This is a genomic window from Polaromonas sp. (assembly GCF_016185115.1).
GTDB lineage: Bacteria > Pseudomonadota > Gammaproteobacteria > Burkholderiales > Burkholderiaceae_C > Polaromonas.
The window spans coordinates 446,857-504,527 of the sequence record NZ_JACPOF010000017.1 but is presented as its reverse complement, the minus strand read 5'-3'; the positions used below and the strand labels follow the sequence as shown (position 1 = coordinate 504,527).

The 57,671-nt window shown below is 60.3% G+C and carries 53 protein-coding genes (2 of these 53 only partly in view); 32 read left to right on the top strand and 21 right to left on the bottom strand.

The features are described from left to right. Positions 1-598, bottom strand: the 5' portion of a protein-coding gene (locus HYX42_RS12535; protein WP_293403424.1) for a hypothetical protein. The gene continues 458 nt to the left of window position 1, outside the view; only the first 598 of its 1,056 coding nucleotides appear in the window; it begins with the start codon at positions 596-598; the stop codon falls past the left edge of the window. A 34-nt stretch (positions 599-632) separates the two neighbouring features. Here HYX42_RS12535 and HYX42_RS12530 point away from each other — a divergent pair, with 34 nt between their 5' ends. From HYX42_RS12530 to HYX42_RS12500, 7 genes are all read left to right on the top strand, one after another. Further along, a complete protein-coding gene (locus HYX42_RS12530; protein ID WP_293403422.1) occupies positions 633-1,892 on the top strand; it encodes a lipoprotein-releasing ABC transporter permease subunit in 1,260 nt (419 codons plus the stop codon). Continuing rightward, complete coding sequence (lolD, locus tag HYX42_RS12525) at positions 1,885-2,577, top strand: lipoprotein-releasing ABC transporter ATP-binding protein LolD (protein WP_293403420.1); 693 nt, start codon at positions 1,885-1,887, stop codon at positions 2,575-2,577. The genes HYX42_RS12530 and lolD overlap by 8 nt, the downstream gene beginning before the upstream one ends. Before the next feature lie 15 nt (positions 2,578-2,592). Then, entirely contained in the window at positions 2,593-3,162 is a 570-nt protein-coding gene (locus tag HYX42_RS12520) for a hypothetical protein (protein ID WP_293403418.1), read from the top strand. Positions 3,163-3,358: 196 nt separating this feature from the next. Then, positions 3,359-3,643, top strand: coding sequence for a DnaJ domain-containing protein (locus tag HYX42_RS12515; protein ID WP_293403416.1), 285 nt, complete (start codon positions 3,359-3,361; stop codon positions 3,641-3,643). A gap of 29 nt (positions 3,644-3,672) precedes the next feature. Beyond that, positions 3,673-4,245, top strand: a complete 573-nt coding sequence (locus HYX42_RS12510) for a hypothetical protein (protein ID WP_293403414.1) — start codon at positions 3,673-3,675, stop codon at positions 4,243-4,245. 19 nt (positions 4,246-4,264) lie between these two features. After that, a complete protein-coding gene (locus HYX42_RS12505; protein ID WP_293403412.1) occupies positions 4,265-5,011 on the top strand; it encodes a hypothetical protein in 747 nt (248 codons plus the stop codon). A gap of 32 nt (positions 5,012-5,043) precedes the next feature. Then, a complete protein-coding gene (locus tag HYX42_RS12500) occupies positions 5,044-6,273 on the top strand; it encodes a hypothetical protein (RefSeq protein ID WP_293403410.1) in 1,230 nt (409 codons plus the stop codon). A gap of 10 nt (positions 6,274-6,283) precedes the next feature. Here the strand turns inward: HYX42_RS12500 and HYX42_RS12495 are convergent, their stop codons facing one another. From HYX42_RS12495 to HYX42_RS12480, 4 genes are all read right to left on the bottom strand, one after another. Continuing rightward, positions 6,284-7,333 (bottom strand): VWA domain-containing protein, encoded by a 1,050-nt coding sequence (locus HYX42_RS12495; RefSeq protein ID WP_293403409.1) that lies wholly within the window; start codon positions 7,331-7,333, stop codon positions 6,284-6,286. 29 nt (positions 7,334-7,362) lie between these two features. Further along, positions 7,363-8,307: a DUF58 domain-containing protein gene (locus HYX42_RS12490; protein ID WP_293403408.1), complete on the bottom strand. Its 945-nt coding sequence runs from the start codon at positions 8,305-8,307 to the stop codon at positions 7,363-7,365. A 162-nt stretch (positions 8,308-8,469) separates the two neighbouring features. Next, positions 8,470-9,489: a MoxR family ATPase gene (locus tag HYX42_RS12485; RefSeq protein ID WP_293403406.1), complete on the bottom strand. Its 1,020-nt coding sequence runs from the start codon at positions 9,487-9,489 to the stop codon at positions 8,470-8,472. 77 nt (positions 9,490-9,566) lie between these two features. Then, positions 9,567-10,568 carry a trypsin-like peptidase domain-containing protein gene (locus HYX42_RS12480; RefSeq protein WP_293403404.1) on the bottom strand — a complete coding sequence of 334 codons (1,002 nt, stop codon included), beginning with the start codon at positions 10,566-10,568 and terminating at the stop codon, positions 9,567-9,569. Positions 10,569-10,744: 176 nt separating this feature from the next. Between HYX42_RS12480 and HYX42_RS12475 the strand changes: the two genes are divergently transcribed. From HYX42_RS12475 to HYX42_RS12440, 8 genes are all read left to right on the top strand, one after another. Continuing rightward, positions 10,745-11,593: a TatD family hydrolase gene (locus HYX42_RS12475; protein ID WP_293403402.1), complete on the top strand. Its 849-nt coding sequence runs from the start codon at positions 10,745-10,747 to the stop codon at positions 11,591-11,593. Between the two features lie 29 nt (positions 11,594-11,622). Beyond that, positions 11,623-12,099, top strand: a complete 477-nt coding sequence (locus tag HYX42_RS12470) for a DNA-deoxyinosine glycosylase (protein WP_293403400.1) — start codon at positions 11,623-11,625, stop codon at positions 12,097-12,099. Beyond that, positions 12,099-12,863, top strand: coding sequence for a spermidine synthase (locus HYX42_RS12465; RefSeq protein ID WP_293403398.1), 765 nt, complete (start codon positions 12,099-12,101; stop codon positions 12,861-12,863). The genes HYX42_RS12470 and HYX42_RS12465 overlap by 1 nt, the downstream gene beginning before the upstream one ends. Before the next feature lie 64 nt (positions 12,864-12,927). After that, positions 12,928-14,739 carry a GspE/PulE family protein gene (locus HYX42_RS12460; protein ID WP_293403396.1) on the top strand — a complete coding sequence of 604 codons (1,812 nt, stop codon included), beginning with the start codon at positions 12,928-12,930 and terminating at the stop codon, positions 14,737-14,739. 284 nt (positions 14,740-15,023) lie between these two features. After that, a complete protein-coding gene (locus HYX42_RS12455; protein WP_293403394.1) occupies positions 15,024-15,512 on the top strand; it encodes a tripartite tricarboxylate transporter TctB family protein in 489 nt (162 codons plus the stop codon). 9 nt (positions 15,513-15,521) lie between these two features. Further along, entirely contained in the window at positions 15,522-17,033 is a 1,512-nt protein-coding gene (locus HYX42_RS12450; RefSeq protein ID WP_293403392.1) for a tripartite tricarboxylate transporter permease, read from the top strand. Between the two features lie 141 nt (positions 17,034-17,174). Then, on the top strand, positions 17,175-18,791 hold the full coding sequence (locus HYX42_RS12445; protein ID WP_293403390.1) for a gamma-glutamyltransferase family protein: 1,617 nt from the start codon (positions 17,175-17,177) through the stop codon (positions 18,789-18,791). Positions 18,792-18,823: 32 nt separating this feature from the next. Then, positions 18,824-19,753 (top strand): DMT family transporter, encoded by a 930-nt coding sequence (locus HYX42_RS12440; RefSeq protein WP_293403511.1) that lies wholly within the window; start codon positions 18,824-18,826, stop codon positions 19,751-19,753. Positions 19,754-19,756: 3 nt separating this feature from the next. Here the strand turns inward: HYX42_RS12440 and HYX42_RS12435 are convergent, their stop codons facing one another. Together HYX42_RS12435 and HYX42_RS12430 are read right to left on the bottom strand one after the other, a co-directional pair. Continuing rightward, positions 19,757-20,794, bottom strand: a complete 1,038-nt coding sequence (locus HYX42_RS12435) for a M48 family metalloprotease (protein WP_293403387.1) — start codon at positions 20,792-20,794, stop codon at positions 19,757-19,759. Positions 20,795-20,803: 9 nt separating this feature from the next. Next, a complete protein-coding gene (locus tag HYX42_RS12430) occupies positions 20,804-21,421 on the bottom strand; it encodes an SH3 domain-containing protein (protein ID WP_293403385.1) in 618 nt (205 codons plus the stop codon). 42 nt (positions 21,422-21,463) lie between these two features. On the opposite strand from HYX42_RS12430, the gene HYX42_RS12425 reads away from it, so the two are divergent. From HYX42_RS12425 to HYX42_RS12365, 13 genes are all read left to right on the top strand, one after another. Beyond that, entirely contained in the window at positions 21,464-22,258 is a 795-nt protein-coding gene (locus HYX42_RS12425; protein WP_293403383.1) for an SDR family oxidoreductase, read from the top strand. Positions 22,259-22,303: 45 nt separating this feature from the next. After that, positions 22,304-23,176 (top strand): PA4780 family RIO1-like protein kinase, encoded by an 873-nt coding sequence (locus HYX42_RS12420; RefSeq protein ID WP_293403381.1) that lies wholly within the window; start codon positions 22,304-22,306, stop codon positions 23,174-23,176. A gap of 323 nt (positions 23,177-23,499) precedes the next feature. Continuing rightward, a complete protein-coding gene (locus HYX42_RS12415) occupies positions 23,500-24,378 on the top strand; it encodes an IclR family transcriptional regulator (RefSeq protein ID WP_293403379.1) in 879 nt (292 codons plus the stop codon). Continuing rightward, entirely contained in the window at positions 24,375-26,441 is a 2,067-nt protein-coding gene (locus tag HYX42_RS12410) for a hydantoinase/oxoprolinase family protein (protein ID WP_293403376.1), read from the top strand. The genes HYX42_RS12415 and HYX42_RS12410 overlap by 4 nt, the downstream gene beginning before the upstream one ends. A 2-nt stretch (positions 26,442-26,443) precedes the next feature. Beyond that, on the top strand, positions 26,444-27,991 hold the full coding sequence (locus tag HYX42_RS12405; RefSeq protein WP_293403374.1) for a hydantoinase B/oxoprolinase family protein: 1,548 nt from the start codon (positions 26,444-26,446) through the stop codon (positions 27,989-27,991). 27 nt (positions 27,992-28,018) lie between these two features. Beyond that, on the top strand, positions 28,019-29,167 hold the full coding sequence (locus tag HYX42_RS12400) for an ABC transporter substrate-binding protein (protein ID WP_293403372.1): 1,149 nt from the start codon (positions 28,019-28,021) through the stop codon (positions 29,165-29,167). Further along, the gene (locus HYX42_RS12395; RefSeq protein WP_293403369.1) at positions 29,164-29,889 is read left to right on the top strand and encodes an ABC transporter ATP-binding protein; all 726 of its coding nucleotides are present in this window, start codon (positions 29,164-29,166) and stop codon (positions 29,887-29,889) included. Before HYX42_RS12400 ends, HYX42_RS12395 begins: the two co-directional genes overlap by 4 nt. Then, positions 29,876-30,823 (top strand): branched-chain amino acid ABC transporter permease, encoded by a 948-nt coding sequence (locus HYX42_RS12390; protein ID WP_293403367.1) that lies wholly within the window; start codon positions 29,876-29,878, stop codon positions 30,821-30,823. Before HYX42_RS12395 ends, HYX42_RS12390 begins: the two co-directional genes overlap by 14 nt. 2 nt (positions 30,824-30,825) lie before the next feature. Further along, complete coding sequence (locus tag HYX42_RS12385) at positions 30,826-31,587, top strand: ABC transporter ATP-binding protein (RefSeq protein WP_293403510.1); 762 nt, start codon at positions 30,826-30,828, stop codon at positions 31,585-31,587. Beyond that, complete coding sequence (locus tag HYX42_RS12380; RefSeq protein WP_293403365.1) at positions 31,580-32,467, top strand: branched-chain amino acid ABC transporter permease; 888 nt, start codon at positions 31,580-31,582, stop codon at positions 32,465-32,467. Before HYX42_RS12385 ends, HYX42_RS12380 begins: the two co-directional genes overlap by 8 nt. 23 nt (positions 32,468-32,490) lie before the next feature. Then, on the top strand, positions 32,491-32,832 hold the full coding sequence (locus HYX42_RS12375) for a cupin domain-containing protein (protein ID WP_293403363.1): 342 nt from the start codon (positions 32,491-32,493) through the stop codon (positions 32,830-32,832). Between the two features lie 152 nt (positions 32,833-32,984). Continuing rightward, the gene (locus tag HYX42_RS12370) at positions 32,985-33,977 is read left to right on the top strand and encodes a quinone oxidoreductase (protein ID WP_293403361.1); all 993 of its coding nucleotides are present in this window, start codon (positions 32,985-32,987) and stop codon (positions 33,975-33,977) included. A gap of 6 nt (positions 33,978-33,983) precedes the next feature. Further along, positions 33,984-34,805 (top strand): NUDIX domain-containing protein, encoded by an 822-nt coding sequence (locus tag HYX42_RS12365; protein ID WP_293403359.1) that lies wholly within the window; start codon positions 33,984-33,986, stop codon positions 34,803-34,805. 298 nt (positions 34,806-35,103) lie between these two features. Here the strand turns inward: HYX42_RS12365 and HYX42_RS12360 are convergent, their stop codons facing one another. From HYX42_RS12360 to HYX42_RS12345, 4 genes are all read right to left on the bottom strand, one after another. Continuing rightward, entirely contained in the window at positions 35,104-36,762 is a 1,659-nt protein-coding gene (locus HYX42_RS12360; protein WP_293403357.1) for a Na/Pi cotransporter family protein, read from the bottom strand. Between the two features lie 201 nt (positions 36,763-36,963). After that, positions 36,964-37,464, bottom strand: coding sequence for a signal peptidase II (gene lspA / locus HYX42_RS12355; RefSeq protein WP_293403355.1), 501 nt, complete (start codon positions 37,462-37,464; stop codon positions 36,964-36,966). 11 nt (positions 37,465-37,475) lie between these two features. Further along, positions 37,476-40,295 carry an isoleucine--tRNA ligase gene (gene ileS, locus HYX42_RS12350; protein WP_293403353.1) on the bottom strand — a complete coding sequence of 940 codons (2,820 nt, stop codon included), beginning with the start codon at positions 40,293-40,295 and terminating at the stop codon, positions 37,476-37,478. Between the two features lie 387 nt (positions 40,296-40,682). Next, on the bottom strand, positions 40,683-41,708 hold the full coding sequence (locus tag HYX42_RS12345) for a bifunctional riboflavin kinase/FAD synthetase (protein ID WP_293403351.1): 1,026 nt from the start codon (positions 41,706-41,708) through the stop codon (positions 40,683-40,685). A 148-nt stretch (positions 41,709-41,856) separates the two neighbouring features. Between HYX42_RS12345 and HYX42_RS12340 the strand changes: the two genes are divergently transcribed. Continuing rightward, positions 41,857-42,414 carry an HNH endonuclease gene (locus HYX42_RS12340; RefSeq protein WP_293403349.1) on the top strand — a complete coding sequence of 186 codons (558 nt, stop codon included), beginning with the start codon at positions 41,857-41,859 and terminating at the stop codon, positions 42,412-42,414. 72 nt (positions 42,415-42,486) lie between these two features. Here the strand turns inward: HYX42_RS12340 and HYX42_RS12335 are convergent, their stop codons facing one another. The 6 genes from HYX42_RS12335 to HYX42_RS12310 form a co-directional block, all read right to left on the bottom strand. Continuing rightward, the gene (locus HYX42_RS12335) at positions 42,487-44,433 is read right to left on the bottom strand and encodes a hypothetical protein (RefSeq protein ID WP_293403346.1); all 1,947 of its coding nucleotides are present in this window, start codon (positions 44,431-44,433) and stop codon (positions 42,487-42,489) included. 255 nt (positions 44,434-44,688) lie between these two features. Then, entirely contained in the window at positions 44,689-46,326 is a 1,638-nt protein-coding gene (locus HYX42_RS12330) for a hypothetical protein (RefSeq protein ID WP_293403344.1), read from the bottom strand. Between the two features lie 221 nt (positions 46,327-46,547). Further along, entirely contained in the window at positions 46,548-48,083 is a 1,536-nt protein-coding gene (locus tag HYX42_RS12325; protein WP_293403342.1) for a hypothetical protein, read from the bottom strand. Positions 48,084-48,383: 300 nt separating this feature from the next. Beyond that, the gene (locus tag HYX42_RS12320; RefSeq protein WP_293403340.1) at positions 48,384-49,499 is read right to left on the bottom strand and encodes an acyl-CoA dehydrogenase family protein; all 1,116 of its coding nucleotides are present in this window, start codon (positions 49,497-49,499) and stop codon (positions 48,384-48,386) included. A gap of 29 nt (positions 49,500-49,528) precedes the next feature. Then, on the bottom strand, positions 49,529-50,710 hold the full coding sequence (locus HYX42_RS12315; RefSeq protein ID WP_293403338.1) for an acyl-CoA dehydrogenase family protein: 1,182 nt from the start codon (positions 50,708-50,710) through the stop codon (positions 49,529-49,531). A gap of 93 nt (positions 50,711-50,803) precedes the next feature. Further along, on the bottom strand, positions 50,804-51,499 hold the full coding sequence (locus HYX42_RS12310; protein WP_293403337.1) for a YceH family protein: 696 nt from the start codon (positions 51,497-51,499) through the stop codon (positions 50,804-50,806). A 43-nt stretch (positions 51,500-51,542) separates the two neighbouring features. On the opposite strand from HYX42_RS12310, the gene purN reads away from it, so the two are divergent. After that, complete coding sequence (purN, locus tag HYX42_RS12305) at positions 51,543-52,136, top strand: phosphoribosylglycinamide formyltransferase (protein WP_293403335.1); 594 nt, start codon at positions 51,543-51,545, stop codon at positions 52,134-52,136. Between the two features lie 272 nt (positions 52,137-52,408). On the opposite strand, the gene HYX42_RS12300 is transcribed toward purN, so the two are convergent. Next, positions 52,409-52,543, bottom strand: coding sequence for a hypothetical protein (locus HYX42_RS12300; RefSeq protein ID WP_293403333.1), 135 nt, complete (start codon positions 52,541-52,543; stop codon positions 52,409-52,411). A gap of 66 nt (positions 52,544-52,609) precedes the next feature. Here HYX42_RS12300 and HYX42_RS12295 point away from each other — a divergent pair, with 66 nt between their 5' ends. Further along, positions 52,610-53,119, top strand: a complete 510-nt coding sequence (locus tag HYX42_RS12295; RefSeq protein ID WP_293403509.1) for a fasciclin domain-containing protein — start codon at positions 52,610-52,612, stop codon at positions 53,117-53,119. Positions 53,120-53,205: 86 nt separating this feature from the next. Here the strand turns inward: HYX42_RS12295 and mdeB are convergent, their stop codons facing one another. Continuing rightward, complete coding sequence (gene mdeB, locus HYX42_RS12290; RefSeq protein ID WP_293403331.1) at positions 53,206-55,851, bottom strand: alpha-ketoglutarate dehydrogenase; 2,646 nt, start codon at positions 55,849-55,851, stop codon at positions 53,206-53,208. 106 nt (positions 55,852-55,957) lie between these two features. On the opposite strand from mdeB, the gene HYX42_RS12285 reads away from it, so the two are divergent. After that, on the top strand, positions 55,958-56,428 hold the full coding sequence (locus HYX42_RS12285; RefSeq protein ID WP_293403329.1) for an Lrp/AsnC family transcriptional regulator: 471 nt from the start codon (positions 55,958-55,960) through the stop codon (positions 56,426-56,428). Between the two features lie 21 nt (positions 56,429-56,449). On the opposite strand, the gene HYX42_RS12280 is transcribed toward HYX42_RS12285, so the two are convergent. After that, entirely contained in the window at positions 56,450-56,749 is a 300-nt protein-coding gene (locus HYX42_RS12280; RefSeq protein WP_293403327.1) for a hypothetical protein, read from the bottom strand. Between the two features lie 107 nt (positions 56,750-56,856). After that, on the bottom strand, positions 56,857-57,671 hold the 3' portion of the coding sequence (locus HYX42_RS12275) for a peptide chain release factor 3 (RefSeq protein ID WP_293403325.1). It continues 802 nt past the right edge of the window; only the last 815 of its 1,617 coding nucleotides appear in the window; its start codon lies off the right edge, out of view — the gene reads right to left on this strand; the stop codon is at positions 56,857-56,859.

The following is a 57,671-nucleotide window of genomic DNA, read 5'->3' as shown; positions in this document are numbered from 1 at the left end:
GCCTTGCTTGGGACGGCCCGGCGCGGCGGCCGTCGGGACGCTTTGTGCCCGGCAGCCACGGGTCCACATTGCGCCCCAGTACCCGATCCAGCGAAGCGGTCGCCAGGTGGCGGAATATTTCGCCTTCAGCCAGCCAGCGGTCAGGCGCGGCGTAATGCAGGGTGATGCCCTCCGTCTCAAAGTAGGGCTGCATTGCGGCCAGCAGGGTTTGTGATTGTTCAGGCGTCATGCCGAGCGCAGCCGGGTCTGTCATGGTGGCGTGTTCGCGGCCCATGGTCCAGTGGCAGGGGGTGATGAAAGCCCAGGCCTTGCCGGTGCCCATGCCTTTTTCCGCAGCCTCAAGTGCCGCCCAGGCGATGAGCCCATCAACCGCGTCGTTCAGGCCAAGCGCTTTGGCCAGCAGCCGTTCATGCGGGGTTGAGAGTGACAGCGCCTCGCCTGCACTTGTTTCGACCAGTTTCATGCCCTGCAGCAATTTGCCCAGGTTTTTCAGGCTGCCGGCGGGCAAGGCCTTCATGGCGGCGAGCCAGTTGTCGCCGCTGCAGGCAGCGAACGGCATCACAAGGTGGGAGGATTGAACGGCGGAACTGGCTGACATGGGGCTATTGTCCGGGATGCCACAATTGCTTTCTATGTCCACGCAAATCCCCTACGAACTGATCCTCGGCTGGCGCTACACGCGCGCAGGCCGGGCGACACGGCGAAACGGTTTTATTTCATTTATCTCCGGCGTGTCCATGCTCGGCATCGCGCTCGGCGTGGCGGCGCTCATCATCGTGCTCAGCGTGATGAACGGCTTCCAGAAGGAAGTGCGCGACCGCATGCTGGGTGTCATCTCGCACATCGAAGTGTTTGCTCCCGGCGGTGCGGCGCTGCCTGACGCCCAAAAAACACTGGCCGAGATCAAGGCCAACAAGTCGGTGGTGGGTGCCGCCACCTTTATTTCTGCCCAGGCCCTGCTGGCCCGTGGCGAAGACATGAAGGGCACGCTTGTGCGTGGCATTGACCCGGCGCTTGAAGGCCAGGTCACTGACCTTGCGGCCACATCTGTCAGCACGCTGGCCAGGCTGGTGCCAGGCCAGTTCGGCGTGGTTCTGGGCGGTGAGCTGGCCCGCGCCATGGGTGTGCGTGAAGGCGATACCGTCACGCTGATCGCGCCCAGCGGCCAGGTCACGCCAGCCGGTGTGGTGCCGCGCCTCAAGCAGATGACGGTGGTTGGCACCTTCAATTCCGGTCACTTTGAATATGACTCGGCGCTGGTCATGCTGCACCAGGACGACGCTGCAAAAATCTTCAGGCTTGAAGGCCCGACCGGCATACGCATCAAGCTGAAGGATTTGCATCAGGCGCGCGAAGTGGCAGTTGAGCTGTCACGCTCGCTCAGTGGCGACCTGCTGATACGTGACTGGACGCAGCAGAACAAGACCTGGTTCTCTGCCGTGCAGCTTGAAAAACGCATGATGTTCATCATCCTCACGCTTATCGTGGCCGTGGCCGCCTTCAACCTGGTCAGCACGCTGGTGATGACGGTGACCGACAAGCGCGCCGACATCGCCATCCTGCGCACGCTGGGTGCCAGCCCTAAGAGCATCATGAAAATCTTCATGGTGCAGGGCGCGCTGGTCGGTGTGATAGGCACGCTGTCTGGCCTGCTGCTGGGCCTGGGCATTGCGCTCAATATCGATGTCATCGTGCCGGCGCTGGAGCGCCTTCTCAATGCCAGCTTTTTGCCGAAAGACATCTACCTCATCAGCCGAATGCCGAGTGAGCCGCAGTACAGCGACATCATGCCGATTGTTGTGATCTCGCTGATCCTGTCATTTCTTGCCACCATTTACCCCAGCTGGCGTGCCAGCCGCGTGAATCCTGCGGAGGCATTGCGTTATGAGTGAAGTTGTTCTCAAGGCTACTGGCCTGACCAAACGGTTCCATGAAGGCCTGATCGATTTGACCGTTTTGCACGGCGTCGATTTGCAGGTGAATGCCGGCGAAACGCTGGCCATTGTCGGTTCGTCGGGTTCGGGCAAAAGCACCTTGCTGCACCTGATGGGCGGGCTTGATGCGCCTACCAGCGGGCAGGTCGAACTCAAGGGCCAGCTGATGTCATCGCTGTCACCCCAGCAGCAGGGCGAACTGCGCAACAAACACCTCGGGTTTGTGTACCAGTTCCATCACCTGCTGCCGGAGTTCAGTGCGCTCGACAACGTGGCCATGCCGCTGTGGATTCGCCGCGAGACACCCGCCAAAGCCAATGAAGTCGCGACGGCCATGCTGGCTGCAGTCGGCCTGAAAGAGCGCATTCACCATCGGCCCGCAGAACTTTCCGGCGGCGAGCGCCAGCGCGTGGCGATTGCACGTGCATTGGTCACCAACCCGGCCTGTGTACTGGCCGACGAGCCGACCGGCAATCTCGATCGTTCAACAGCCGATGGCGTGTTCGACCTCATGTTGCAGCTGGCCCGGGACAAGGGCACGGCTTTTGTGATGGTCACGCATGACGAGACGCTGGCGGCGCGCTGCGGGCGTCAGTTGAAGCTGGTGTCAGGCAAGTTGACGCTGCCGTCGACCGGCGTGTAAACGGGGACGCAGGCCGTGTATTCCTTGCCCATCTCACTGTCCAGGGTGTCTGTCAGGGAAGTGGCCAAAACAGCCGTTCTCATGCTGGCGCTTGTCACTGCAACGGTCTGGTCGCAGACGCCGGTTGACGTACGTCCGGCCCAGCACGCCATGAAACGGTTCATGCAGTTGTGCATGGGCACCGTGGCCGAGCGCATCACGATTGAAGAGGCCGCGCAGCAATTGGGCCTGCAGCGGCTTGAGCCTCAGGCGGCAGCCAGGTTTGCAGGCAGTGCAGATGCGCCGGTCTGGGTAGAGCAGAACGAATTCGGGTACTTTGCTGTCAGCGCAAAGCCGGGCAACCTGTGCAGCGTCTACGCCAGAAAGGTGGACGCGGCGGCATTGACTTCGGCGTTCAAAACCTGGCTGCCTCCCAGGGAATCGGGGTACCAGACGGATGCCCTTCCGATTTTCAGCAACCGGAACCAGACCACCATCACCTACAACATCAGGCGCAATGGCGAGCCCTTTGCTGTATGGTCATTGAGTACGTCCACGGTCGAGAACTCAATCTACCAGGGCGTCATCTCCATGAAGAAGTTCTGACCCCCAGGAAGGGGCAAGGCAGAGAGCCAGATCCTTATCTCCGGGGACGATTGCCGGGGATATACGCGGGAGCAAGGAAATTTTGGCTCTTTCCCTGATAATGGAGGGTTGCCCGTGCTGACCATGGCCACTTCCTGATGCCATTCAGGGCGCGGTTCATAACCTGCCATTCGGGCTGTAATTTACCCACCGAGCTTTGACAGACCACTACACCTCTCTTGGCCTCAGCAGCGCCGCTACCCTGGCAGATGTCAAAAAAGCCTTTCGCCAGCAGGCCTCTTTCTGGCACCCCGACAGGAACGCGGCGCCTGAGGCAGCGGCGCGCTTCCGTGCGGTGCAGGAAGCCTATGACGTGCTGTCGGATGCGGACAAGCGTCAGGCCTATGACGACAACCGCCGCCGCAACCTGCTGGACAGTCCCATTGATACAGCCCGTGAAATATGGGCTGCGTATTTCAAGCCTTTTAACTCCCTGCCTTGACAACGCAGCAACATGAAACACACCGCTGCATGAGCATTTCACCCTTCTTCACCGACCTGCGTTCGGCCTATATATCGGAACTCGATGACCTGCGCTTTGACTCTGAAGGCCGCGATGTGCTGCGCCAGCGCCTGGCTGACAAACGCCAGGAGCTCGGTTTTCTGGTGCAGATGATGGAACTCAGCCCCGAGATGGTGGCTGTCGTGTTGCACCAGGGTTTCAACTTCAGGCTGCCGGCCGTGATGGACCATTTACTCACGCACGAAGCCGATGAGTTCCCCGAGTGGAGCAGCCTGTCTGATGCCGTTGGCCTCACGCCGTGGGCGCAGGACATGGCCGATGTGGTGTTGCAGGAGCCGGGCGGTGAGTGGTTCATGACGGTCGCTGCAGGGCTCGAGTACATGGCCGGAAGGCCCGGCCCGGTTTCTCAAAGCGCCGGCGACCATGAGGACGACGGTGAAGACGATGACCGGGAACGTGAACACGATGTGGACGAGGGCCGTGCCCAGTCCAGCGACGATGCCGGCGATGGTAATGCGCGCACCGATGAAGAGGCCGGCGGCGACTGGCTCGCCGACCAGGGCTTCGACCGTAAAGAGTAAATACAAAGAATTTCAAGCCATGAACCACCTTGCCCTCATCACCAAGACCCAGACCCTGATTGCCGCAGGCGACATCGTGGGCGCCGAATCTGCGCTGGTTGAACTTGCTGACGCTGAAGGTGACTCCGCGCTGATGGTGGTGCTGGAGCAGTTGCCGGCCAAGGACATTCTGGCGGTGATACGTGAGTACGACAACTCCAAAGAGTCGGTCATCAACCTGCTGGTCAGCCCGCAGCAGTTTGCGCGTGCCGTGGTGATTGAAAAGCAGTACAAGGACCTGACCCGCACCCACCTGCGTGGCATGGTCAATTCCATCATCTTTCGGGAAGATGCCGAGCCGGTTGAGTTTCTCAATGCTATTGGCGATCTTGACGGTGGCAGTGAGGCGCTGGCTGACTATTTTTCAGACCAGTGGAGCCGCATCGAGGCCTTTGCCCGCACCGGTACCTTTGACGCGATGGAAGATCACGGCGAGATGCTGTCGCAGACGGCGCTGCTGGCCTCGGCTTATGCCAAACCTGTACTCTCGCAGGATGAAGTGGCAGACGCGGACTGGATGCAGCTGGCCTGGATACTGCGTTACGAATGCACAGACCTTTTTATCGAGATGCTGATGGTGCTTCGCGCCAAGGCGAGCGCGCATGACGCTGGCCTTGATGACGAAGAAGAAGCCGAAGAAGACGATGGCAAGGTCGAAACCGGTGACACCGATAGAGGCAAGGCGACGCCGAGTGCGCGTGAGTCGGATGAAGAGTCAGCCATCTGAAGGCCTCGTTTCAAGAAGAAGCGCCTGTCTCCATGTCAACAAACGCTGCCGCTGAACTCTCGTCGATCTCACTCTACGACGCCCGGCCTTTTTTCGAAAAGGCGCTGCAGTACGGCATTCGGAACGGCATCATCGACCAGGCAAAGCTTGATGCGATCTGCACCGATGCGCCCAAGGGCATGGTGCAGATCGCGCGTTACTTCGGCAGCGAGTTTTTGCGCCCCGAACTTGAGACCGCCAGGGCGCGCATCGTCAACCTGGTGAGCCTCTATCTGGAAAGTACATCTGGCGGTGACTTGCGCCAGGCGGCGGAGTCGCTGCGCGACCATTCCTTTCTGTCTCGTTCCAAAGGCGGATCGGACATGCTCAAGGCCATGATCGCCATGCCGCAGAACAGCCATTTCGGCATGAACGAGCGCGGCGGCTTTACCGATACGCATATCCCGCTGCTGGCGAAATGGTCGCTGCGCAGCCTGGTCGACTACCAGGCCGAGCTTTCAAAGCGCAGGCAGGTTGCAGATGTCATTGACGCTGCCATCTGGCTGGCAGATGAACTGGGCATGGACGCCGATGACCTTGAAGAGGCCGGCAAGGATGCCGAGGCGGTGATCCGCACGGCACTGCTGGTCATGGCCTGTGGCCGCAGCAAAATGCCGGACTGGGTTGCATTTGAAAAAATGATTGCAGCGCTGCGAAAAAAATATGCAGCCAATGTGTCCGGGTTCAAACTGGACTTGCCCAAAAACCTGCCGGTTGAATTTGGCGGCGTGGTCAATGCGGTACGGCAATCCGTGCTGGCCGATGGCATCAAGGTGCTGGATGCAAGCCTGCCCGTCCGCCGCCTGTTTGACCAGACGCCTGCCTTCATGGGCCGGTATTTCTGGCTGGAAGATGGTTTGAGCGAGGTCGATCACCATGACCGTGAAACCTCGCTTGCCTGGAGCAAAGCCACAGGTGGTAATAGCGATGAGGGCTCCCTGCTTACCCTGTTTTTATGTGTGGCTGCCGGTGCTGCGCCCAAAACGCTGCTGACAGAAAAGACCGCGACCACGCTGATTCGCAAGATCCAGAAGTCAGGCATTGAGGTTGAGCTTGCCAGGCAATACATCCTGGACCATGCGCCTCTGCAATACCAGGGCGACTACCTGCAGTTGTGGCTTGGCTTTGTGGATGAAGCGCAGCAGACGCTTGAAAGCGATTCAGTGCACGCCTTGAATGACGCACTGGCCCTGCTGCGGCGCGAGTGCAATGTGAAGAGCTGAAGCGGCTGCGTCAGAGAATCCGGTTGAACCAGGCCAGTGACAGGCCTGCAGACAGCAGTGCCAGCGCTGCCGCTACCAAAGCCATCAATCCGGAGATCTCGGTTTCTTTCTTCTCAACGGCAAGTCGCGAACTCAGCGTCTCATAAACCTTTTTGAGGTCGGCTGCCGTGCCGGCATAAAAGTATTCGGCCTGCGTCGTGCGGGCAATGCCCTTGAGGGTTTCTTCATCGAGCTTGACGCGCATGGACCAGCCTTCAAAGCCTATGGTCTCGCCATCGACGGTGCCGACGCCCACGGTGTAGACACGTATGCCGCGGTCTGCAGCGACCTTGGCGGCCTCCAGTGAATCGACGCCTGTGGTGCGCTGGCCGTCGGTCAGCAAAATGATGGCAGCCGAGGTGTATGAGCCCGGCGCGACCGGTACAAAAGCCGGTTTGGCGTCCTTGTCCTTGCCGGCCTGGTCCAGTGACACGCCGCGCTGGCGGTCGCGGCCGTTTTGCATGGCGTCAAGGCTGATGCCTGCATTCGGGAAAATCTCTGCCAGCGACACCACGATGCCGTTACCTATGGCCGTGCCGCGCTGCAGCTGGAACTTGTCAATGGCCGCGCTCAGGTCTTCACGGCTCAGTGTGGATGGCTGCACCACCGAAGCAGTTCCTGCAAATGCGACTATGCCCACCCGCACATTGCGCGGCAGGTCTTTCAGAAAGGCTTTTGCGGCGTTCTGCGCGGCGACCAGGCGATTGGGTTGCACGTCAGTGGCGCGCATGCTGCCGGACACGTCCATCGCCAGGATGATGGTTTCGCGTTGTGAAGGCAGGGTGACGACCGCGAAAGGTCGGGACGATGCGATCAACATCGCAGCCAGCGAAAGCAGGAAAAGAATGGGCGGTATGTGCCGGCGGAAGCTCTGGCCTTTGCCCATGGCTTCGCGCACGATGGACAGGCTTGCATAACGCAGCGCCATCTTTTTCTTGCGGCGCAGCAGCCAGACATACAGAAGCACCAGCAGCGGCAGGACCAGCAGCAACCACAGGAATTCGGGCCAGAGAAAAGTCATGGATGTCCTTCAGTCTTCTGTCTGCGGGCCTATGCCGCCCGCTTCAGGTGTGCAGGCATGGCGCCAGACGATGCGCGGCTGCGGCGCTTGCGCAGGTCGGTGAAACGCATCAGCGCATTGACCAGGTCGTCATCGGTTGAAAGTTCCAGCGCATCCACGCCGGCGCGCACCAGCGACTGCCGCAAATCCGATTCACGCTGTGCGGCAATGCGGGCAAAACGCTTGCGGAAACCTGCGTCATGCGTGTCGACCAGCAACTGTTCGCCGGTTTCTGCGTCGCGAATCGGGATCAGGCCGAGGTCAGGCAACTGCAGTTCCAGCGGGTCAAGCAGGCGTACGGCCACAACCTCATGGCGCTGGGCCAGCAGGCCAAGAGGCTTCTCCCAGCCCGTCTCGCTGATGAAGTCGGACACCACAAAAATGGTGGAGCGCCGCTTGATCAGGTTGGCACCCGATTCAAGCAATTCATGCAGTTTGGTCGTGCCAGCCTGTGGCGACTCGGGACGTGTCTGCAGCTTGTGCAACAAATGCAGGACGTGGTGCCTGCCGCCACGCGCGGGGACCACGGTGTCAACGCCGGAGCCATACAGCATGGCGCCTACGCGGTTGCCATGGCGGGTCAGCATGCGGGCCAGCACGGCGACAAACTCTGCAGACACGTTGCGTTTGCGCTGTTCGCCGGAACCGAAATCCATGGAGGGGCTCAGGTCCAGCAGAAACCAGGCGCTCATCTCGCGGTCTTCGGTAAAGACGCGGACGTGGGGTATTTCCAGACGCGCCGTGACATTCCAGTCGATATGGCGAACGTCATCATGGTGCTGGTATTCGCGCAGGTCGGCGAGGTCCATGCCAGTGCCGCGCAGCAGCGTGCGGTAGTCGCCCTGCAGCAGGCCGTCGAGGCGGCGCAGCACCGTCCACTCAAGGCGCTTGAGCAGTTGCTCCGCACCGGCTGCGCCGGATGTCGGTGTGCTCATTCGCAAACTCCAGATACGGATGGCGAAAGACCGTCGTAACGGCATGAAGAGAAACGAAACTGCCTCTTATGCAGGCCGGGGCCGTGGAACCGGCTTTGCCGGGCCGCAGGCGCAGCGGCCCCCTCGGGGGGCAGCGACCCGCGCAGCGGCGGAGCGTGGGGGCTAAGCTGCGAGTTTTTCATGGGCCAGGGGTTTTGCGGGAGCAGGAACCTTTGCCATGATCTTTCCGACAACTGCATCGGCTGTCAGCCCTTCTGACAGGGCCTCATATGACAACACAAGGCGATGACGCAGCACGTCGGGAACCAGGTCGGTCATGTCCTCGGGCAGGGCATAACTGCGGCCACGCAGCATGGCCAGTGCGCGAGCGCCTTCGGTGAGGTTGATGGTGGCGCGCGGGCTGGCACCGAAGGTGATGAACTGCGACAGGCCCTTGATGCCGTGCTTTTCAGGGTTGCGCGTGGCGGAGACCAGTTTCACTGCATATTGCACCAGCGAAGGGTCGACATAAATCCTGCGGCATTCGGCCTGCAGGGCTGCAAGTTGTTCGGTTGTGGCCACGCTGGACACGGCGACGGCCGGGCCTGTGACGCGCTGCACAATCACAAACTCTTCTTCATCGGTGGGGTAGTCGACCAGCACCTTCATCATGAAGCGGTCAACCTGGGCTTCGGGCAGGGGGTAGGTACCCTCTGTTTCAATCGGGTTCTGGGTCGCCATGACAAGAAAGGGCGAGGGCACCTTGTGCGTCACGCCGGCGATGGTGACCTGGCGCTCCTGCATCACTTCGAGCAGGGCGCTCTGCACCTTGGCCGGGGCGCGGTTGATTTCGTCGGCCAACAGGAGGTTGGTGAATACCGGGCCCAGCGAGGTGGTGAATTCGCCGGTCTTCTGGTTGTAGATGCGGGTGCCGACCAGGTCGGCGGGCACCAGGTCGGGCGTGAACTGTATGCGTTTGAAGTTGCCGCGCACCGTCTCGGCCAGCGTCTTGACGGTCAGGGTTTTGGCCAGGCCGGGGACACCCTCAACCAGCAAATGCCCCTGCGCGAGGATGGCCACCATGACGCGCTCAAGAAAGCGGTCCTGGCCGACCACCACACGTTTGACCTCATAAAGAATCTGCTCCATCAACTGGGCGGTGTCCTGGTTGGCCGATGCGTTTTCCGGGTTGAACGAGTCCATGGAGATCCTTCAATAAACAGGTGTTTCAGACAGAGGCGGGCACGGCTGCAAAGTTCAAAAATGCCGCGAATTTGAAACTAGAACGGCGGCATTCCCGCAGCGGCGGCCGCATTTTCAATCGGCACGGCAAAGCCTATACCGACAAAAGTGCGTTGCTGGTTGGGGTTGTAGATGGCGGTGACGATGCCGACGACCTCCCCGTCCATGGTGACCAGCGGGCCGCCGGAATTACCGGGGTTCGCTGCCGCATCAAACTGGATCAGGTTGGTCATTTCCTGCTTGCCTTCCGGCGAACGGAAGTTGCGCTTGAGGCCGGAGACGACGCCTGCGGAGGCTGAGGGACCGATGCCAAACGGAAAACCAACGGCCATGACCTGGTCGCCGGGCCTGAGGTCTGCGGTCGAGCGCATGGTGGCGGCAATCATGTCGTCCGGAATTTTGTGCGCCTGCAGCACGGCGAGGTCATTTTCAGGCTGCACGCCTATGACCGATGCCGTCGTTTCCAGGCCGTCTGCAAAGGTGATTTTGATGATTTTTGCACCCTGCACGACATGCAGGTTGGTGAGGATGATGCCCTTGTCGACGATGACCACGCCGGTACCCACGCTGCGCTGTATTTCTTTTGGCTCCTTGCCATCTTTGGCATCCTTGCCGGCATTTTTGGGGTCTTTGCCCGGCTTGCCATTAACGGCTACCTTGTCATCGGCTTCCTCGCCAAGTCCGATCACGCGCACCACCGACGGGGCAATGAGGTCGTAGGCCTTGGCGGCCGGGGAGGGAAGTATGGTGTTTTCAAGCGTTTTCAGGACAGCCGCGTTGATGTGTTCCTGCGTCAGCCGCTGCGCGCCCTGACGGGTGGACATGAACAGGCTGATACCCAGCATGAGCGCCAGCACGCCCACCACGGACCAAAGCAGGTAGAGATTGGTGGGGGAAAGATGTCGCCTTAGCCGTGCCATCCGGGATGGGGCGGCACCTGTCATGACGATTTGCCCTGCCAGTGGCGGGTCGCCGCCGGGGCCTGGGCCCTGCGTCGCTGCAGGGCGTGTGGAACTGCTGTAGAGGGCTGGCCTTCGCATCCGTTCACCTGTGAGGTTGGTGTCAAAATCAGGGAAATATCCGGGCTGACGCAAGCAAGGTATCACGATTTTTGCATCCGTGCACGCGCTTTGGCTGTCACAGGTACTCATTCTGCTTATGACGCTTCTGTGTCAATATCCCCTGCCTTTATGTACTACCCCGCCTTTCCTGCACCATGACTTTCTGGATAGACACGCATTGCCATCTTGACGCGGCAGAATTTGCGGGCGAGGCCATGGCTGTGCATGCGCGCGCCGTTGCCGCCGGGGTCACCCACTGTGTCATACCTGCTGTAGCAGCCGGCAATTTCAGCAAGGTGGCCGGGCTGGCCCATGCGTTTTCCTGGAGTTACGCCCTGGGCATACACCCCCTTTGCGTTCCTGACGCAGCAGAGGCGGATCTGGAAACCCTGGATGAGGCGCTGGGCCGGGCCAGGGCCGACCCGCGCCTTGTCGCAGTCGGTGAGATTGGACTCGATTATTTCGTGCCAGCGTTGACCACAAGCCTGATGCGGGAGCGACAGGAATTCTTTTACCGCGCCCAGCTCAAGCTGGCCCGCAAGCATGGCCTGCCTGTCATTCTTCATGTGAGGCGCTCAGCCGACAAGCTGCTCAAGCATCTGCGCGAGATCGTGCCCGAGGCCGGCTGGACTGGCATAGGTCACGCCTTCAACGGCAGCGACCAGCAGGCGCAGGAATTCGTCAAGCTGGGTTTCAGGCTGGGCTTTGGCGGGGCAGTGACTTTCGAGCCTGCCTTGCAGTTGCGCCGGCTTGCGGCTGAGCTGCCGCTGAATGCGCTGGTGATGGAAACCGACTCGCCCGACATCCCGCCCTACTGGCTTTACAAAACTGCCGCAGACCGGGAGCAGGGCCAGGCCCAGGGTCGCAATGAACCGGCAGAGTTGCCGCGCATCGCGGAGGTGGTCGCGTCGCTCAGGTGCATGACTCCCCAGGCGCTGGCTATCGCGACCACGGCCAATGCCCTGGCCGCCTTGCCGAAGTTGCGTGGCCTGGTAGCCGCGTGAGTACCTTGCCAAACCCTGTGCTGACATCCTTGCCGCCGCTGGTGTCCGCCGATACGCGACTGTTGATACTGGGCAGCTTCCCCGGGCTTGCATCGCTGAAGGCCCAGCAGTATTACGGCCATCCGCAAAACCAGTTCTGGAAAATCCTGCAAGCTATTTGGCCCCTGGACGCGATGGGAATGGGCTACGAGGCACACAGCGAATGGCTGCTTTCGAAAAAGCTCGGCCTCTGGGATGTGTATGCCTCATGCGAGCGCGAGGGCAGCCTCGATACCAGCATCCGTAATGCTGTACTCAACAACTTCACCCTGCTTGATAAGCTGTGCCCCAGGCTGGAGGCCATTGCACACAATGGCGGGGAGAGCTTCAAACACTCAAGGCACACGATGCAGACCGGTCTGCCCGTTTATAAGTTGCCATCTACCAGTCCCGCCAACGCCTCATGGAGTTTTGAGCGCAAGCTTGCCGCGTGGCGTGAAGTTTTTGAAAAACATGGATTGAGCTGATGGCAAAAAAGGAAATATCGAAGACGGTGCCGCTGCCCGAAGTCAACTTTTCTGACTTTGGTGACAAACGTTATCTGCATCTGGGCACCGAGTGGGTACAAGGGTCCATGCTGATAGACAAGCCCTGGGACATAGAGCTTGAATACGTCCAGCGCATGATGGCCGGCCTGCTGTTTGCCCAGCCTGCCGGCTTGCCAAAAAAGCATGCCATGCAACTGGGTCTGGGCTCTGCCGCGCTGACCAAGTTCTGCTACAAAAAACTGCGCATGAAGACCACTGCGATTGAGATCAATCCGCAGGTAATCGCGGCCTGCCGCGGCTGGTTCAAACTGCCCAAGGACGACATGCGCCTGCGTGTCATAGAGGCCGATGCGTCCCAGGAAATCAAAAAACCGCAGCACCGTGAAACCGTGGACCTGCTGCATGTGGATCTGTATGACCACGAGGCGGCGGCACCGGTTCTGGACAGCGCAGCTTTTTATGCCGACTGCCATGAGCTGCTGGCCGAAGATGGTGTGATGACGGTCAACCTGTTCGGCCGCGATTCGAGTTACCAGGCATCACTGGAAAAAATCGCGGAGGCCTTCGGGCCGCAGGCCTTGTGGGCTTTTACCCCCACACGCGAGGGGAACACCGTGGTCATGGCGCAGCGTGAACCTTCCCGTCCCGACAGGGGCGACCTGTTGCTGCGGGCCGCGGATGTTCAGTCGCGCTGGGATTTGCCTGCGAAAAAGTGGCTGCGCATATTCAGGCCTGTGGTGTGATGGCTTTACATCGCCCCAACTACGGTGCCTGTTTTCCGCTGGCCCTATGCGTTAAAGTGAAGCCATGAGTGCAGTGATGCCCCCAACCCCCCCAGCCTCCTCACGTAAAAGCGCGGCAAAACCGCCCCACGTCGGGCCGCTGGACTGGCGACGGCTGGTCGAATGGATGGCGGAGGACGGCATCATCAGCCAGGCTGAAGCGCAGCGAACCATCGCGCGCTGCTCGCAGGCGCAGAGTTCATTGCAGCCACTGGCACGGCTGGCCAGTGTGAGCATGACCCGCTCTTCTGACGGCCGGCCGCTGGATATAGAGACCATGACAGAGTGGCTGGCGGGGCGTGCCGGTTTGACATACCTGCGCATAGACCCGCTGAAAGTCGAGGTTGGCAAGGTATCCGACACCATGTCAGCAATTTACGCCGAGCGCCACAAGGTCCTGCCGGTGCAGGTCAAGGGTTCGGAAGTGATTGTCGCGACGTCCGAGCCCTTCGTCACGGACTGGATACCCGAGATCGAACGCCAGGCCAAGCGGACTGTGCGCCTGGTTGTGTCGAATCCTCTGGAGATCACCAAATACACAGCCGAGTTTTTTGCGCTCGCCAAATCCGTCAAGGCGGCAATCAAGGCAGGCGGCAATTCCGGCTCCGCCAGTTTTGAGCAGCTTGTTGAGCTCAACAAGACCAACAAGCAGCTCGATGCCAACGATCAGGGTGTGGTGCAGGTGGTGGACTGGCTCTGGCAATACGCCTTCGACCAGCGGGCCAGCGACATCCATCTGGAGCCGCGCCGCGAGCAGGGTGTCATACGTTTTCGCATCGACGGCGTCCTGCATCTTGTCTATCAGTTGCCCATGGGCGTTCACAACGCGATGACGGCACGCATCAAGTTGCTGGGCCGTATGGACGTCGTTGAAAAGCGCCGCCCCCAGGATGGACGCATCAAGACCCGGAACCCGCGCGGCGACGAGATCGAAATGCGGCTTTCCACCCTGCCGACGGCCTTTGGCGAAAAAATGGTCATGCGTATTTTTGACCCGGACACCACAGTCAAGGATCTTGACGGTCTTGGATTCTCGCAACACGATGCCGACCGCTGGGAGCAATTGGTCAAACGGCCCTACGGCATCATCCTCGTCACAGGCCCGACCGGCTCGGGCAAAACCACCACGCTCTATTCAACCCTCAAGCGGCTCGCCACTGAAGAGGTCAATGTCAGCACGGTGGAGGACCCGATTGAAATGATCGAGTCTGCGTTCAACCAGACCCAGGTCCAGCCGCACCTCGATTTCGATTTTGCAGAAGGCCTGCGCGCGCTCATGCGGCAGGACCCGGACATCATCATGGTGGGCGAGATCCGCGACCTTCAAACGGCGGAAATGGCCGTGCAGGCAGCACTGACAGGCCATCTGGTCTTCAGCACGCTGCATACCAACGATGCCCCTTCGGCCGTATCAAGGCTGATGGAACTGGGCATACCTTCCTACCTGATCAACGCGACCCTGTTGGGCGTGCTGGCCCAGCGGCTGGTGCGCACCCTGTGCGGCAATTGCCGTGAAAAAGATGATGCTGCCCCGCGCGAGGCGCTGGCAGAGTTGGTCAAACCCTGGCAGATCAACGGTGGCTACCGGCCCTACAAACCCGTCGGCTGCGTCGATTGCCGCCTCACTGGCTTCCGGGGGCGTATGGGCCTTTACGAGTTGCTCACTGTCACCGAGGGCTTCAAGGAGAAAGTCTCCAACGAGCCCAATATCGATGCGCTGCGACGTCAGGCGGTGTCGGAAGGCATGCGTCCCCTGCGCCTGGGTGGCGCCCTGAAGGTGGCTGAAGGCCTGACCACCATCGAGGAGATCCTTTCCGCGACGCCGCCCATGTCCTGAGTTTCAGAACAACCTGAAATATTTTTGGCACCCGACTGGTGCGGAAGACGCATGACGCCGGTGCGTATATGTTGCTTTGGCGGTGTTTACCCCTATAAATCCCGATTTCAACCTGACCACAAACTGACCTTTGGGGCCATATGTGTGCATATGATTCCGAAAGTCGTTTTTGACTCATTTCGCATTGGGAAAACGCGCGTTTTTTATAGGTGAAAGCCACATGCCAAAACGGCATGAATCAATGCAACAATCGCGAAGTTCTATTTTTCTACTGGAGACAAGCCGTGAATATCAAGAGTCAGAAAGACTTTTTTTCAGGCCTCATGTTTATGGGCGTCGGCGTGGCGTTCGCATGGGGCGCTACCACTTACAACGTTGGCGAGGGTGCGCGCATGGGCCCCGGCTATTTCCCGCTGATGCTGGGCATCCTGATGGCCATCATTGGTGTGGTCATTACCTTCCAGTCGCTGGTCGTTGAAACCGAGGGTGGCGGCAAGATTGGCAAGTGGGCGTGGAAGCCCCTGGTGTTCATCATCCTGGCCAACCTGGTGTTTGGTGTGCTGCTCGCCGGCCTGCCCAGCATCAAATTTCCTGCTTTTGGAATGATAGTTGCCATCTATGCATTGACCTTCATCGCAAGCATGGCCGAACCCGGCTGGAAGGTCAAAAACACATTCATTCTGGCGACCGTGCTCGCTGCTGGAAGTTATGTCGCGTTCGTCGTCATTCTGAAGCTGCAGTTTCCCGTGTGGCCATCGTTCATCACGGGCTAAGGATAAAAAATGGATCTGATCGCAAATCTTTCCCTGGGTTTTGGCGTTGCGTTTACGCCTATCAACCTGGTTTACGCGTTTGTCGGCTGCCTGCTGGGCACGCTGATCGGCGTTCTGCCCGGCATCGGGCCTGTGGCCACCATCGCCATGCTGCTGCCGGCAACCTACGCGCTGCCTCCTGTTTCCGCGTTGATCATGCTGGCCGGTATTTACTACGGCGCGCAGTACGGCGGCTCCACTACCGCCATTCTGGTCAACCTTCCCGGCGAATCCTCATCGGTCGTGACCTGTATCGACGGATACCAGATGGCCAGAAAAGGACGGGCGGGGCCTGCACTGGCTGCTGCTGGTATGGGGTCCTTCTTTGCAGGTTGCGTCGGCACCCTGATCCTGGCTGCCTTTGCACCTCCACTGACAGAACTGGCCTTCAAGTTCGGTCCTGCCGAGTACTTCGCACTGATGGTACTGGGCCTGATCGGCGCCGTGGTGCTGGCTTCCGGTTCCCTGCTCAAGGCTATCGCCATGATCGTGCTGGGCCTGCTCATGGGTCTGGTGGGTACCGACGTGAATTCCGGCGTCGCCCGCTTCAGCTTTGACATTCCTGAACTGACCGACGGCATCGGCTTTGTCGTGATCGCCATGGGTGTGTTCGGTTACGGTGAAATCATCAGCAACCTGGCGCAGCCTTCCGACGAGCGCGAGGTCTTTACGGCCAAGGTGACTGGCCTGATGCCGACCAAGGAAGACTTCAAGAACATGGCGCCTGCGGTTCTGCGCGGCACGGCATTGGGTTCTGCCCTGGGCATCCTGCCAGGCGGTGGTGCGCTGCTGGCTGCTTTTGCAGCTTATGCGCTTGAGAAGAAGATGAAGATGAAGCCGGGTGAAGTGGCTTTCGGCCAGGGCAACATCCGCGGTGTGGCCGGCCCCGAGTCTGCCAACAATGCCGGTGCACAGACCTCCTTCATTCCGCTGCTGACGCTGGGTATTCCACCCAACGCCGTGATGGCGCTGATGGTCGGTGCCATGACCATCCACAACATTCAGCCTGGTCCCCAGGTGATGACCAGCAACCCGCAGCTTTTCTGGGGCCTGATCGCATCGATGTGGATCGGTAACGCCATGCTGATCATTTTGAACCTGCCGCTGATCGGCATGTGGATCAAGTTGCTGACCGTGCCTTACCGTTACCTGTTCCCGTCCATCGTGCTTTTCTGCGCGATCGGCGTTTACTCGACCAACAACAACACCTTCGATATCTGGACCGTTGGTATTTTTGGGGTCGTCGGCTACCTGTTTGTCAAACTGGGTTGTGAGCCGGCACCGCTGTTGCTGGGCTTCATTCTGGGCCCCATGATGGAAGAGAACCTGCGAAGGGCGCTGCTGCTGTCGCGAGGCGACTGGAGCGTATTTGTCACGCGTCCCATCTCCGCCGGCTTGCTGGGTGCGGCCCTGCTGATGTTGATCATTGTGCTGCTGCCGTCCATCAAGAATAAACGTGAAGAGGCCTTTGTAGAGGATTAAGGCCCCATGGGCCGGGTCCTGACCCCGGCCCATGACTTCACTCAAAAGGCACCCGCGGGTGCCTTTTTTCATGCCCTGCGTTGCACAATCACCAGGCAGCTTTGATATGGTTCAGGCAAACATCTACTTTTGGCAGTCCACATGACACTCAAATTCAGCTTCGAGAACTCCTACACCTCCACCCGACTTCCCCTGTTTGCACGCAACGTGGTTTCCACCTCGCATCCCCTGGGAGCGCAGGCCGGCCTGCGCATGTTGCTCAAGGGCGGCAATGCAGTTGATGCCGCCATTGCCGCTGCGGCGGCCATGGCCATTCTTGAACCTGTCAGCAACGGCCTCGGAAGCGATGCCTTCTGCATCCTCTGGGACGGCAGGGAATTGCATGGGCTCAATGCCTCGGGCCGTGCGCCACAAAGCTGGACGCCGGATTACTTCAAACGCAAGTACAGTGAAGGCGCAGAAACGCCGCCTCGTCGCGGTATGGATTCGGTCACGGTGCCAGGCGCCGTCGGCAGCTGGATGACCATGAGTGAACGTTTCGGCAAGCTGCCCTTCGCCGACCTGCTGGAGCCGGCCATTGATATTGCGGAGCGTGGTTACCTGGTGCCGGTGGTGGTGCAGCAGAAATGGGCTGCTGCGACCGATGAGCTCAAGTCTTTGCCCGGGTTCGCCCAGTCCTTCCTGCCCTGGGGCCGTGCGCCCAATGTGGCAGAACTGTTTCGTTTTAAGGCCGCAGCAAAGGCATTGCGGGCGATTGCCGGAAGTCGCGGTGCTGCCTTTTACGGCGGCGAAATTGCCCAGGCCATCGAGAAGTTTTCATCCCTTAACGGCGGCAGCATCACGGCTGCAGATTTTGCTGCTTACAAACCCGAATGGGTCAAGCCCATTGGCAAGGACTACCGCGGCTATACCCTGCATGAAATACCACCAAACGGCCAGGGCATCTCGGCGCTTATGGCGCTTGGCATATTGGGCAACTTTGACGTTGCGGGCATGCCTGTGGACGGCGCCGATTCGCAGCACCTGCAGATAGAGGCCATGAAGCTGGCCTTTGCCGACACCTATAAATATGTGTCCGAGCCGTCGTCAATGGCGGTGACGGCCGATCAAATGCTCGATGACGGTTATCTGGCTTCCCGTGCCAAACTCATTCGCATGGACAAGGCTCAGGATTTTGGTGCAGGCAACCCGGTCAAGGGCGGCACGATTTACCTCACCGCAGCAGACGAGAGCGGCATGATGGTGAGTTTCATCCAGAGCAATTACCAGGGTTTTGGTTCTGGCTGCGTTGAGCCGGAGTTCGGCATCAGCCTGCAAAACCGCGGTCATGCGTTCAGCCTTTCGGCGGGCCCGAATCAGGTTGCGCCGGGCAAGCGTCCGTTTCACACCATCATTCCCGCCTTCCTTACCAAAGACGGCCAGCCTGTCATGAGTTTTGGTGTCATGGGTGCCAACATGCAGCCGCAGGGCCACATGCAGACCCTGGTGCGCATGCTTGACTACGGCCAGAACCCGCAGACAGCCTGTGATGCCCCGCGCTGGCGCTTCAACAGCGGGCTTGAGATCAACGTCGAGTCCAGTCTTGACCAGGACACCGTCCGCGAACTGGCTGCACGTGGGCACCAGATGGAGGTCATCAATGACTCCTACCAGGATTTTGGCGCCGGCCAGTTCATCTGGCGCGCCGGCGAGCCAGGCGTGGAAGGCTATGTTGCTGCCAGCGATGCACGTCGCGATGGTCAGGCTGTGGGGTTTTAGTCCGTGAATGGAACAAGAGAGTTTTGAGCAATATTCCGGAACAACAAGATCCTGAAGCCCGCGGCCCACAGGATCACGCCGCTCCAAAAAACCTGGTGCCTGGCCTGTTGCTTGCAGGCTTCGGTGCAGTGGCATTCAGCGGCAAGGCCATCATCGTGAAGCTGGCCTATCGGCATGACGTTGATGCGGTCACGCTCATCATGTTTCGCATGCTGTTTGCGCTACCTATATTCGCCGTGATGGCATGGTGGGCGAGCCGTGGCAAGGCAGCGCTGACCCGCAAGGACTGGTTGGGGGTATGCGGCCTGGGCTTTATTGGCTACTACTTTTCCAGCTTCCTGGATTTCGCCGGGCTGGTTTATATCAGCGCCTCGCTTGAGCGGCTCATCCTGTACCTCAACCCCACCATTGTCATGCTGCTGGGGCTGGTGCTCTACAGGCGCGGCGTTACCGTGAGGCAACTTGCTGGCATGGCCATCAGTTATGGCGGCGTTGTGCTGGTGTTCGGTCAGGAGCTGTCGGTACAGGGCGCGCATACGGCCTGGGGCGCGCTACTGGTATTCCTCAGCGCGCTCAGCTATTCGATTTACCTTGTCTACAGCGGCGAACTGGTGCGCCGCCTGGGCGCGCTGCGGCTGGTAGGGCTGGCGACCTCCGTGGCCTGCCTGTGTTGCCTGCTGCAGTTTGCATTGCTGCGGCCCCTGAGTGCAGCGCTGGTGGCGCCTGAGGTCATCTGGTTGTCGGTGCTCAACGCCACCCTGTGTACGGCCGCGCCTGTCTTGATGGTGATGATGGGCGTAGAGCGCATAGGCGCGAGCCTTGCGGCGCAGACCGGCATGATAGGCCCGCTGTCCACGATTCTGATGGGTACGATTTTTCTCGGCGAATCATTTACCCCGCTGGTAGCCGCCGGGACTGCGCTGGTGCTCACCGGCATTTTTGTCGTGACCAGAAGGCAGTAGAACCTAATTCTTCTTGGCAGGTGTGGGCCGTGCAGGCGCGATGGCCTGGGCGTTGGCCCTGCGGTTGGCGGCGGCGAGGTTGTCCACACGCTGCGCCACAGTCACTGCTGGCTGGCCCGCAAACGCATCGAGCCGTGTGCCCATGGCCAGCTCAAGCTGGTTAAGCCTCAGCTGTGCGGGCGGATGTGTGCTTAATGACAACGCAAAGAGGGCATCATCTGGCGATGCCGTGCGCAGGTTCTGCAGTACAGCCACCAGGCCGTAAGGGTCAAATCCTGCGCGCGCTGCCAGTGCCACGCCGGTGCGGTCGGCATCGAGTTCGTCGTCCTGGTCAAGGCCCTTGGTGTACATGTTTTTACCCAGACCGAGCAGTTGCGCCGAGAGCATGCCGCTCACATCGTTCTTGAACTGTGAGCCTATGAGTTGCGTCAGCAGGCCGGCTCGTGCGGCCTTGTTCATCGCGACCAGGTGATGTCTGGCCGTCACGTGTGTGATCTCGTGCGCCAGGATGCCGGCCAGCTCTGCCTCGTCTGTCACCCGGTCCATCAGGCCCCTGGTCACAAACACATAGCCACCCGGCGTGGCGAATGCATTGAAGCCGGGGTCGTCCAGCACCGCAAAGGTCCAGGGCAGGTCGGGCCGCGATGAGTGCAGGCTGATCCAGCGGCCCACCAGGTTGATATAGCGCTGCATGGCCAGGTCGGCGAAAAGCGGTTTGCTGCCCATCAGGAGTGCAGCAAGCTGGCGGCCTATCTCGATCTCTTTCGGTTCGTCAATCTGTTCCAGCGACTGCGACAGCATCTGCACAAGGTCGCCGGTGGCGGGTCGTGCGGCTGGCCCGCCGACGAAGCCGCTGAACAGGCTCCCGGCCAGGCCACCGGGTGATGCAGGCTGTGGCGCTGCCTGTTGTTGCGCAGGTTGTCCGCCACGTAACAGGTTCTGGAAAAGATTCAGCGCATTGCCTGCATCCTGGCTTTGAGAGGCAGCCGGGAAGATACAGGCAACCAGCACAAGGGGCATGAGAATTTGTTGAGTGTTCATGTTTTTCTCCTAGCCGCCACTGCCGAACTGGGTATTGCCCCCGCCCGTCGGGCCGGATGGTGATGATGTGCGGGGCGGTGGGCTGGGCACGGGCAGTGGCTCCACCGTGCGGCTGGAAAGCGATGCACTGCTTGCAAACTGCCTGGCCTGGCTGGCATCCAGCCGTGCGGTGTCCAGAAGTGTCACGGCGGTCAGGTTGGGTTGCGAGTTGGCAATGTCTTCAGCGCCCAGCCCCCGGATACCCACCGTCGATGTCGCCGGCCCGGCGTTGCCCTGCGCACCTCCACGGCTGAAAAAACCGGTGATGCTGCGCAAGGCGCCTGTGGCGCCCCCGCCCTGTGCACTTGCGCTGGCAGGAGAGGCGATGTCGAACATGTGCACCCAGCCCTGGGTGCCGTCTGTCATGCGCACCTTGACCCACGGGCCCTGGCGTTCGCCAAGACGAGCGACTGATGTTTGTACCGGCAGCGGGGCAAGAATTCTGGATGCCTCGCCCGGTGCGTCGCGCAATTGCGATGCCCGCTTGACAAGCACTGCTTCGCTTTGCGCAAACACCGCGCCAGCGCAAAGCAGCAAGGCGCCAGTCATGACCTGCCTTGCGCGTAGACCGGATTTACTCAGTATCATGGCCCGCTCCCTCTTGTGTGTCGGTGTAACGAAGGAATTATTATGGATTTGGGTATTGCAGGCAAATGGGCGCTGGTGTGCGGTGCCAGCAAAGGTCTGGGCCTGGGCTGTGCACAGGCCCTGGTGCGTGAGGGCGTGAATGTGGTGATGGTTGCCCGTGGCGCCGATGCCTTGAGGGCTTCTGCTGAAGCACTGGCTGCCGACACTGCGCGCGGTGCAGGCGTGTCTGTACAGTTTGTTGCGGCTGACATCACGACGGTCGAAGGACGCACCACGGTATTTGCCGTTCGCAAGGACTTTGATATTGTCATCACCAATGCGGGTGGCCCGCCAACCGGGGACTTTCGTGACTGGGACAGGGACGCCTGGATCAAGGCGGTGGATGCCAACATGCTGACCCCCATTGAACTCATCAAGGCCACGGTTGACGGCATGGCCGCACGGGGCTTTGGCCGCGTCATCAACATCACCTCAAGTGCGGTGAAGGCACCCATCGACATCCTGGGTTTGTCCAACGGTGCACGCAGCGGCCTGACGGGTTTTGTGGCGGGTGCCTCACGCAGCAAAATTGCAGCCAGCGGCGTCACCATCAACAACCTGCTGCCCGGCGCATTTGATACCGACCGCCTGAAGGCAACCTTCAGCGGCGCCGTACAAAAGACGGGCCAGTCGCTGGATGTCGTCATGGATGCGCGCCGCAAGGGCATTCCCGCGCAGCGCTTCGGCACGCCTGATGAGTTCGGTGCCATATGCGCTTTCCTGTGCAGTGTCCACGCGTCATACATCACCGGGCAGAACGTGCTGGCTGATGGCGGGGCTTACCCGGGTACGTTTTAGTCTGGTGCGGCGGGTGCAGGCTCACGCGCCTCACAATAGGCGCATATGAAAGCACCCAAAAGACTGCAGTCACTGATAGAAGAGGGCCTGATCGACACCGTCGTGCGCCAGCTCATGAGTGGCAAGGAAGCGATGGTCTACGTGGTGCGCTGCGGTGATGAAACCCGCTGCGCCAAGGTCTACAAGGAGGCGACTGAACGCAGCTTCCGGCAGGCAGTTGATTACACCGAGAACCGCAAGGTCAAGAACACCCGCCAGGCGCGTGCCATGGCCAAGGGCACGCGTTATGGCGGGCAGGCGCAGGAGGCCGCATGGCAAAGCGCCGAGGTTGATGCGCTGTACCGGCTGGCCGCTGCCGGCGTGCGGGTGCCCAGGCCCTACAACTTCTGCGATGGCGTGCTGTTGATGGAACTGGTGACCGACGGGCATGGCGATGCAGCCCCGCGACTCAATGATGTGGACTTCACGCCGGAGCAGGCGCGCACGCACCACGCCACGCTGCTCACAGAGGTGGTGCGCATGCTGTGTGCCGGTGTCGTGCATGGGGATCTTTCAGAATTCAACATCCTGCTTGGCAGCGAGCAGGGTGTTGATGGCATGGTCGACGTACCGGTGGTCATCGACCTGCCGCAGGCCATTGATGCCGCCGGCAACAACCACGCCGGCCGCATGCTGTTGCGCGACGTGGCCAACCTGCGCGCCTTCTTTGGCCGCTTTGCGCCTGAGCTGCTGCACACCAGCTTTGGCCTTGAGATCTGGGATCTCTACCAGCGCGGCGTGCTCTACCCCGAAACCGTGCTTACCGGGCGCTTCGAGCAAAAGGCCGGTGTCGTCGACATGAGCGCAGTGATGCGCGAGATCGACGACGCGCGCGCTGAAGAGGCCGCCCGTCTGGTGCGGATGCAGTTGCCCGGCTAGCAGCACGCAGACGCGGCTTGTCCGCAGTGACGCATCGCGGTTACCGCATTTCCTGCTGCCCGGCCAGCTCCAGAACGAACGCTGTCATTTGTGCGTGACCCCGGATCTGTGCTCCGGCGAGTGCGCCTGCATGCCCTACCGACGGCCTTGCGCCTCCCGGTATCCCGGGTTTTCTCGTACGCAGGCAGGCCGCGAATGTCTTTTCAGCACGCTAGGGTTTGTCCCATATAGTCCGCTGCAATACGATTCTATGATATTTGAAATGCTGTTTCATTTAATGAAACAATTTAAAGTCTTCAAATATCAATCAGTTCGACAGGTTCATGGTTCTTTCGAAATCACCTCCCGCGGCGGCCAAGGCAGTCAAGGCGACCGGCAAGACGCCGGTGGTTGCAACTGCACCGGCGGACAGCGCCCGAAGCAAGGCTGCAACCGGCACCGTAGACCTGTCGCTATACCTGCTCGAATATCTTGTGGCCAGCCGCAAGCCCGTGGGTGTCACGGATCTTGCCAAGGCCTTCAATTCATCCAAACCAACGGTCTACCGGCACATCCAGGCCCTGGTCAAGCACGGCTTTGCACGTCAGGATGAGGAGACCAATCGGTATGAGGCAGGCGTCAAGCTGCTGGTGCTTGGCGAGTTGCTGCGTGAGCGCTTCAACATACTGGCTGCGGCCCGCAATGAAATGTCGCTCTTGCGCGAGGCCACCGGCCAGGCGATCTCGCTGTCGGCGCTTGTCAATGACGAAGTCATCACGCTTGAGTTGCTGCAAGGCCGGTCAGTCGTTGAATTCGGCGTCAAGCCCGGCAGGAAGATGGACTTCCATGCCACAGCGCACGGCAAGGTAGCGCTCGCGTTCGGTCCGCCGCGCCTGCTTGAAAACCATTGCCTTGAACCCCTCAAGTCCTGGACGCCCGGCACCATCAAGACGCCGCAGGCCCTGCGCAATGCGATCAAGGCGATACAGAAAAACGGCTGGGCAACGGCAGCCAATGAAATCGTGGGCGGTGTCAATGCGATAGCCGCCCCCATCTTCGATCACCGCGAAGCCTATGCAGGTGCGATTGCCATCATCGGATCCACCAGCCTGATTGCTGCGAAACCCGCCAAAGAATTCATAGACCTTGTCACCGCCGCCGCCAGAGAAGTCTCGCGTGCGCTCGGCAGCCGGGGCCTGCCACCCAAAGGAGAAACTGTTTGACCTACTCACTGGCTGTCGACATCGGCGGCACGTTTACCGATATTGTTCTGCGCGGCTCTGACGGCCAGCTGGTCGTGGATAAAACCCTGACCACCCACAACGACCTGCTGGAGGGATTTTTCGCCGGCGTCGATTCGGTGCTGGCCAAGGCCAAACTCAAACCCTCGGACATTGATGGTGTGGTAGTGCATGCCACCACCGTCGTCACGAACGCGCTGATTGAACGCAAGGGCCTCAAAACAGCCATGCTGGTGACCAGCGGCTTCAGGGATGTCCTGTCGATACGCAATGAGCATCGCTACGACATGTATGACCCGCAAATCGAGTTCCAGCCACCGCTGGTGCCGCGCGAGCTGACCTACGGTATTGCCGAGCGCATGTTCTCCGACGGTACGGTACAGCAGGCGCCTTCGCGTGAAGATGTCATGGCGTGCATTGAAGAACTCAGGAAGCAGGACGTCAAAGCCGTTGCCGTCTGTTTTCTCAACAGCTATACCAACCCTGACAACGAACGCCTGGTCGGCGACATGCTGCGTCAGGCCATGCCCGACCTTTTTGTGTCGCTGTCTTCCGAGATCGCACCGCAGATCCGGGAATATCCGCGCGCCTCAACAACCGTCATCAACGCCTTCACCATGCCGATCTCGCAGCCTTACCTGCGCGCCCTGGCGCAGCGGCTGAAGAAGGAAAACTACGCCAACGACCCCCTGATCATGCTGTCTTCCGGCGGCATCATCGGCGCCGATGTGGCGGGCCGCAACCCCGTGCGCATGATTGAAAGTGGCCCCGCGGCCGGCGCGCTGGCGGCAAGCCATTACGCCAAGGTGCTGGGGCTGGACCGCCTGATGTCTTTCGACATGGGAGGCACCACCGCCAAGGCCTGCCTGATTGAGAACTTCCAGCCGCTGATTACCGGCCTGTTTGAAGTTGACCGCCGCTACCGCTTCAAGGAGGGCAGCGGCATGCCGGTGACCATTCCGTCCATAGACATGATTGAAATCGGCGCTGGCGGTGGCAGCCTCGCCTATGTCGATGATCTTGGCCTGCTCAAGGTCGGCCCCAAGAGCGCTGGTTCCATGCCCGGGCCGGCCTGCTATGGGCGTGGTGGTGAAGGTGCTGCAGTGACCGATGCCGACCTCCTGCTCGGCCTGCTGGATGCAGACAACTTCCTGGGTGGTGACATGAAGCTGGACCTCGCTGCCAGCGACAGGGCCATATCAAAACTCGGCAAGCAGCTGGGCACCGACACGCATACGGCGGCGCGCGGCATGTACCGCATCGTTGCCGAGGCGATGGCTGGCGCGACGCGGGCGCATGCCACGGATCGCGGTATTGATTACCGGGGCCTGTCGCTGCTGGCATTTGGTGGCGCTGGCCCAGTGCATGCCTGCGAGGTGGGCTCGCTGCTGCAGAGCAAGTCGGTAATTTTTCCGCCGCAGGCCAGTGTGCTGTCGGCCTTCGGCACGCTTGTCACGCCGGTACGGCTTGACCTGGTGCGCAGCGCACTTGGCATGCTGGCCAGCACCGACTGGTCGCGCACCGACAAATTGTTTGACGAAATGAGCCGGGAGGGCGGCAGCGCGCTGATGGCTGCCGGATGCACGGCCGATGAGATCACCCTGATTTACGGTGCCGACATGCGCTATCTGGGCCAGCAAAACGAAGTCAGCGTCACTTTTGAAACAGACCCGCGCAAAACGCATGACCCTGCCGTCATCCAGGCGGCGTTCGATGCAGCCTACCAGGCGCAGTACGGTTTCATGCCCTCGCATGTGCCAACCGAGGTCGTGAGCTGGCGTCTGACGGCGCGCGGCCCGCTGGTGCCTTTCCATGTTGCGCTCGCGCTGCCCGCACAACCCGGCAAACCCAAGAAATCGCGCAAGGTGCATTTGTGGCAGGACGACCAGATGGTGCCGGTTTACGACCGTACCTCGCTCGCAAAAGACCAGAAGATTGACGGCCCCGTCATCATCGAAGAACGTGAAACCACCATCATCGTGCTGCCCGGCTGGCAGGCCACGGTGGATGAATTTGGCTGCATCGTCGCAACCCTGAAGGATTGATCATGGACGGCATTGAACTCGAAATACTCTGGTCCAACCTGATCAGCATCGTCAGCGAGCAGGCCAAAAGCCTGCAGCGCATTGCTTTCAGCCCGGTGGTGCGTGAAGCGGGCGACCTCGCCAGTGCGCTGTTTGACGCGCGCGGCCGCATGGTGGCCCAGGCCAATACCGGCACGCCGGGGCACATCAACTCACTGGCGGCAGCAGGTGGCCACCTGCACCGCATTTTCAACGGCCAACTGGAAGAAGGCGACGTCGTCATCACCAATGACCCTTGGCTGTCTGCCGGGCACTTTTTCGACATCACGCTGCTGTCGCCCATCTTCAATGCAGGCCGGCTAATTGGCTATGTAGGTTCGACCATTCATCACACCGATATCGGCGGTTACGGGATTGGCGCAGGCGCACGCGATATTCATGAAGAAGGCCTGTGGATCCCGCCGCTCAAATTCTTTGAGCGCGGTGTACCCAACAAGACCATGCATGACATCATCCGCAGCAACGTTCGCACACCTGACCATGTGTTTGGCGACCTGGCTGCGCAGGTATCGAGCGGCAAGTCCGGCGGTGAGCGCCTGCTGGCCATGTGCAAACGGTATGGCCTGGCCGATATTGAGCAGCTCTCGGACGAAATCATCAAACGCTCGGAAGACTCGACCCGGGCAGAAATCCGCAAGCTGCCTGCCGGCACCTTTCATGGCGAGAGCCAGTTTGATGTGCCGGGTGGCGAGATCATCACGCTCAAGACGGCTGTCACCATCGACAACGTGAAGGGCGAGATCACGATAGATTTTGCCGGCAGTTCGGGCCCGAGCACTGCAGGCATCAATGTGGTGATGAACTACACCCATGCCTACTCAACCTTCGCCATTCGCAGCTGCCTGAACCCGGACCTGCCGAACAACCACGGCAGCCTGGCGCCCATCATTGTCACGGCGCCTGAAGGCTCCATCGTCAATTGCAAATACCCTGTGCCCGTCAATGCACGGCATGTGGTTGGCATGTATGTCCCCATGCCCATCCTCAAGGCGCTGCATCAGGTCATGCCCGACCGCGTGCTGGCCGAGGGCGCAGGCGCGGTGTGGACCATACAGATACAGGGCAAGCGCGCAGATGGCGAAACCTTCACCTCGTCGATGTTCAACTACTCGGGCGGAATGGGTGCACGCAGGACCAAACCAGGACCCAATGCTACGGCCTATCCCACTGGGGTGGGTGCGGTGCCCATTGAAATCATGGAAGCGGTCATCCCCATCGTGTTTGACCAGAAAGAACTGCGCATCGGCTCTGGTGGCGCAGGCCGTGAGCATGGCGGTGATGGCCAGACCATCAAATTTCACATGCGTACGCCTTACCCCTGGTTGCTTAACGCGGTGCCCAGCCGCCTGCAAAGCGGGCCTGAAGGCCTTGAGGGTGGTGAGCCCGGTGCAGCGGGGAATTTCACGGTCGATGACAAACCTTTCAAGGAGGCAAAGAAAATTCAATTGCAGGCCAATGCGGTCGTCGTACTCGAAACACCGGGTGGTGGCGGCTATGGAAAAGCGTTATAAAACCCACAGAACTACATGGAGACAACAATGACAAAGAGACATCTCACTGCGAAATTTGGCGGCCTTGTTGCCGGCGCAATTTTGCTGATATCGGCGCTGCCCGCAGCTGCCCAGAATTACAAAATCGGCATTTCTGCCGGCCTGACCGGTTATGCCGCAACGGTGGACCGCGCATGGAGCGACGGTGTCAAACTTGCAGCAGACACCATCAACGCCAAGGGTGGCATCAAGGGCCGCAAGATTGAAGTCATTGTTGAAGACAACCGCTCTGAGCCGCAGGAGGCGGTGGTCGTCTATCGCAAGATGATGACCAGCGACAAGGTTGATATTTTTGCCTCGGGTTGCGTGTCGGCAGGCACATTCGCAGCTGCGGCGGCCGTCGCCCGCGCGCAGATCCCCATGGTGCTCTGCTCGATACTCCCGCCACGTGAAGACGAAGTGAAATGGGCCTTCAGCACCCTGCCGCCCGCACGTTTCGAAGTTGAGCGCCGCATGGAGTACCTGCGTGACAACACCCAGATCCGCAAGATCGGTGTGCTGCATGATCCGTCGCCTTATGCGAACCTGCAGAAGACAGTGGCTGAACGGTCCGCGGCAACTTACGGTATGCAGATCGTCGGTATCGAACAGTACAAGACGGATGATCCTGATCTCTCTGTACAGATCGGCAAGATGAACACCGCAGGTGCGGGCGCCATCCTGAAGATTGGCCTGGGCGGCACCACGCTCACCAGCGCCAAGAACATAAAGCAACTCGGCTTGCCGACACTGCTGCTGACCAGCCTGGAAGACCTGAATGTGTTCAAGCCGGTGGCTGAGGTGCTGGGCAACAAGTTCTTTTTTGTCGCCTCGCCTGCCCAGGTGATTGATGCGGTGCCGGCTGGCCCCCTCAAGCGTAGCATCAATGATTTCCTCGTGCCATGGAAGGCCAAGTACGGTGACCGTGACCCCAACTGGGCCGGCCGTGGCTGGGATGCGGTGTATCTGATTCAGGCTGCCATCCTGAAGGGCGATTCATTTGCGGGCCCCAAGGTGCGTGATTCACTTGAAACCCTCACCGGTTATCAGGGCACATCCGGCCTGTATGACTTCAGCCCCATCAATCACCAGGGCATCACAGCCAACCCATTGTTCCTGGCCACGATGTCGGGCAACACGGTAAAGATCGTCAAGTGAGCACATCGCCCGCCTCAGCGCTGGAAGTGAGTGGGCTGACGGCACGCTATGGGCCGATTGAGGCCCTGCACCCCACGGATATTCACGTGGGGCAGGGCGAGCTTGTGGCTGTGCTGGGCCCCAATGGCGCGGGCAAGTCCACCTTGCTGCGCCGCATTGTCGGCCTGGTGGAAGGCAAGGGCACGGTCACGCTCGGTGGCGTTGCTGTGCCTGCTGCCGATCCCCGTACTTGCACGATGCGTGGGCTGGTGCTGGTTCCCGAGGGGCGTGGCATTTTTGGCCCCATGACGGTTTTTGAGAACCTGGACCTGGGTTCTTACCTCGCGAATGACAAAGCCGAGATCAAGACACGACTGGAGCGCGTGTTCGATCTTTTTCCGCGCCTGAAGGACAGGCAGAAACAACTGGGCGGATCATTGTCCGGCGGTGAGCAGCAGATGCTTGCCATTGGTCGCGGCCTGATGGCGGCGCCCAAGGTGCTGTTGCTTGATGAACCATCGCTCGGGCTGGCCCCGCGTCTGGCTGAGGAGATTTTTGTGACCCTGGGTGAGTTGAATAAAACCGGCCTCAGCGTATTGCTGGTCGAGCAGAAAGCGCCGCTGGCGCTCAAGCTTGCCAAACGCGCCTATCTTCTGTCAGTGGGCCGCGTGGTCAGCGAAGTGACGCCCGACCAGATCCAGTCACCACATGATCTTGCGAGGTACTACCTTGCAGCGGCCTGATTCGCGCCGGCTGGTGCAGTATGCGCTGTGGGCGTTTGCGGCGGCCTTGCTCATTTACGCATTTGCCACGGGTGGTTACCTGCTCACCGTGCTGGGTTTTGCCGCCATCTATGCCATCTTTGTGACCGGTCTGAATTTTTTCATGGGTTATGCCGGACAGGTCTCGTTTGGTCAAAACGCCTTTGCCGCCCTGAGTGGCTACACCTCGGCCGTGCTCACTGCCACTTATGGCTGGCAGCCGATTGCCGCATTGCCGCTGGGCGTGGTCGGTGCGGTGATCGTGGCTTTTGTCGTCGGCTACCCGGCCTTGCGGCTGCGCGGCCATTACCTTGCCATGGCAACCCTGGCGCTCGGCATGATTGTTTACGAGATTGCCGTCGAGTGGCAATCCATCACCCAGGGTTATATGGGTATCTCGGGCATTCCGCCGCTCGGTATGGGCCGCTGGGAACTCAACGATCCGAAATACCAGCTGGCATTTTTGATGGCTGTGCTTGTAGTCGCGTTGATCGCTGCCTGGCGTCTCAAGGAGTCGCGCTTCGGCATGGCGCTGGCCGCCATTGCAGGCAGCGAGGACGCAGCAAAGGCTTTGGGCATTGACGTTGCCCGCTACAAGCTGGCGGCGTTTGTGATTGCAGCGGTTTATGCCGCAGTTGCCGGTTCACTGATGGTGCATTTTGTAGGCTTTGTGAGCCCTGAAGTATTTGGGTTGCACATGGTCATCTCCGGTTTCATGATGCTTTATGTGGGCGGCATAGGCTCCATTGCCGGGCCGCTGTTCGGCGCGCTCATCGTCAGCCTGCTTCCTGAAACCTTTCGTGCCTTCAAGGACTACCAGGATCTGGCTTATGGCGCCGCACTCATCATCATCCTGATTTTTGCGCCCAAGGGTGCAGCCTCGCTGGCCCGTTTTCTTCCCGGAAGCCGCAAGTGAAAATACTTGAAGTCAACCACCTTACAAAAACGTTCGGCGGCCTCACGGCTGTCAACGACGTGACCTTCTCCATTGAAGCCGGTGAGATCAGCGCCATCATCGGGCCCAACGGTGCAGGCAAGACCACGCTGTTCAACCTGATCTCGGGTTTTCTTGAACCCACCACAGGCAGCGTGACATTCGACGGTGAAGCCATCACCGGTGTACCTGTCGCCACTGTTGCCGCCAAAGGGCTGGTCCGGACATTCCAGCTCGTACAGCTCTTTCCCGACCTCACGGCGCTGGGCAATGTGCGTGTGGGTTCACACCTGCAAAGCAGGGGTGGTGTCTGGTCAGCGCTGTTGCGCAACAAACGCTCCCGCGAGCAGGCTGTTGCCATCGATGCGAACGCACGCGAGCTGCTTGCGTTCGTCGGCCTCGGCGGGCGCGACAACATGGGCGCCACCGAACTGACCTATGGCCAGCAGCGGCTTCTCGAAGTAGCCCGTGCGCTGGCCACAAAACCAAAGCTGCTGCTGCTTGACGAGCCCGCGGCTGGCCTCAATCGCGAAGAGACCGAGCACCTCGCGCATGTCATAGGCGAGATCGTCAAGCGCGGCATCAGCGTGCTCATCATTGAACACGACATGAGCCTGGTCATGAAGATTGCAGCGAAAGTCATCGTTATCGATTTCGGCAAAAAAATTGCAGAGGGCAAGCCTGAAGAGGTGCAGCAGGACGCTGGGGTGCTGGATGCCTACCTTGGGGGCGTTGAATATGCTTGATGCGGTCTTTATTGCACAGACAATTGTCTCGGGTATAGGCATAGGCTGCGTATTCGGGCTGATCGGCATCGGCTATTGCGTCATCTACAACGCCAGCGGCATTGTCAATTTTGCGCAGGGCGCGTTTGTCATGCTGGGCGGCATGATCACGCACGCACTGCTGACACGCGCGGGGCTGCCGCTGTTTGTGTCTGCCGTGATTGCCATCCTGCTGGTGGCGGGGCTGGGTGTGCTGGTCGAGCGGCTTGTCGTCAGGCCGCTGTGGCGGCGCAACGCCACACCGTTTGTGATGATTCTTGCCACGCTGGCCGCGCAGATTGTTCTTGAACGCGCGACCCTGCTGGTCGCCGGCGACCAGCCCAAGACATTGCCCAACTTCATAGACCTGCCACCGCTGATGCTGGGCAAGGTGGCTGTGAGCTACCAGTTGATGGCAATTGCCGTGACCTCACTGGTGCTGGTGGGCTTGCTGGGCCTGTTCTTTTCGCAAACCCGTGTCGGCCGCGCGATGCGTGCCTGCTCCATCAACCGCGAAGCAGCTGCGCTGCAGGGTATTCCGGTGTCGAGAATGCTGGCCTACGCATTCGCACTCTCGGCCGGGCTTGGCGCGATTGCCGGTGTGCTGATCACGCCAACGCAATTCACCGCCTTCAATGTGGGCGTGTCGTTTGCGATCAGCGGTTTTATCGCGGCCATCGTGGGCGGCTTCGGCAACCCGGCCGGTGCATTCGTAGGCGGCATTGTGCTGGGCCTGGCCCAGTCGCTGGCCATTGTGGCTTTCGGTTCCAGCTTCAAGAACATTGCAGCGCTGTCGATATTGCTGGTGTTCATCACCATCAGGCCCATGGGTCTTTTTGGCAAAGCTGCGAGCGTCAAATAAACACAAGACAAGGAAATCCCATCATGAATGTCCATCAGGTCGACTGGAACGCCATCCCCTGGGAGCCGGTACGCGAAGGCGTGGCCCGCAAGTCGTTTGCAGGTGAGGGCGCCACGCTGGCACTGCATAAACTGGCCCCCGGCCATGAGCCCAAGCCGCACCAGCATCCCAACGAGCAGATCGTCTACATCCTGGCCGGCAAGATTCTGTTCCACGTCGGCGAGCAAGATGAGCAGGTGCTGCTCAGCGCAGGCGGCCTGCTGGTTGTGCCGCCCAACACCATGCACTGGGGCGAGGTGGTCGGTGATGAAGAGGTGCTGAACCTCGACGTCTTCACGCCCAAACGCCCCGAGTACGGCGGCTAGCGCAGGACCTGCGTCAGGGTTTATCCGGGGGCGGGCTTTGCCCGTGCAGCCCTTGTTGATTCGTGGCAACATTGACTGGCGCTGAGGCCATGCCCTGCTGCATGCGCTGGCCGTCCATCTGTCTATTGAAACTGTCAAATCCAAGGAAACCCATGACCGCAACATCCCAAGCCATCCGTATTGACAAGCATGGTGGTCCTGAAGAACTCAAACTGGTGGATGTCAGCGTCGGCGAGCCCGGCCCCGGGCAGATCCGTATCCGCCACAAAGCTGTTGGCCTGAACTTTATTGACATTTACCAGCGCAGCGGCCTGTACCAGTTTCCCATGCCGCTGCAACTGGGCATGGAAGCATCTGGCATCATCGAGGCGGTTGGCGAAGGTGTCACGCACCTGAAGGTTGGCGACCGCGCCGCCTACGCCAGCACGCCACCCGGCAGTTATTGCGAAATGCGCGTCATGCCTGCGATGTGTGTCTGCAAGCTGCCTGATGCCATCTCGTTTGAAACCGGCGCCGCCATGATGCTCAAGGGTTTGACGGCGCAATACCTGCTGCGCCGTTCGCTGCCGCAGGGTGGCCTGCAGGCCGGTGACTTCGTGCTGTTTCATGCTGCTGCCGGTGGCGTGGGCCTGATCGCCTGCCAGTGGGCGAAAGCACTGGGGTTGCAACTGATTGGCACGGCGGGCTCTGACGCGAAGTGTGCACTCGCCAAAGCCAATGGTGCGGCCCATATCATCAACTACAGCACTGAAGATTTTGCGGCACGTGTCAAGGAAATCACGGGCGGCAAGGGCGTCAAGGTGGTGTACGACTCGGTTGGCAAGGACACCTTCGACAAGTCGCTCGACTGCCTGCGCCCCTTTGGGCTGATGGTGAGTTTTGGCAATGCGTCGGGCCCGGTTGCACCGTTTTCGCCGGGCATCCTAGCGCCCAAGGGTTCGTTATACGTCACGCGCCAGACGCTCTTCACGCACATCAGCAGCCGTGAGGTGACGCAGGAGATGGCCGACGACCTGTTTGCCATGGTCACCAGCGGCAAGGTGGTCATTCATATTGACCAGCGTTTTCCGCTGGAGCAGGTGGCCGAGGCGCACCGCTCGCTTGAAGCGCGCAAGACGACTGGTTGCACCATCCTGACGCTGTAGGCTTTTATGAGCAAGCAACTGGTTCCCGATCAGGGGTGGCTCAAGACCCTGCACGCACGCGCCATCAAGCAACCGCTGCGGCCCCGTGTGCCGCTGTGGGCCGGCGAGTCGGTTATCGGCTCGGTTGAGCCCGCATTGCTTAATGACAAAGCCCTTCACGAAATGCTTGATGTCGTTGAGCCGCTGCTGCAGGAAGAGCACCCGGCCGAACTGGGCTGGCGACTGCTCGGCGATGTCAGTACCAGCCTCAACCAGCTTGCGCGTGCGCTTTATGGCGCCGGGCTGGCCGGTGAATGGCGCAACGAGCAGCTTGCCGTGCATGACCAGTTTGACCACCTCAAGGGCACGGTTGAGCGCGCAGCCGTCAGGCCGCTGGGCATCGCAACGTCAGCCGTGCATCTTGTCGGCCAGACGCCAGACGGCCGCCACTGGGTACAGCAGCGCTCACTGAAAAAATCAAACGACCCGGGCCTGTGGGACACGCTGATGGGCGGCATGGTCACTGCCGCCGACACGGTCGAGATTGCGCTGGAGCGCGAGACCTGGGAAGAAGCCGGGCTGAAGATATCCGCGCTGCAAAATCTCAGTCATGGCGGCCGCGTCACCACGCGCAGGCCGAGCGACGATGGCAAGGGCACGGGTTATGTGATTGAAGACATAGCCTGGTACCGCTGCACCGTGCCTGAGGGTGTGGTGCCTGTGAACCAGGATGGCGAGGTGGCCCAGTTCAGGCTGATGGCGCCTGAAGAGCTGCTGCAGGCCTTGCAGCGGGATGAGTTCACGACTGAGGCTGCGCTGGTTCTGGCTGAGGTATTGAATTTGGCTTAGCGCTTGCTCCGTGAGCGTTTTGTGACTTGTGACTTGTGAAATTAAATGCTATTAATTCAATAGCTGCTCACGTACGTATTTATTGGCTTACAGCTGATTTGATGTCTAAAAATGGCCATTTTTGGCGGCCAAAACGCCTTTTGAAGACGTTTTTCAGGTTTGGATGCCGAATTGATACGCCATCTGTATTAAATGACTGATAAAAATTTGTCAGGCTATAAATTGTTGCGATAAGCGTAACAATGAAGTCCGGCCGGAGAGCGACCTCGTCGAGAAGTGCGTCTTCAAGCCCAGCCCTTCATTCCTCAGCCAGGCTTTGCTGCTTGAGCCGGTTGGGCGCCAGCGCGCCGGCCGAATCGAGAATCGGGTAGGCAATCGAGCAGATGTGGGAGTTGATGCGCTTGAGGTCGCTGATCAGGTCGATGTGCAGCGAGCTGGTTTCCAGGCTCTGCACCGTGTTGGCTGACAGGCGGCCCAGGTGGCTGGTGGCGTAGGCGCGTTCGAGGTCGCGGAAGCGGGCTTTTTCTTCCAGCAGCTTTTGCGCATCACGCACCGAGCCGTTTAAAAAGACACTCATGGACAGGCGCAGGTTGTCTAGCAGCCGGCTGTGCAGCTCACAGATTTCGGCCATGCCGGCTTCCGAGAAGTTGCGGCCGGGCTTGATTTTTTTGTCTTCAATGTCGATCAGCACACGCTCGATGATGTCGCCTATCTGCTCCATGTTGATGGTGAAGCTGATGATGTCCGTCCAGCGGCGGCTTTCTTCTTCGGCCAGCGCTTCGCGCGAGATCTTGGTCAGGTAGTACTTGATGGCCGAGTAGAGCTTGTCGACCTCGTCGTCCATCCGGCGCAGGTCTTCGGCCAGTTTCAGGTCGTTGTTGCGTATGACCTGCAGCACGCCCAGCAACATGCTTTCGACCACATCGGCCTGGTGCAGTGCCTCGCGTGCGGCATTCGAGATGGCCAGAGAAGGTGTTGAAAGCGCGGATGGGTCAAGATGATTGGGGCGGTTGCTGGTCACGGATTTTTGCGGCTTGGGCAGCAGCTTCTGCGTCCAGCGCGCGAACGGGTCGGTCAGGCCTATGAAGACCACGCCCACCACCACGTTGAACATCAGGTGAAACATCACCACTACCGAGGCCGACTGCTCACCCAGCAGCGGCCTGACATGCTGGAGCCACAGGCCTATGAAAGGGGCCACGACGACGACACCAAGGATCTTGAAACCCAGCGTGCCGATCGGCACCTGCCGCGCCTCAATGGGCGAGCGCAGGGTGGTCAGCACAGCCAGCACGCCGCTGCCGAGGTTGGCGCCCAGCACAAGGCCCAGCGCCACTTCAAGCGGCACGCCGCCAGACGCGGCCAGCGTGGCGATCAGCAGCACCACCGCCAGGCTTGAGTACGAAATGATGGCCAGCACCATGCCCAGCGTGATCTCCAGCAGAAGGTCAGTGCCGACCGAGGCGAGCAGCGCCTTGACAGCCGGCGACTGCGTGAGCACTTCGGTCGATACCGTCACCAGCCGCAGGGCCAGCAGCATGAGGCCCAGACCGATGAGGATGCGGCCTATGCGGCCCACTGTTGAGGCCTGGCGCGGAATGAAGAGCACCACACCGACAAAAATAAGCAGCGGTGAGAGCCACGACAGGTCAAACGAGAAGACCACCGCAATCAGAGCCGTGCCTATGTCTGCGCCGCGCATGACTGCCAGCGCTGCGGGCAGGCTGATCAGGCCCTGCGCGACAAAAGATGACGTGATGAGTGCGGTGGCGGTACTGGACTGCACCAGCGCCGTGACCCCTATGCCCGAGAGCGCAGCGGTGAAGCGGTTACCAACACTGGTCGCCAGCACCTGCCTGAGGTTGGCGCCGAACACCCGCAGGATGCCGGTACGTACGAGATGGGTGCCCCAGACAAGCAGCGAAACAGCTGCCAACAAGTTCAGTAAATGCTTCATAGGTTTCAGGAAAGACTATACGCCTGCGAGAAGCGTGCCAGCACCACCACCTTGCAACCTAAAACCATCGGGTTATGAGGAAAATCAACGAAGATGGGTCTTCACCAGTAGGGGCCGCGGAACTGGCTTCGCCAGGCCGCAGGCGCAGCGCCCCCTCGGGGGGCAGAGAGTTACACGCAGTGAGCGAACGTGGGGGCTCTATTACTTGGTCTTGCGGACGCGCAGCAACTCGTCGAGGATGAGGCAGACGGCGCCTATGGTGATCGCACTGTCGGCAATGTTGAAGGCCGGAAAGTGCCAGTTGCGGTAGTGAAAGTCGAGGAAGTCGACTACATAGCCGTGGAGGCTGCGGTCCACCACATTACCGGTGGCCCCGCCGAGTATGCAGGCCAGCGCAAATGAAAACAGTTTTTGCCCGGCGTGCGAGCGCAGCATCCAGATGATGAAGAGCGCAGCGCCCACCCCAATGGCCGTGAAGAACCAACGCTGCCACCCTGACTCGGATGCCAGGAATGAAAACGCAGCGCCGGCGTTGTGCACCCGGACGATGTTGAAAAAGCTGGTGACGTAGGTGGCATCACCGAGCTTGTAGTAGCCCAGGATCAGTACCTTGGTGAACTGGTCGGCAATCAGCAGCAGCAGGGCCAGGCCCAGCCACGGCAGCATGGCGTTCGTATTTTTGGTGAAGGTGGTTTTGGCCATAAGAATAATGTTCAGGCAAATTTCCGGGCCTCGCCCGCGCCATACAGGTTGCTGGTGCAGCGGCCGCAGATGGTGGGGTGTGCGGCATCAACGCCCACGTCTTCGCGGTAGTGCCAGCAGCGTTCGCATTTGACATGTGCACTGGCGCGAACCGTTGTCGCCAGTGCGGGACCGTATGCCAGCGTGATGGCAGAGGTGATGAAGACAAACTTCAAGTCGTCGCCCAGACTGGCGAGCAGCGCTTCGTCTTCAGCCGTGACCTGCAGCGCGATTTCAGCCTGCAGCGACGAACCCACCTTGCCGTCTGCACGCAGGGTTTCGATGTCCTTGTTGACGGCATCGCGGATTTCGCGAATGCGCGACCACTTGGCCAGCAATGCCGCATCGGGCGCACCGGGTTCGGAGTAGGTCTCAAGAAAGATTGAATCCGAAGAACCAAATACCTTCCACGCTTCTTCAGCCGTGAAGCTCAGGAAGGGCGCCATCAGGCGCAGCATGGCATGCGTGATGGCGTGCAGGGCGGTCTGCGCACTGCGGCGCGCAAGCGACTTCGGCCCCGTCGTGTAGAGACGGTCTTTCAGGATATCGAGATAGAAAGAGCCCAGGTCTTCGCTGCAATAGATCTGCAGTTTGGAAACGACAGGGTGGAATTCATAGACTTCGTAATGCGCCAGGATGTCGGCCTGCAATTGCGCCGCGCGGCTGAGCGCGTAGCGGTCGATTTCAAACATCTCTTCAAGCGGCACGGCATCTAGCGCCGGGTCAAAGTCGCTGACATTGGCCATCAAAAAGCGCAGCGTGTTGCGGATGCGACGGTAGGCATCAACCACCCGAGCGAGGATCTTGTCGTCAATGCCGAGGTCGCCGGAGTAGTCGGTCGATGCACACCAGAGGCGGATGATTTCCGCACCGAGTTTGCCTGAGACTTCCTGCGGCACCACGGTATTGCCTTCGCTCTTGCTCATCTTGCGGCCCTTGCCGTCCACCGTGAAGCCGTGCGTCAGCAGGCCCTTGTAGGGCGCGTGGTCGTACATCGCGCAGGAGGTGAGCAATGAAGAGTGGAACCAGCCCCGGTGCTGGTCGTGGCCTTCAAGGTAAAGGTCAGCCGGCCATGTCGATTGCGCGGCATGGCTGTGGCGCAGCACATGGTCATGCGTGGTGCCGGAGTCAAACCACACGTCGAGGATGTCGGTGCTCTTGATGTAGCTGGGTGCGTCGTCACCGATGATGGATTCGGCGCTCGCCTTGCTCCATGCCTCGATGCCGCCGGCCTGCACCATGTCGGCGGCCTGGTCCATGATCTCCATGGTGCGCGGGTGCAACTCGCCCGTGGCGGTGTGGATGAAAAAGGGCAGGGGCACGCCCCAGTTGCGCTGGCGGCTGATGCACCAGTCGGGCCGGCCGGCGATCATGTCGCGCAGGCGGGTCTTGCCGTTCTCGGGGTAAAAACTGGTTTCTTCAATCGCGGCCAGTGCCAGCTTGCGCAGGGTTTGCGGTGCCTTGTCTTTGGTGAAAACACCTTCGCCTTCATCCATGCGTACAAACCACTGGGCGGCGGCGCGGTAGATCACGGGTGTCTTGTGGCGCCAGCAGTGCGGGTAGCTGTGGGTGATGTTCTGCGTGGCAAACAGGCGTTCATGCTCGCGCAGCTTGTCGATGACCAGTGGCGCAGCCTTCCATATGTTCAGGCCGCCGAACAAGGGCAGCTCGTCGACATAACGGCCATTGCCCTGCACAGGGTTCAGGATGTCGTCATAGGCCAGGCCATTGGCCACGCATGAGTTGAAATCTTCCACGCCGTAAGCGGGCGCGGAGTGCACGATACCCGTGCCGTCGTCGGCGGTGGCGTAGTCGGCCAGGTAAACGGGGCTCAGGCGTTTGTAGCCCGCATCAACGTCGTACAGCGGGTGCTGGAAGTTCAGGTTGGCGAGGTTTTTGCCGGGTGTGGTCGCGATGACCTTGCCTTCAAGCTCATAACGCTCAAGGCATTTTTCGACCAGCACGGCGGCCAGCACCAGCAGGCCACGCGGTGTGTCTACCAGTGCGTATTCAAGCTCGGGGTTGAGGTTGAGCGCCTGGTTGGCCGGGATGGTCCACGCGGTCGTCGTCCAGATAACGATGAAGGCGTCTTTCTCCAGCTTGTTCAGGCCGAATGCGGCAGCGAGTTTTTCAGGCTCGGCAGATTTGAAGCCGACGTCCAGCGTCTGTGATTTTTTGTCGGCGTATTCGATCTCGAACTCGGCCAGTGAGGAGCCGCAATCAAAACACCAGTACACGGGCTTGAGGCCACGGTATACAAAACCGCGCTCCATGATGCGTTTGAGGGCCCGGATTTCCTGCGCCTCGTTGCCGAAGTCCATCGTGCGGTAGGGGTTGTCCCATTCGCCGAGCACACCCAGGCGCTTGAAGTCTGCCATCTGGCCGGCGATCTGCTCGGTCGCAAAGGCGCGGCTTTTGGCTTGCACCTCGTCACGTGGAAGATTGCGCCCGTGTAACTTTTCGATGGCGTTTTCGATGGGCAGGCCGTGGCAATCCCAGCCCGGCACATAAATGGCGTCCAGGCCCTTGAGCTGGCGCGCCTTGACGATCATGTCTTTCAGGATCTTGTTGACGGCGTGGCCGATGTGGATCTTGCCGTTGGCATACGGCGGGCCGTCATGCAGTACAAACTTTGGTGCGCCGTGGCGGGCATCGCGCAGGCGTTTGTAAATACCCTTGTCTTCCCATTCCTGAACCCAGCCGGCTTCGCGCTTGGGCAGGTCGCCGCGCATCGGGAAGGGTGTGTCGGGCAGGTTAAGGGTGCTGCGGTAATCGGTTTTTGTATCGGACATGGATGGTGCTGGGAAAAGTCTTCGACAGGCTCAGCCCGAACGCTGGCGTTGGGGTGGAAGAGGGAGTTGGTTGCCGTTCGCCCAGAGCCGTGTCGAAGGGCGGCGGCCAGTGACGAGATCGTTAGGGCCTGTTCACACTATTTTCAGGAGTGCGAACGCGGTGAAAACTGCGCCAATCAAGGCGCGCGACGACGGCAAGGCTCCTGCCTTGCCTAGAAGTGCAACGCAGAGTGGCACAGTTTTCACCCCGTTCCCTGCGGGTTGTGATCAAAAGGGCCGTGCGCGGCGTTGCAAAGCCTTGCCGGGGTCTACCCCGTCTACGTTTTGCGCCTTGCGCACAGCCCTTTTGAGTCACAACGCATCTCCTGAAAATAGTGTGAACAGACCCTAGCTTCGGTCGCGCGTCGTCTGGCGGCTGGTCTCTGTGTGCATGAGTGAAGCTTGCGCCTGGGCGAAAAATGCGCGTGCGTCGTCGCAGTCTTTGGCAATGCCTGTTGTCAGGCTTTCCAGGCTGTCGTACTTCAGTTCGTCATGCAGTTTGTGCAGCAGTTCCACGCGGATGATTTTACCGTACGCCCCCTCGGCCCCAAGGCTGGCGGGCCATTCCAGGCAATAAGTCTCCAGCAGCACGCGGCCGCCGTTGACGTCATCCGGGTCTATCGACGGACGGATGCCCAGGTTGGCCACGCCGGGCAGGGGTTTGCTGGCCAGGCCATGCACCTGGACCGCAAAGATCCCGCTGGCAGCCGGGTTCCAGTGGGAAAACCGCAGGTTCAGGGTGCGAAAACCCAGTGTGCGGCCCAGTTTGCGGCCGTGAACCACATGGCCCGAGATGCTGTAGGGGCGCCCAAGCAAGGCTGCGACCTTGTCCATTTCGCCCTTGCCCAGCGCCTCGCGCACGGCTGAGCTGGAGACGCGCATGCCGTGGACTTCATAGCTGTTCATGCGGGCCACATCAAAACCCAGGCGCCCGCCGGCGGCATCCAGCATGGCGTAATCGCCCGCACGCTTGCTGCCAAAGCGGAAGTCGTCACCCACCAGCACGTAGCGGGCGCCCAGGCCATCGACCAGCACTTCATTGATAAAAGCATCAGGCGATTGCCCCGACAGCCGCGCATCAAAGGGCAGCACCACGCACTGGTCGATGCCGCAGCGGTTGAGTTCGGTGAGTTTGTCGCGCAGGGTGGCGATACGGGCAGGGGCCAGTTCTGGCTTGCGCGCCAGGGCGGCGAAATAGTCGCGCGGGTGCGGTTCGAAGGTCATCACGCAGCTGGGAACACCGCGATGCTGCGCTTCATTTTTAAGCAGTGCCAGCATGGCCTGGTGGCCCCGGTGCACGCCGTCAAAGTTGCCAATCGTCAGGGCACATTCGGCTGCGAGCCCCGGCTGGCGGTATCCGCGAAAGACTTTCATGCTCCGATTATCGTTTTTATAGCGCCGCTTGCCGGTTAATGGGCCTGTGCGGACCGTTTGTCATCATTTCACTGTATATTGATACACAGTCAGCCAATCAGTCGAACGCCCCGTTTCCATGTGTTTTTTACCATGATGGAGGTCTGTTTTGAAGGTCTTGAAGCTCTCTGCCCAGGGATTGCCGCAATCCTGGATCAGCCTTGAAGAAGCCGTGCTTCACTACGCGGCAGACGAAGTGCGCTGGGAAATGGGCGCGCGCGTGGCCACCTTTCATGGCGGCCATAACGCGATCACGGGCGACCAGTCCATCATCACCGTCAACAGCATCATTGGCACCAAGGGCGTGCCCAACATCAACCCGTTTGACTTGAAGCCGGGGCTGACCAACAGCAAGCTTTTTGCCCGCGACCGCAATGTCTGCGCCTATTGCGGCGAGCATTTCCATGAAGAAGACCTGACGCGTGAACACATCGTGCCTTTCGCGCAGAAGGGCATAGACACCTGGATGAACGTCGTCACGGCCTGCCGCGCCTGCAACCACCGCAAAAGCAGCCGTACGCCCGAGCAGGCCCGCATGCCGCTGCTCTACACGCCTTATGTTCCCAGCCTCTGGGAAGACTTCATTCTGCGCAACCGCCGCATCCTCGCCGACCAGATGGAGTTTTTGATGGCGCATGTGCCGCGAACGTCGCGCCTGCTGGCCTGACTGCAAACCTCCGGTGCCACGAAAAAGCCGCCCTTGAGGCGGCTTTTTGCTGGCTGGTTGGGGTCATGCCTGCTACGGCAGGCCGGTGGCAGTGACACCGCAGGTGACGGCAAAGGTCAGGGTCTGGTTCTGGCTGAAGGTATTGAGCTGGATACCCTGTCCCGCTCCCGCGTTACCCTGAAGATAGGCGATGGTGGTTGACCCCGCCCCCGGACAAGTTGCGCCTACCCCGGTTGCAGCACAAGTGACATTGGTACATGACAGCCCCGGAACCCCTCCAGGGTCAAGCAGGTAGGAGGGTACCGCCGCACTGGGCCCCAGATTGGCCACGGTGACCGTGTAAACCACAGTCTGGCCGGCCCGAACCGTACCTCCCAGGCCGTTGGTTTTCGAGATGGTGATGTTGGCAATCGGCGATAAAGTGACTGTTGCCGTGGCGTTGTTGTCTGTGGCGTCGATGTCCACAGTGCTCGATACTGCGGCAATGGTCACAGTGTTGACAAAGGTTCCTGTCGTACTGCTCCCCAGAGCGGTGACGGTCACCGTACAAGTTGCGCCCGCCGGTGCATAGCCCATGGTTCCGGTAAGGCGTGTTCGACCTCCCACCACCGCCGTGGCTGTTGTACAACTGCCCCCCCCCGCCTGAACCGCAGTAATGCTGAGCACCGGTGTTATCAATGTCGGGAAGGTGTCTGTGAATGTCGCCGACCCTGTCCCCCCGCTTGCCGAATTGGTAATGGTCAGCACGTACTGCATGGTTTGCAATACCCCCAGCGTTGCGGTGTTGGTCAGGGGGTCGGTCGTGCCTGGGCGGACCTGCTTGGTTACCGAGAAGTCAGTGCCGACTGTCAGTGTTGCCTGGGCTGGCAATGCGTTACTGCCTGAGGTTGTAACCAGGGCGCCCGCTGCCACTGTGTTGACATAGGGGGTCACCGCCGCTGTTGCAGTGACGGGGAAACTGATGGAGCATCCACCTGCCTGAATTCTTCCCCCGGCCGCCCATGTCATGCTCGTGCTGTTTACCGTGATCGTCGCACTTGGTACGGACGTATTGCAGGTGCTCGTGAACGTGACAGTGTTGAAAACCCGCATGCCAGCAGGAAAGACATCCGAAAAAGGTTGCATCAAATAGATGGGGGCGGTATTCGAGTTGCCGAACGTGATGGTCAGTGTGGTGGTTGTATTGCCCACCCCCCCGGATTCAAAGGTATTTGCAAAAGTTTTGGTGATGGTTGGCGCGGCGGGCTGCAAAACGCAGTTGCCCATATCGGAGGTCGTGTAGGTGGTTGAGGGGGTTGAGTCCAGCAGAACCTGAGTGCCACTCGTTGTCGGATCAAACTGGTAAAGGATCTGGCCTGTCTGCGCGCCTCCGTAGTAGGAAAGGCCAGAGGCGGGATCAACCGAAGCACCTGCCACTGAAATACCGCCTGTTGTGTATGTGGTGCTGGCGCTCGCCAGCGCGCTGGTGATGGAGCCGTTGACGATGGTCAATGCGATCGGGTAGACAGCCGTCGGGTTGGAATTGGTGGCAATCCGCAACTGGCCGCTCTGGTCGATATAAATGTCACCGCTGCCGCCAGAAAATGGCAGCCCGCCACCCAGTCCAGCGGTGTAAGTGACAGTTTGCCAGCGTGCCGCAGTTGTGTTGCCTGCCTTATTGACGATCGCGATGTGGTAGGCAGTATTACCTGCTCCCGCGGAGGTCATCATGATCAGATTGCTGTTGGCATCAACGACGGCGCCGATCATTGCCCCATTCCCATCGGGCGACGCAGGCGCGATAGTGCCTACTGTTGCCGTGACCTGGGTATTGAGGTTGACCGAATTGACCGTTAGTGCCGTGCGGTCAAAATAGTAAAGAATTCCGGTTGCCGGGTCACCCGCCAGCGCGTTGGCCTGTGTGCCGCCGCTCAGTGTGGTAAAGCTCAGCGTGGTGAATTTCGGCGCCGTACCTGCACTGTTATTGAAAAACCCCAGGCGGGTAGGCGCTGCTCCGGCCGTGGTCACAATACCCCACATGGCCGTACAGGCTGATTGGGCCAACGACACAGATGGCGCCAGCGCCAAAAGGGCCAATCCCGATGCCACGAGCCAGGACCGGAAGGTTATCTTCAGGGAGGCAAGGCAGGTTTGCATGGGTGTAGTGAAGAAGTGCTACGAATTGTACATAGCGAGTTACATATTCAAAGAAGAAACGGAGGCGCTGTTGTTGCCTGCCGACGTCTGCATTCAGGAAGTCACATGCCGTCCAAAGGGCCAGTTGCCCCCTCCGCCTCAGGGCAGGCCGTCGGCATCCACCCCGCAGGTCAGGGTGAAGGTGAAGGTGCTTCCATAGGGGAAATCCGGTATGCGTATCCCGCCGGCAGGCGACATGTCCTGCAGTCTGGCCACGGTGACGCCAGTCGGCGCCGGACAGGTCGCGCCGTTGCCTGTAGCCCCTGTGCAGGCTACCTGGGTGCAGCGCAATCCTTCGACGTCGGGGTCCCGCAGGGCCGAGTCATCCGCATCCGCCAGCCCGGTATTGGCCACGGTGATGGTGTAGGTGGTGGTGCTTCCGGCCACTAGTGCGTTTGTATTGTTGGTTTTGGATACCGTCAGCGAGGTTGCTGCTGTGACTGTGGTCCCCGGCGCAGTGCCGGTCAGGCTGGCCGGCGTGGTGTCGGTGATGTTGTCTGGCAGTGACAAGGTTGCCGAGTTGATGGCGACACCGTTGAAGGTGGCGAGGACCGGCGCGCTGACGTTGTAGGTAATCACGCCGCCTTTTGAAAGGCTCACCACCTGGTTGATGTTGCCGGTACCGCTGGCCGCGCCGCAGGCCGTGGTGATGGTGGTGGCAGACCCCGCCGTGGTCACGCTGCAGGACCAGGTGGCTGCAGACGCGTTGAAAATGGCCGGGTCCAGCACATCAGTCACCGTCGAGGCGCCACCGACAAGGCCGGGGCCGCTGTTGGTCACCGTCAGTACATAGGTGATGGTCAGGTTGCTGGCCTGCTGCATGGTCGCTGCGCTGGTGCGCGACTTCGTGACGACTGCATCGACAGGAAAGGAGCGCGACAAGTCCGCGACGCTGAAGCCCGTGCCGGTCGCTCCGATATTGGTGGCCGCACCATTCTGTGTATTGATGCCCCAGGTCTGGTTGGATGCACCCGTACTGGCAATCAGGCAGGGGTAGGTGGCGGTGGTGGCATTGCAGCCCGTCACGACGCTGGAAACCTCCGTCAGCCCGTTGGGCGTACCGGTCAGGCCCACCGTGCCGAGGTTTGTGGTGGCCACGGCCGTGTTATTGGCAGCAGCCTGAAGGGCCGCGCTGGCCACCCGGTAAAGGCTGTAACCGGCGCTGCCGCGTGTTGAGTTGGCCAGAATGTACAAATCGCCGTTGTTCACGCAGGTCATGTCACCGCTGCCCTCAACACGCACATTGGTCAGCGTGATGCGGCGCGTGGTCTGGGCCGTGGCCGGGTTGACTTCCCAGATATACACCGATGCAGTGTTGTTGGTGCCACTCCCTGTGTTCGACGCGGCATACAGCCTGCCATCCGGGCAGAAGGTCATGCGGATGATGTTGGTCGCCAGGTTGGTGTTGGCGATATTGGTGTCAACACAGGTGCCGGGGTCTATCACCCGCATGGCGCGCGTGCCGGTGCCGCTCTGGACGTAGTAGACCAGGCCGTTGACCGGACTCACGCCGTTGGCCGCGCTGGCGACGCCAATCGCGCACAGATTCGTGGCGGCGCCTGTGGCCGGGTTAACAGAGAACAGGCGGTTGTTGGCGCCCTGGGTGCCGACGCCGTACACCGTCTGTGCATGGACCTGAACGATGGGCACGCATGTGCAGAAGGCAAGGGCGAAAAGGGCCGGGCGCGAACGGAAAAAGTGTCGCAGGGCGCGAAGTATTTCTCTGGTGAAGTTCATTCGACGAGGGGTTGAAAATCAGTCTCAGTTGGCAAAAAACCAGGCCACCGATGTAATTTTTATTGCGCCTGACCGGATCACGGAGTGCTGTTGCCTGCACCAGCTTTTTCCGAGGACGTCATTGTCACCTACGAGAAGTCTATCTGTAACTTTTTGTATCGAAATCCTGCAAATTTTTGGCTATTGTGCGAAAAAAAGCCGCTGGCTGCCCGGACCTTTGCTCAGGGCAGGCCGGTCGCCGTAACCCCACAGGTCAGCACAAACGTGGCGGTGGAGTTGACAGGGAAGGTAGGGGTCAGCGAAACGCCCGTGACCTGAAACGCCGTAGTGCTCAGGGTGAGCGGGCTGGTCGTGATGGTGCCTGCAGGGGTGGATGTGAACGTCGGTGTGACACATGCCAGGCCGGGCACGACAGGGTCCAGCACAACGGAGCCGGGCGCAGTGGATGGGCCGAAGTTGGCAAAGGTGATGGTGTACGTGGTGGTGGCCCCGGCCATGAGTGTGCCGGCGTTGCCGTTTGTTTTTGTTGCCGTTAAAAACGCGCGCCTGATCATGGGCGTGCTTTCATACGCGCAGCCAGCATCCGTGGTGTCGGCACCGCCAAAAAAAGTCGCACCCCCGCCAACCAGGTTTTCATTGGCCGCGTCGCAGTTGGCAATCGGCCCTGTAGAGGTCAGCAGTGTTTTATTGGGGTCGCCTCCCCCATAGACTTTTGCGCGGTTGATCACGGTTGTGGCTGTCGCATCGGGGCTGATGGCCATGGTGAGCGTCAGGACGCTGGTTCCGCCCGCCGGAACACCGGTAGCGGTGAAGCAACTGGCCGTGTCGTTGGGCAGCGAGCTGCTTGAGATGGCGCAGGTCCAGCCCGCAGGCGTCTGGGGGTTGTAGAAGGCCATGCCCTGAGTGGAGACGACGTCTGTGGCCGATGTGTTGCCGGTGGTTGCGGCGCCGCCGCGGTTGTTGATGGTCAGCAGGTAGGTGGGCGAGGTGCCCGCCACAAACGTGACTGTCGAACTCGTCTTGTTGACCCTGAGGTCACGCTTGGGGACGCAATAGGAAAAGTCGTTGAGGGCTATCAGCTGCACGCCCGGGGTGGCAAAGGCAGGCCCGGCGAGAAAAGCCAGCGTCACCTGGTCTACCGGATCGGTAAAGTTTACCTGCACGTTGCAATTTGTTGAGGTGCCGTTACAGGCGTTGTTGGTGTTGGTCGTGATCTCGTTGGCGGTGCCCACCGTTGCAGTGCTGTGGCGGCCAGCCACGGTCGGCACCAGTGACGGAATGGGAGTTGCCGTCCCGTTCATGTAGCCCGACAGCCGCAACTGGTCCTGAAAGCTGCTACCGTTCACCCTGTCCACGTCGTACATATTGAACCGGAGCTTGTTCATGGGGCGATTGAACACAAATGTCAGGGTGAGACCGTCACCCGCTGCAACGGCGTTCATGCTCAGGGCGAGCGAGTTTGCAACGTTCCCCTGCGTCTGCGTTTGCGGTGTGGGCGCCACCAGAGGCGCCGCCGTCACTGTGGTTATCGTGAAGCTGATGGTATTTTGCCCAACGCTCCCAGCGGTAGTGACGTTGTAAGTATTGGCACCGCTGCCCGCAGTCCAGGTACGGGTCGAGCCTGTGGCGCTGGTGGCGTTGGCGGCGCCGAAGTCGAAAGTGACAAGATCTTCATTGGCCGTACAAGCTGAAGACTGGGCAAACGACGGCAGGGGAATCAGGGCTGCAAAAAAAAACAAGACCGGCCGAAAGGCCATGCCCGGCAATGCTGCGCCAACTTACCATGGGTATCCCTCCGGGGACGTATGTGTTGTTAAGGCAAGTCCCTCCAGGCGAAGGCAGCGTTGATAACCTGGAGGCTGTAAAAGAGCTGCTTTGATGTTAACTGCGATCCGCATCCATCAGCTTGATGTGGGTCAAAAAACAATATAAGGGCTTTTGCCGATACAGTTTTTCTCCGCAGCCATGCCGCCCCTCACGCATTGCATGTGTGCTTGAGCCACAAGGGCTGGATTCAGCGGTGGGGTTGGCCACCGCTGGCTGTCGGCACCGGCCCTTCAGGCAAATACGCCAGCAGTCTCCTGCATGCGGGCACTGACCTCACCAAGCTGGTGAAGTGAATCGCCAAAACTGATGTCAAGCTGCGTGAGCTTCTTGAAATAGTGGCTGACGATGTATTCGTCCGTCACGCCTATGCCGCCGTGCAGCTGCACCGCCTGCTGGCCGACAAAACGCATGGACTGGCCCAGCTGGTATTTGGCACGGGCCATGGCCCGGCTGCGCTCCTCGGCAGGGGCGTTGAGCTTGAGCGAGGCGTAGTAGCTCATCGAGCGGGCCAGCTCCAGCTGCATCTTCATGTCGGCCACGCGGTGGCGCAGCGCCTGGAAGCTGCTGATGACCACGCCGAACTGCTTGCGCTGGTTCATGTACTCGACGGTCACGGCCAGGGTCTTGTCCATCACCCCGACAGCTTCTGCGCAGGTGGCGGCAATGCCGATATCCACCGCATGGGTCAGGGCGGCAAGGCCGTCTTTGGTGATCAGCGTGGCGGGCGCATTCTTGAGCACCACGTCGGCCGCGCGGCCGCCGTCCTGTGTGCCGTAGCCTTTGGTCGTTACACCGCTGGCGGTGCGTTCAACGAGGAAAAGCGCCATCTTTCCATCGGCCAGTGCAGGCACGATGAATGCGTCGGCACCGTCACCGGCAGGCACCACGTTCTTGGTGGCGTTGATCGTCCAGCCTGCACCTGCTGCGGTAGCAGTCGCTTCACACTTTTCGAAGTGGTAGCGTGCTGCACGCTCCTGGTAAGCTAGGACGACCAGGCTTTCACCTCCCGATATTTTGGGCAGCCAGGCTGCCTTGATATCTGCGCCGCCATAAGAGGCGATGACTGCGCCTGCGATCAGCGTCTGCGCCAGCGGCTCCAGCACGATGCCGCGCCCGAGTTCTTCCATCACGACCATGCCTTCGACCGGGCCCATGCCCAGCCCGCCGTCGTCTTCGGGGATATACAGGCCCGTCAGGCCCAGGTCCGCCAGCTCGGTGTAGGCGTCGCGTGAAAAGCCGCCGGCTTTGGTGATGCCGCGGCGTTTTTCAAAGTCGTAGCCCTTGTCCACCCATTTGCGTACCGCATCGCGCAGTTGTTCCTGGTCGTCAGAGAAATCGAAATCCATGATGTGTTCCTTGATTCTTGTTGACCGGCTCAGCCGAGGACGAACTGGGAGACGATGTTGCGCTGCACTTCGTTGGAGCCGCCGTAGATCGTGGTCTTGCGCATGTTGAAGTAGGTGGACGCCAACGGCGCATTGCCCGAGGCGCCGCCGGGGAAGTCACCCTGCCAGCCGGCTTCCATGGCCTCTTCGATGAAAGGAAGGCTGTAGGGGCCGGCGGCCAGCATCATGAGTTCGCTGTAGCGCTGCTGGATCTCGCTGCCGCGAATCTTCAGCAGGCCGGCGATGTCGAGCGAGTTCTTGCCGGATTTTTCAGCCGAGAGCACGCGCAGCACCAGCATCTCCAGCGCGACGACGTCGACTTCAAGTTTGGCGATTTCGTCGCGGAAGCGCATGTCGTCGTACACGCCTTCGGTTTTGGCGATGCGCTTGAGGCGCTCCAGCTCGCGCTTGGCGCGGTTCACGTCGGCGATGTTGGTGCGCTCGTGGCTCAGCAAATGCTTGGCGTAAGTCCAGCCCTTGTTTTCTTCACCGATCAGGTTTTCTGCAGGCACCTCGACGTTGTCGAAGAAGACCTCGTTGACCTCGCTCTCGCCGTCCAGCAGCTTGATGGGGCGCACGGTGACGCCGGGTGATTTCATGTCCAGCACGATGAAGCTGATGCCGGTTTGCGGCTTGCCTTCAATGGAGGTGCGTACCAGGTTGAACATCCAGTCGCCGTACTGGCCGAGCGTGGTCCAGGTCTTCTGGCCGTTGATGATGTATTTGTCGCCCTTGCGTTCGGCTTTGGTCTTGAGGGATGCCAGGTCGGAGCCCGAACCCGGTTCGCTGTAACCCTGGCTCCACCAGACTTCACCGCTGGCGATGCCGGGCAGGAAGCGTTTTTGCTGTTCGGGCGAGCCGAAGGCCATGATGACGGGCGCCACCATGACGGGGCCGAAGGGCACGACGCGCGGGCCGCCGGCTAGCGCGCACTCTTCTTCAAACAGGTGTTTTTGCACCGCGTTCCAGCCCGGGCCGCCGAACTCCTTGGGCCAGCCGTGGCCCAGCCAGCCTTTTTTGCCGAGGATTTTGGCCCAGCGCTGCATGTCGTCACGCGACAGGCGCAGGGCGTTGTGCACCTTGTGCGCGATGTCGGCCGGCAAATTGGCCTTGACCCAGGCGCGAATCTCTTCGCGAAAAGCCTGCTCTTCAGGGGTGAACGCTAAATCCATGTCTTGTCTCCGTTTGCTGTCGTTGCGCGGTCAATGTGATCTGGGAGGGTTTTAGCACGAATGTGCTTTTTGGCTTGTCAAGGCGGGGACAAATCAGGTCACCGGCGCGTCACCATCTGCCAGCGTGATGCCCAACTGGTCGCTGATGGTGCCGATGTGCCCGCGCAATTGGGCGTTGTCGGCTTTCAGGCGCGCAACCATGTTTTCAAGCGCTGTCACCCGGGCCAGCAGGTCCGATGCATCTGATGAGGTCGGCGTCGCTGCCACCATGGCGGTGATGTCCGGTTCGCCACACAGCAGGTGTACCCAGCGCTGCTCGCGCGCGCCCGGCGCACGCGGCAGCTTGAGCACCATGGCCTGGCCGCCGTCTTCGCCGCGTTGCTGCAACTCCAGCAGGACGGCTTCAACGGCAGCTGCATCGGTAAATTTGTACCAGCGTTCGCCGCTGGTCCTAAGCTCGGCAGGCGTCTGCGGGCCGCGCAGCATCAACAGGCCCATGACGACGGACTGCGCCTCGCTGGTGGCGGCTGCGCGCTGGAAATTGTGCTCAAAGCGCGGCACACGGCTGGAGCTGCCTTCAAACACCAGGCTTTGCTGCTTGAGGCTGTCGATGGCGGCGCGCGCTTCGTCGTCACCCACCTCCATCAACGGGTCACGGCTGGTTTTCTGGTTGCAGCCCAGCACGAGCGCGTTAAGGCTGAGCGGATAGCTGTCAGGGACTGTGCGGGCTTTTTCCATCAGCGTGCCGAGTACGCGTGCTTCGATGGGAGTCAGGGTCTTCAGGGTCATGGAGCGAAAGTTGGGACGGGAAAGGCCAATAAACTAGGGGGCTATGGCTGCTACAAAAAAGAACATTGTTATTCTGATCTCGGGCAATGGCTCCAACATGGTGGCCATTGCCGAGGCGGCGCAGAAGGAGAACTGGCAGGGCAAACTCGGCGCCGGTATCGCCTGCGTGATCAGCAACCGAGCTGATTCGGAAGGTCTGAACTTCGCCCGAGCCCTGGGCATTTCAACACAGGTGCTTGACCACAAACAGTTTGCATCGCGTGAGGCCTTCGACGCCGCGCTGCAGCAGCTGATCGACAGCTACAACCCGGCACTCGTTGTACTCGCCGGTTTCATGCGTATCCTCACGCCCGGTTTCGTCGCGAACTACGCAGGGCGGCTCGTCAACATCCATCCCTCACTGCTGCCGGCCTTCACCGGGCTCAACACCCATCAGCGTGCGATTGATGCGGGCTGCAAGGTCGCGGGCGCTACCGTGCACCTGGTGACGGCCGACCTCGACCACGGTCCCATCCTTGCGCAGGCGGTGGTGCCCGTGCTGGCGGGTGACGACGCCCGCACGCTGGCAGCGCGTGTGCTCACGCAGGAGCACCGGGTGTATCCGGCGGCAGTCCGTACACTGCTTGCAGCACGTTGATTGCTATTTATTTGCTAGCGTCTCACGTGCGTATTTAAAGGGCTGCAGCCATTTTCGTGCCTGAAAACGGCCTATTTTTGGCTGTTTTTCCGGGTTTTGAATGCCTTGACGTACTCCTGACAGGCCCGAAATCCAATTTTTAACGTACACGTTAAAAATTTGCCGTATACGTTAAATTTCAATTGCAAGGCCTCAAAAAGCCATTCCCGGCTATTGCTGGGGTCTGCCAGGCCGGGATGCGCGGACTTTTCAGATCGCGAGTTCGCAGGCTTTCATGTTTTGGATTCAAACGGCGAAATGTCCAAGCCCGCCGCAAGGCCAAGACCGCTTTGCACATCCATTGCTGCATCGGCCTTCGTATTCAGTTCAGCCGCTTGAATCAATGTTGATTTCGGCTTCTGTTCCAAACCAAATCCAAAGGACTTCACATGCAGACAACACACAAGATCGCTTCCATCGGCCTGGCACTGGCCATGGGCTTCAGCGCAGCATCGGCGTTCGCGCAGGTCACCGTCGGTGGCGCGCCCATGTATGCCAGCAAGGACATCGTTGACAACGCCGTCAACTCAAAAGACCACACCACGCTGGTCGCCGCCGTCAAGGCTGCAGGCCTGGTCGACACGCTCAAGAGCGCCGGCCCGTTCACCGTGTTTGCACCGACCAACGCCGCTTTTACAGCGCTGCCTGCCGGCACGGTTGACACCCTGCTCAAGCCGGAAAACAAGGGCGCGCTGACCGGCGTGCTGACCTACCACGTGGTGCCCGGCAAGATGGACGCAGCGGCACTGACCAAGGCCATCGCGGCTGGCGGCGGCAAGGCCATGCTGAAGACCGCTGCCGGCGGCACGCTGACCGCATCGGCAGCTGGCGGCAAGGTCATGGTCATGGATGAAAAAGGCGGCTCTGCCACCGTGACCATCGCTGACGTGTACCAGTCCAACGGCGTGATCCACGTCGTTGACAAGGTTCTGCTGCCTAAGTAATTTCTGTCGGCCTCTTGTTTGAGGCCTGCATGAAATGAAAAAGCCCCGCATGGTTTGCGCCATGCGGGGCTTTTGTTTGCCTCTCGTCAGCCCAACTGGTGCAGCGCTGCCTTCACGATGCTGGCTGCATCCACGCCAAAGAAATTGCGCAGCGCCGCACGCGTGTCGCTGCGGCCAAAGCCGTCGGTGCCGAGGGTCAGGTAGCTGCGTCCCTCGGGCAGGAAGGCACGAATGCTCTCGGGCACGGCGCGCACGTAGTCGGTCGCCGCGATGACAGGACCCTTGCTGGCTTCAAGCTGTTGCGCCACGAAAGTTTTTGCGCTGGCCTCACCATCAAGCGCCGACTGCTGGCAGGCCGCGCCATCACGCGCGAGCTCGCTCCAGCTTGTCACGCTGTACACCGTGGCGCTGATGCCCTGGTCGGCGAGCTGCTGCGCGGCCTTGACCACTTCGGTCAGGATGGCGCCCGAACCCATGAGCGTGACCTCTTTTGACCCGCTCTTTGCGGCAAAGCGTTTCAGGCTGTAGCAGCCGCGAATGATGTCGGCCTCACTGCCGGCAACCAGGTCGGGCTGGGCGTAGTTCTCGTTCATCAGCGTGACGTAATAAAACACGTCCTTCTGCTCGACCATCATTTCCTGCATGCCCTTGTCGAGGATGACGGCCAGCTCGCAGGCATAACCCGGGTCGTAGGCCTTGCAGTTCGGGATGGTCGCTGCAATCAGGTGGCTGGTGCCGTCCTGGTGCTGCAGGCCTTCTCCGCCCAGTGTTGTGCGGCCCGAGGTGGCGCCCAGCAAAAAGCCACGTGCGCGCTGGTCTGCGGCAGCCCAGATCTGGTCGCCCACACGCTGGAAGCCGAACATCGAGTAGTAAATATAGAAGGGCAACATGGCCAGGCCGTGCACGCTGTAGCTGGTGGCGGCGGCCGTCCAGCTGGCCAGTGCGCCGGCTTCGCTGATGCCTTCTTCAAGAATCTGGCCGTCCAGTGCTTCGCGGTAGCTGAGCACCGAGCCTATGTCTTCAGGCGCATAACGCTGGCCGACGCTGGAGTAGATGCCGACCTGCTTGAACAGGTTGGCCATGCCAAAGGTGCGCGCTTCATCGGCCACGATGGGCACGATCTTCGGCCCCAGGGCGGCGTCTTTCAGCAGGCCACCCAGGATGCGCACAAAAGCCATGGTGGTGCTCATCTCCTTGCCGTCGGCCTTCAGCGCAAAGCTGGCGTAGGCAGGCAGGGCGGGGATGGGCACGATGTCCGCAGTGGTCTCGCGTTTGGGCAGGTAGCCGCCGAGCGCCGTGCGTTTGGCGTGCATGTACTGCATCTCTGCGCTGTCGGCAGCCGGTTTGTAGAAGGTCAGGCTTTTGGCCTGCTCGTCGCTGAGCGGCAGGTTGAAGCGGTTGCGGAACTCCAGCAGGTCGGTCTCGTCGAATTTTTTCTGCGAGTGCGTGGTCATCTTGCCCTGGCCGGCGCTGCCCATGCCGTAGCCCTTTTTGGTGTGCGCAAGAATCACCGTCGGCTGGCCCTTGTGGTTGGCAGCCGCTGCGTAGGCGGCGTGGATCTTCACCAGGTCGTGGCCGCCGCGCTTGAGGCGGTCGATTTGTTCGTCCGTCATGCCTTGCGCCAGGCGCGCCAGTTCTTCGTTCTGGCCGAAGAAGTTGTCGCGGTTAAAGCGGCCGTCCTTGGCGGCAAAGGTCTGCATCTGGCCGTCGACCGTGTGCGCAAACGCGCTGGCAAGCGCGCCAGTCAGGTCGCGTGCAAACAGGCCGTCCCAGTCGCTGCCCCATACCAGCTTGATGACGTTCCAGCCTGCGCCGGCAAACAGTTTTTCAAGCTCATCGATGATGCGGCCATTGCCGCGCACCGGGCCGTCAAGGCGCTGCAGGTTGCAATTGACCACCCAGACCATGTTGTCCAGGCCTTCGCGTGCGGCCAGCGTCAGCGCGCTCATGGATTCGGGTTCGTCCATCTCGCCGTCGCCGAACACCCCCCACACCTTGCGGCCTGTGCAGTCGAGCAGGCGGCGGTGCGTGAGGTAGCGCATGAAACGTGCGTGGTAAATCGAGCTGATGGGGCCTATGCCCATGGAGCCGGTGGGGAACTGCCAGAAGTCCGGCATCAGGTAGGGGTGCGGGTAGCTGCACAGGCCCTGCGCGTCGCCCGATGTCAGTTCCTGCCGGTAAAAGCCGAGGTCTTTTTCTTCGAGGCGGCCTTCGAGATAGGCACGTGCGTAAACGCCGGGTGCGCTGTGCGGCTGGAAAAACACGAGGTCGCCGCGGTGCTGGCCTTCAGCCGTGCCTTCACGCGCATGAAAGAAGTGGTTGAAGCCGGTTTCAAACAAATCGGCCGCACTGGCATAACTGGCAATGTGGCCGCCCAGCTCTGCCGAGCCGCCGGTTTCTGCCTGGTTGGCCTTGACCACCATGGCCAGGGCGTTCCATCGCATCAATGACGCCAGCCGTTCTTCCATCGCCAGATCGCCCGGGAAAACCGGTTGCTCATTCACATGAATGCTGTTGACATAGGGTGTCGACAAATCCGGTTGCCAGCCGGTGCGCTGGGTGCGCGCGACGCGGCTCAGTTCGTCCAGCATCTGGCGTGCACGTGCGGGGCCTTGGGTGGCGACCAGCGCCTGGAAGGCTTCGCGCCATTCGGCGGTTTCCTGCGGATCAGGATCGATGTTGTTCATGGCTGTCGCAGCCTGCAAAAGATGGAGTGGGGTAGTGTCATTCATGGCATTTTGACTTTACGTACTTTCACGCGAAAGGTGCTGCTTCAATAACGGGTTTTAACCCTTATTTGAAGCATAAAATGCCGAATAAACCTAATTTGTAAGTCTTATGCAGCTTGATAACATTGATTTGAAGATTCTTGATGAACTGCAGCGTGATGGTTCGCTGTCCAATGTCGAACTGGCGCGGCGTGTGCATTTGAGTCCGTCGCCTTGCCTTGCGCGCGTCAAGGCGCTGGAATCGGCGAAGGTGATCGACCGCTATGTGGCAATTGCCAGTGCGGCGGCGCTGGGGCTGGGTTTGAGTGTGTTCATCTCCATCAGCCTGCGCTCACAAAGCAAGGAGGCGCTGGGTGAGTTTGAGCGCCGCATCGCCGAGCACGATGAGGTGATGGAGTGCTATTTGATGACGGGCGACAGCGACTACCTGATTCGCGTCGCGATTGCCGATATCGCCGCGCTTGAGAAATTCATCCTGGAACAGCTCACGCCCATCCCGGGCATCGAAAAAATCCGCTCGAGCTTTGCGCTCAAGCAGGTGCGCTACAAGACTGCGCTGCCGTTGCCCCAGCGGGCGTAGCGCGGCCTGTAGCGGTAGCCTTCACTTGTTGGTGAGCTGCCATTTCTTCTCGAACTTGTCCTTGTCGGCCTTGAAGCGGGTGCAGCGTGCTGCAACCTTGGCATCGACCTTGACGCCCTCAACCTTTTTACCGTGCATCAGCGGGCCGCCGCATTCCGCGAAGATCTTTTTGCCTGCGGGTGCGGTTTCGTCTTTCGAGTAACCGGCAGCTTCGCAGGCGGCAAACACCGGCGTGCAGGGGTCAGGCGCAGAGTTGTACATCTGGGCAAAAGCGGGGCTCATGGCGGCGATGAGTGCGGCGCTGGCGATGATGGATTTCATGGTCTCTTCCTCGGTTGGTTTCGAATGCCATGCACTGTCGCATGGTTTGCCGCAAAAGCAATGGAAATGTTACCGATGTAATGCTCTTGCGGCGATCCGCGCCCGAATCACATCTTGGACTGGAAGACCAGCCCGGCGTGCTCGCGCAGCGCGTGGAATTTGATCTTGGGCCACTGCTGCTCCACCGCACGCAAAGTGGCACTGTGGTCTACCAGCAAAGTCGGTGCATCCACCGCGTCAAGTGCAACGCGATGCGCATTGGCGTCCATGAATTTCTTCAGCTCGTTCGGGTCTTCAGACGTCACCCAGCGCGCCAGGTTAAAACTGCTGCCCATGATGCGTGCCTTGACGCCGTACTCATGCTCCAGCCGGTGCGCGACCACTTCGAACTGCAACTGCCCGACAGCGCCCAGCAACAGCACTGAGCCGGCAATCGGCCTGAAGACCTGGATGGCGCCTTCTTCGCCCAGCTGCGTGAGACCTGCGCGCAACTGCTTGCTGCGCAGCGGGTCGGCGACTTCAACCGAGCGGAACATTTCAGGCGCAAAAAACGGCAGGCCGGTGAACTGCAGCGCCTCGCCTTCGGTGAGTGTGTCGCCCAGCTGCAGCACGCCGTGGTTGGGGATGCCGATGATGTCGCCCGCAAAGGCGGTGTCGAGCAATTCGCGGCGCTGGCTCATGAAGCTGACCACGGTGTTGGGGCGAAGCTCCTTGCCGCTGCGCACGACTTTCAGCCGCATGCCGCGCGTGAATTCGCCGCTGGCCACGCGCAAAAATGCAATGCGGTCGCGGTGGGCTGGGTCCATATTCGCCTGGATTTTGAACACAACGCCCGAGAATTTTTTCTCTTCCGGGTGCACAACGCGCTGGATGGCTTCGCGGTCGGCGGGCGCGGGCGCCAGGTCTACCAGCGCGTCCAGCA

Excerpts from the sequence above, each read along its gene's own strand:
- HYX42_RS12485 (WP_293403406.1), bottom strand. The coding sequence starts at position 9,489 with ATGGACTCGTTCAACCCGGAAAACGCATCGGCCAACCAGGACACCGCC.
- HYX42_RS12495 (WP_293403409.1), bottom strand. The coding sequence starts at position 7,333 with ATGACTTTTCTCTGGCCCGAATTCCTGTGGTTGCTGCTGGTCCTGCCG.
- lspA (WP_293403355.1), bottom strand. The coding sequence starts at position 37,464 with ATGGCCAAAACCACCTTCACCAAAAATACGAACGCCATGCTGCCGTGG.
- ileS (WP_293403353.1), bottom strand. The coding sequence starts at position 40,295 with ATGTCCGATACAAAAACCGATTACCGCAGCACCCTTAACCTGCCCGAC.
- HYX42_RS12425 (WP_293403383.1), top strand. The coding sequence starts at position 21,464 with ATGGATTTGGGTATTGCAGGCAAATGGGCGCTGGTGTGCGGTGCCAGC.
- purN (WP_293403335.1), top strand. The coding sequence starts at position 51,543 with ATGGCTGCTACAAAAAAGAACATTGTTATTCTGATCTCGGGCAATGGC.
- HYX42_RS12330 (WP_293403344.1), bottom strand. The coding sequence starts at position 46,326 with ATGAACTTCACCAGAGAAATACTTCGCGCCCTGCGACACTTTTTCCGT.
- HYX42_RS12345 (WP_293403351.1), bottom strand. The coding sequence starts at position 41,708 with ATGAAAGTCTTTCGCGGATACCGCCAGCCGGGGCTCGCAGCCGAATGT.
- HYX42_RS12280 (WP_293403327.1), bottom strand. The coding sequence starts at position 56,749 with ATGAAATCCATCATCGCCAGCGCCGCACTCATCGCCGCCATGAGCCCC.
- mdeB (WP_293403331.1), bottom strand. The coding sequence starts at position 55,851 with ATGAATGACACTACCCCACTCCATCTTTTGCAGGCTGCGACAGCCATG.
- HYX42_RS12370 (WP_293403361.1), top strand. The coding sequence starts at position 32,985 with ATGACCGCAACATCCCAAGCCATCCGTATTGACAAGCATGGTGGTCCT.
- HYX42_RS12335 (WP_293403346.1), bottom strand. The coding sequence starts at position 44,433 with ATGTGGGGTATTGTGACCACGGCCGGAGCAGCGCCTACCCGCCTGGGG.
- HYX42_RS12475 (WP_293403402.1), top strand. The coding sequence starts at position 10,745 with ATGACTTTCTGGATAGACACGCATTGCCATCTTGACGCGGCAGAATTT.
- HYX42_RS12445 (WP_293403390.1), top strand. The coding sequence starts at position 17,175 with ATGACACTCAAATTCAGCTTCGAGAACTCCTACACCTCCACCCGACTT.
- HYX42_RS12490 (WP_293403408.1), bottom strand. The coding sequence starts at position 8,307 with ATGAGCACACCGACATCCGGCGCAGCCGGTGCGGAGCAACTGCTCAAG.
- HYX42_RS12465 (WP_293403398.1), top strand. The coding sequence starts at position 12,099 with ATGGCAAAAAAGGAAATATCGAAGACGGTGCCGCTGCCCGAAGTCAAC.
- HYX42_RS12500 (WP_293403410.1), top strand. The coding sequence starts at position 5,044 with ATGTCAACAAACGCTGCCGCTGAACTCTCGTCGATCTCACTCTACGAC.
- HYX42_RS12285 (WP_293403329.1), top strand. The coding sequence starts at position 55,958 with ATGCAGCTTGATAACATTGATTTGAAGATTCTTGATGAACTGCAGCGT.
- HYX42_RS12480 (WP_293403404.1), bottom strand. The coding sequence starts at position 10,568 with ATGCGAAGGCCAGCCCTCTACAGCAGTTCCACACGCCCTGCAGCGACG.
- HYX42_RS12320 (WP_293403340.1), bottom strand. The coding sequence starts at position 49,499 with ATGGATTTCGATTTCTCTGACGACCAGGAACAACTGCGCGATGCGGTA.
- HYX42_RS12510 (WP_293403414.1), top strand. The coding sequence starts at position 3,673 with ATGAGCATTTCACCCTTCTTCACCGACCTGCGTTCGGCCTATATATCG.
- HYX42_RS12430 (WP_293403385.1), bottom strand. The coding sequence starts at position 21,421 with ATGATACTGAGTAAATCCGGTCTACGCGCAAGGCAGGTCATGACTGGC.
- HYX42_RS12400 (WP_293403372.1), top strand. The coding sequence starts at position 28,019 with ATGACAAAGAGACATCTCACTGCGAAATTTGGCGGCCTTGTTGCCGGC.
- HYX42_RS12315 (WP_293403338.1), bottom strand. The coding sequence starts at position 50,710 with ATGGATTTAGCGTTCACCCCTGAAGAGCAGGCTTTTCGCGAAGAGATT.
- HYX42_RS12420 (WP_293403381.1), top strand. The coding sequence starts at position 22,304 with ATGAAAGCACCCAAAAGACTGCAGTCACTGATAGAAGAGGGCCTGATC.
- HYX42_RS12375 (WP_293403363.1), top strand. The coding sequence starts at position 32,491 with ATGAATGTCCATCAGGTCGACTGGAACGCCATCCCCTGGGAGCCGGTA.
- HYX42_RS12325 (WP_293403342.1), bottom strand. The coding sequence starts at position 48,083 with ATGGCCTTTCGGCCGGTCTTGTTTTTTTTTGCAGCCCTGATTCCCCTG.
- HYX42_RS12380 (WP_293403365.1), top strand. The coding sequence starts at position 31,580 with ATGCTTGATGCGGTCTTTATTGCACAGACAATTGTCTCGGGTATAGGC.
- HYX42_RS12415 (WP_293403379.1), top strand. The coding sequence starts at position 23,500 with ATGGTTCTTTCGAAATCACCTCCCGCGGCGGCCAAGGCAGTCAAGGCG.
- HYX42_RS12505 (WP_293403412.1), top strand. The coding sequence starts at position 4,265 with ATGAACCACCTTGCCCTCATCACCAAGACCCAGACCCTGATTGCCGCA.
- HYX42_RS12360 (WP_293403357.1), bottom strand. The coding sequence starts at position 36,762 with ATGAAGCATTTACTGAACTTGTTGGCAGCTGTTTCGCTGCTTGTCTGG.
- HYX42_RS12450 (WP_293403392.1), top strand. The coding sequence starts at position 15,522 with ATGGATCTGATCGCAAATCTTTCCCTGGGTTTTGGCGTTGCGTTTACG.
- HYX42_RS12405 (WP_293403374.1), top strand. The coding sequence starts at position 26,444 with ATGGACGGCATTGAACTCGAAATACTCTGGTCCAACCTGATCAGCATC.
- HYX42_RS12530 (WP_293403422.1), top strand. The coding sequence starts at position 633 with ATGTCCACGCAAATCCCCTACGAACTGATCCTCGGCTGGCGCTACACG.
- HYX42_RS12365 (WP_293403359.1), top strand. The coding sequence starts at position 33,984 with ATGAGCAAGCAACTGGTTCCCGATCAGGGGTGGCTCAAGACCCTGCAC.
- HYX42_RS12460 (WP_293403396.1), top strand. The coding sequence starts at position 12,928 with ATGAGTGCAGTGATGCCCCCAACCCCCCCAGCCTCCTCACGTAAAAGC.
- lolD (WP_293403420.1), top strand. The coding sequence starts at position 1,885 with ATGAGTGAAGTTGTTCTCAAGGCTACTGGCCTGACCAAACGGTTCCAT.
- HYX42_RS12310 (WP_293403337.1), bottom strand. The coding sequence starts at position 51,499 with ATGACCCTGAAGACCCTGACTCCCATCGAAGCACGCGTACTCGGCACG.
- HYX42_RS12295 (WP_293403509.1), top strand. The coding sequence starts at position 52,610 with ATGGGCTTCAGCGCAGCATCGGCGTTCGCGCAGGTCACCGTCGGTGGC.
- HYX42_RS12435 (WP_293403387.1), bottom strand. The coding sequence starts at position 20,794 with ATGAACACTCAACAAATTCTCATGCCCCTTGTGCTGGTTGCCTGTATC.